We start from the raw sequence: 52,488 nt of genomic DNA, 5'->3' as shown, positions 1-52,488 counted from the left end.
GACGAATACTAATCGGTCGAGGGCTTATCCTAATGAATATGAAGAAGCGTTTTAAATACTTTGCGGTCAGTTTTCAAGGTATAACCTTGTTAGGGAACCTACCTGATGGTAGGATATGTCCTGAATCGATTTAGATGATGTGATATTTTGCTGTAGGAATACAGGGAGATATACATCGCAAAAATCATGTTTGGTGACGATGGCGGAGGGGTTCCACGCGTACCCATCCCGAACACGAACGTTAAGTCCTCCAGCGCCGATGGTACTTGGACCGCAGGGTCCTGGGAGAGTAGGACGTTGCCAAGCAAACGAGAACCACTGTTGATTATATATCAATGGTGGTTTTTTCGTTCATGAGAACTCTGTGAGGTGTCATATCATCCGCAATCCAATGCCTGCTGTCGTACGAAAGTCTGCAGCAGGCATTTTGAGGAATACAGAGGACTGTTGATATGGTTAGCGTTTATTGGAGAGAATAGGTTTAACTGACGCATTGATAATCAATTTAGGAAGCAGGCAGATTTCTTGGTGGGCAAGTTGATCATTGTTAAGTTGGTCGAACAGCACTTGAAAGGCTGTATCACCTAACTCCCCAACATTTTGCTCAATAGAAGTTAGCTTAATATCGCTTAGAAATGGTGCGATCGTATTGTCATAACTAATGATAGAATAGTCTTGCGGGATAGCATATCCGGACTCATGCAGTTTACGAAATACGCCCAGTGTCATCATGTCATTACACACAAAGAAAGCAGTAATATCGGTCTTCAACAGCTCCTGCGTTGCATGGTATCCACTATGAATACGATAATTACCCTCCATAATATAATGGTCATGAACTTCACACCCATATTCCCGCATTGCTTTCATATAGCCATCCAAGCGATAGTCGCGATTTACGGAGGATAGCTTATTCGCGATACAGCCAATTTTACGGTGACCTTGTTCGATCAAATGTTTTACAGCGAGATAAGCGCCCATTTCATGGTTGAAAAATACCTTATTACAATTAAACTCAGGATAAACACGATCGACCATAACGTAAGGAATGTTTAGTCTTTTTAAACGATCGGCCATCTGCTCAACATATTGATATGATTCGGTACTGACGATTAAAAATAATCCATCCACATCTCTTGCGATCAGCAGATCCATCATTTCTTGATCTTCAGCATACTTGTCATCCGTGTTCGTTATAATTAATGCATAACCATGTCTCCGGCAATTCGCTTCAAGTCGTTTCGCGAATGAAGAAAAGAAGATATTTTCAATATCGGGCATGATGAGCCCGAAGGTATGCGTTCTCTTTGTTACGAGACTTCTGGCGATCTGATTGGGTGAGTAGTTATACTTTTTGGCGATGCTGCGAATCAGCTCTTTTTTTTCCTCTGAAACGCGACAAGGCTTGTTATTTAACACTTGAGAAACAGCACTTAAGGAAAGATTGGCCTCACGAGCAATATCTTTAATTGTTATTTTCATAATAGATAGGCCATTTCACGCTAATCTTAATTGATCGGGTATCGTTCGAGCGGAATAGGCGTTACTCATCCTCCTCATTATTGAGTTAATAACCATTTTAGATTGTTTATGTGGATAGTTCAAATTACTAGAACAACTTATTTTTAATCTTTTGAAACACAGTATAATCATACACAAACGGCAGCAGTTGTGGAATTAACTGCTGCCGCCTGTATAACGTATCTATTACAAGAATAGTATCATCGAAAGCACGAACATAAACACAACACCCGTAATCATTGGAACAGATGTACGACGTACGATGTCTAGCGGACTCACTTTCACGGATCCAGCTACGATCAGAACGACCGCAGATACCGGGGACACCGCACGTAAAAGGTTGCCTGCGAGTCCCATCGGAATGGATACAGCAATAGCTGAGATACCTGCAGCTGTGGAGAGAGCTACCATCAATGGAACCATTGCAAAGAATAACGCTGTACCACTACCGCTTAAGAGAACGATTAGCGCTGTCAGTAATACTAGAATTAACGGCAACACGAATCCTAATCCTGATCCTTGAATGTTCATCATCGCATCTTGCAGTGCTTCAATTAAGCCAATCGATTTCAGTCCAGTTACGAATACTGTAGCTGCAACGAGCAAGGCTACAATTGGCATTGCACCGCCCATACCTTTAAAGAAGTGTTCCGTCTGCTGAAGAGCTTCTTTTCCACTCTTACGTTTAATGACATCACAGAGAATGGCGATGGCGAATGAGAACATTGTTGCTACTTCTACATTGACGTTAATATTAATATCTGCGAATGTTTTTAGACAGTAAGTAACAATCAACAGAATGATAGGGAAGATAGGAAGCAAAGCATATACCGTTTTGTAGAGAGCACCGCCCTCGATTGCTTTAATTTCCTGAACTTCAACTTCATCCGTATCTTTCGTCTTCGAACGCTTATCCATGAACTTCTGCCAGAAGTAATGAACGACAGCCATAAGCAAGATGGTAGGAATCGAGATTATAGCATGATATTGAAATACATAGTCTGTTACCGTTAGGCCTAAATATTCTGGATACTTAGCCAGCTCTTGTGAAATCGCAACGTTGTCGCCACCCAGTGGTGTTGGCATAACGGTTGCCGTTGTTGCGATAACTGCGGCAGCTGTTAGTTTGCTCATACCTGCTTTACGCATAACAGGGTACAGCGTCGCAAGCAAGATGATTGCTAAGTTCGATGCACTTGGAATAACAAGAGACAGCAGGTTGCCTAATAAAAATACGATTGGAACGAGTACATAGGCGGACTTGATTTTTGATACGGGTTTCGTAATAACACTGACAGTTACATCATTCGCACCGATCGCGGTCATGTACGCTGAATATCCACCTAGAATTAAAATAATAAATCCAGCCGATGTTAGCGTTTGCTGGAACTGTTGAGTTATTGCTAACAAAGGATCGAGCCAAACGGCACCTGTACCTACGAAGTCTTTTACTGCAATACCATTACCTGCAGCAATTCCGACGAACATGAGCACGATACCCATGAGGAACATTGTAATTTTAATGTCCATTTGTTTAATTAACATGTAGATAACGATGGATACGGCAATAAGAGCAGAGCCATACATAATTATTGGATTCATAGCGGATCCCCAATCTGATAGTAATGGTTATGTTTTGTCCTGCATACTGGCGAAAAGGTTTAATCACATGCTTTGAAGCTATCAATGAACCATTCTTTGAACATTTGCGGATCGAGATCCAAACATACCTTTGCGTTGTTTGGTTTCTTTAAATATCCCTTTAGATCGACCACCGTACAGCCGGCCGTTAAGCTGCCATTCAATTCGATATCGACAAACGTATCGACGATCTCGAACATTTCAGGTTTCAGTAAGTAGGCAATTGCACAGGCATCATACATTCTCAAGCCTGTCTTCATGCTGCCGCCGCGATAATGCTGGAAGAGCGAGTGTATCATGTTTCCTGTTTTGTTCATGTCTTTCAGAAGGTTGCATTCTTCTGGATGAACAAGTGCTTTCCAACCTACATCTAAGCCTGCCATGGCAATTGGAACGCCGCTATTGAATACGATTTTTGCTGCTTCAGGGTCAGTTGCAATGTTGAATTCGGACATTACTCCTTTGTTACCACGTGTAACAGAACCGCCCATCAACACAATTTCATCGATGTTTCCTTTTACTTCTGGGTACATCTTCAACAGCAACGCAATGTTCGTAAGAGGCCCGATTGGCACGAGGGTAATAGGAACATCGCTGTCCATTATTGTGCGGCGCATCGCATTTACAGCATGCTCGTCCAACAATAATTCCTGAGCCGGCTCATCAAAGTCATAGCCATCCATACCGCTCTGACCATGGACATTACTCGCATCTTCAAATGCAACGATTAAAGGGTCATTTACACCGACTGCTACTGGAATGTTCTTATTGAAGAACGTAAGGAGTTTAAGTGCGTTATCGGTAACTTTATCGACACCAACATTTCCTGCTATCGTTGTAATCAGCTTCACATCCAGTTTGTCACTGAACAATGCAATGGCAAGTGCCGCTGCATCATCAATTCCTGGGTCCGTATCAATAATAATTGGTCTTTTAAGCATATTGTTTTGCCTCCCCAAAATATTGTTGTACTTCATGTTGCGTGGGAATAGATTGTTGAGCTCCACGCTTCATAATCGTGAGTGCTGCTGTGTTCGTTGCCAATTGCATCGCATTCGGCAAATCTTGTTGTTGGAGCAAGGCGCTTGAGAGTGCTCCTATATAAGCATCGCCTGCTGCGGTTGTGTCTACAACGTGTTCAATCTTCTGACTAGGAATGTGAATGAGTTTTCCATCAATCATCGTTACGCTGCCTTCAGAGCCAAGTGTAATCAAGATGGAGGAAACGCCTCTTTCTTGGAAATACGCTATTGGTTCCTTACAGTCTTCAACGTGATGGGGATGAATGTTAGTCAGATATGCACACTCTGTCTGATTCACGATCAGCAAGTCGATGTTCTTATAAGCTTCATCGGATATGGAGTGGGCTGGCGCAGCGTTAAGCATCGTATATAACCCTTTTTGCTTGGCCATAATCAACGATGACATCGTTGATTCGTAATCACACTCAAATTGTGTTAAGAATAGATCACCGGGTTGTCCAATCGTATTTACAATCTCCTCGATATCAGCAGATGTTAGTTCATGATTAGCACCCGGATTGAGAATGATTCGATTGTCGCCGTCTGTACATGTAATCATGGCAACACCTGTAGGATTGTGATCACTAGAGCGAAGGTAAGAGCAATCAACACCTGTAGCAGAGAGCTCTCGAATCAGCTGTTCGCCAAACAAATCCTTGCCCACACTTCCAATTATGAAAGTAGCTGCTCCCATCTTTGCAGCGGCTACCGCTTGATTACCACCTTTACCACCCGAACTGGTCATGAAATTACGTCCAACAATCGTTTCTCCTTGTTGGGGAACATGATCAGCCTCGATTGATAAATCCATGTTTAAGCTTCCAAATACAATTAACTTGTTCACGATGTGCGCCTCCTTGCTTCTGTTGTCACTCCACAAATTTGACCATTCCACATCCTTGTAGTTCATTGGGACGACGAATGAAACCGAATTTCTCATAGAATGACTCTTTATCTGGTGTAGACATTAACCCTATATATGCAGATGGACAAGCTTGCTTATATATATAGTCCAGTATGGATCGCATGAGCATCGTACCGATTGATCGCTTCTGGTAGGCTGGATCCACAACGACGTCTTTAATGAAAAAAACGATACGATCATCACCGACGACTCTACCAATGCCTACAGGTTGCTGTTCATCGAATACGACGACAGAGTATAGCGTGTTTTGTAAAGCAATCTCGATATCCGCAGTTTCGTAAGGCTGAAATAGATTAGAACATTTCTGACGTAAGTCAGAATAAATCTGAGGCGTTAGGGTATTCGATGAGATGTGTAACTGCGAGATTTGATTCATAGTCGATCCCCTCTTTCAGACTAGAGAATGATTTGATAAAACGTTTTACCAAACTCATGCAATAATCGTACACCTCGTTGTAAGCGGTGTCAATAAAGAAATAGCATTATTTACACAGTTTTACGCTCCAAAATTATACTTAATATCCAGTTCATTTTGTGATTTCAATCCCTTATTTTTGAAAGAAAAGTGGGAGTTGCAGCAAATAACGCAGGTAAGTCTAGCTCAAGAACGAGCAAAGTAAATCATGAGTGAGTGATGAAGCTGGCCTTAGGGTCAGCTTCTTTATGTTTTAAGATAGATAAGTTATATGTGCAAGGAATATAGAAAGAAGGAGAGTCGAACTCATTTATCGCTGCATCCCAGATGGACTACATGTTTCCAGCCAAAATTGGAAATGCTTATGGGCATGCATGAAGTGCTTATTTCTATTCATAGTACGTGCAACTACGGGGGGAATAAAACGGAATGTCGAATGTTAAGCTGGCTGTTATTTACTATAGCGCTACAGGGACGAACTATCAGTTGGCAGAGTGGGCAAAAGAAGGAGCGGAATCTGCTGGTGCAGAGGTGAAATTATTTAAAATTCAAGAATTAGCACCGCAAACAGCTATTGATGCTAACCCTGCCTGGAAGGCTCATGTGGAGTCGACAGAAAATATTACAGTTGTTCAACTTACAGATTTGGAATGGGCAGACGCGATTATATTTAGTGTACCAACTCGCTTTGGTAACGTGGCTGCTCCGTTTAAACAATTCCTTGATATGACAGGCGGTTTGTGGTTCAAAGGCAAACTGATGAATAAGGTCATAAGTGGGATGACGAGTGCACAGAATCCGCATGGTGGACAGGAGGCTACATTACTCAGCCTCTATACCTCGATGTATCATTGGGGTGCTATCGTTGCTGCGCCGGGCTATACGGACCCTTCCCTTTTTCAAGCAGGTGGTAATCCATATGGAGTGAGCGTAACCGTTGATCAAAATGGAAAGATACAAGAGGATGTTCAGCAAGCGGTGATGCACCAAGCGAAGCGAACGGTTCAAATTGCTACTTGGGTCACACAAGGATTGCAGTTGGAGTAGCAAGGACAACAGGGACAGCATCAAAACCAAGCGCAGTCACAAAGTCGGGGGCCATCTCAGGGTCAGCAGCAAATTGAACAACAGTCACAAAGTCAGGAGCTGCCTCAAGGACAGCAGCATAATCAGCAACAGTCTCAAGGAGCAGGGCAGTCTCAAGGACAAGAGCAAATCCAGCAGCAACAAGGTCAGGGGCAATCACAAGTACAACAGCAATCTCAACAGACAAAAAATCCAGCACAGCAGTCTCAGCAGCAGAACCAATGTCAGGATCAGAATCAAGAGATGCAGCAGTCACAGCAGAAGCAGCAACCGTTCCAGTCCTACTAATGCAATCACTTCATAAAGAATGAGCTTGAATCAAACAATAGATTCAAGCTTTTATTTTTTGTAAAAGCATACATCGTGTACGAGCACTTATCTTTCATAAATGTAAGATTGCTGTTCGGTAAATCGATAGCACCACAATCCTATTTTGGATACAGTTATACGTATAGAAAGGAGGTCGCATGACAATGAACAATAAACATCATCGCCAACGTAACGCTACGATTCAAGCTACAGTGTTAATGCCAATGCGTCATACGAGTCGTATCCACAGTAGAAGTAAATTTGCTCAAACAGGAATGAGTTCTGCAGAACAGCAAGAAAGTACGCATCAAACTTCTGCTTCCAATAATCCAACGCAATGGAAGAAAGTTATTGCAGGTATGCTGCTTGCTGCTATCTTGTTACCGTTAGTGGGATGGTTCGCACTTGCGATTCTCGGGAACGTATGGATAGATACTAAACAGTTGAATACATTTTATACACAAGTACAGGAAGCTTCTCATTTACCCAATGGCCAGCCTGTTGTACGAACGATAGATATGCCTAGTTATGTGGCGGATACGTTGTTAGCGATCGAAGATCATCGTTATTATTTGCATCCAGGTGTTGATCCGGTAGGAATAGCACGCTCTATATGGGTTGATCTTGTAAAAGGCAAGAAAGCTCAGGGTGGCAGCACCGTGACGATGCAATTGGCACGCAATATGTTCCTCACTCATGAGAAAACCTATATACGCAAAATTAAGGAGATAGCGATATCAGCAAATCTGGAGCTTCGCTATACGAAGCAAGAGTTAGCGGATATGTATATGAACAAAGTATATTTCGGACACGGAAAGTATGGGATTGAGAGTGCAGCTCGTTTTTATTTTGGCAAAACAACAATGAGGAATGGGGAGCTTCCTACGATTAATTTAGCAGAAACGGCGGTACTTGTTGGCCTTCTTAAAGCGCCAGAGCATTACTCTCCCTACAAAAATAAGGAGTTGGCTGAAAGGCGTCAAAGTACAGTGCTGAATCGTATGAACACCCTTGGATGGATAACGGATACGGAGCTTGAGCAGGCACTTAACACACCATTAGTTTATGCTCAACACACTGTTAATCAAAGTAAAGCGGCTTAAATCGTCTGTTTAATCAATTAGGATGTAGTGAAGGTAATGATACACAGATCAGATATATCAAAAGTAAAACAGTATGGGGAGCACTAAGGCACAAAGGTGTTCTTCAAGACTGAAAGAAGTCGCAGACCATATTCTGCGGCTTACTTTTTTGTGAACAAGTGTGAATTATCGACGACAGCTTGGTCTTGTCTTGTATAATAGAAATAGGGAGGGCGATGAAAGAAATGACGATTATCGTATTTGTGTATATATGTATTTTGAATCTTGTTGGATATGGAATGATGTCCAATGATAAGCGTCGCGCCACTCGCAATAAACGCCGCATTCCTGAACGCAATCTATTCATGGTAGCTTGGTTAGGCGGTGCACTAGGTGTGTTGACAGGGATGTACCAAAAACGTCACAAGACACAGCATACGACGTTTACGGCAGGCATACCTTTTATATTGCTTGTGAATTTATTTGTATATGGTTTCGTCATTGTAAAGCTCGGGTAATTAGCCTGTAAGCAAAGATATGTAATGTATGTGCTTTCGCTATGGATGCGAAGTGAGATACATTCATATATACAAGCTAGCGGAGAGGTGAGAGCAATGGCATTCAAACGTATTTTAGTAGCGTATGACGGATCGAACCCTTCACAACTTGCACTCAGACAAGGAATTGAGCTTGTTCAAGCAGATGCTGAAGCTAGTCTCCATGTCGTGCATGTTTATCAACTACCGCAATATTTTCTTGGTGATGCATTTATGACGGGTTCCCCGAAGGTGAATCAAGAATTAGTTGAATTTTCTACGAAGGTAGAGAATCGTGCACGGGAGGAAGTTGTTTTTCTTGGTGGGCGGGCTGTTGTAGAGACAGTTCAAGGACCTTTAGGACCATCTATTGTTGATTATGCGGAAAAGAATCAAGTTGATCTAGTTGTGATAGGGAGCAGAGGATTAAGCGGGCTGAAAGAATTTGTCCTTGGAAGTGTCAGCCATCATGTTGTCCAAAGCGCGAAGTGTCCTGTCCTTGTCATAAAGGAAAAAGAGTAAAGAATGAGAAATGATAAAGTATGAAACATGAGTAAACCAGTCTTCTCCTTAAGCTAATGTCTTATGACATTTAGCGTACAGTGAGGCTGGTTTCTTTTATATGCATAGTTTGTTCTGAAAATTGCTTGTTTTGCTTTAACGAGACAGAGAATTTACAGGTAAATTAGATCGAATGAAGCAAATGGCGAACATTAAAATTGAACGAGGATATAATGTTCGTATTATTGGTTGACACAAACAATTGGTGATTGATAAACTAAGACTATCCTAAGAGATTGTCGAATAATTCAAGAGTTGCACAATAGATTCTCGTATAATTTCGTAAATATGGACGGAAGTTTCTACCTGAGGACCGTAAATCTTCGGACTACGAGAATGGCAGACGTTGTAGGGTGCTTATGCTGTACGTCCTCTCATGCATGTCAGGCGAATGGTGGACATGAGTTACGAGCGTACGGTTATAGGTTCGCTGTGAGGCAGTTGCTGTCATTTCTTCGATAGGCGAAGGTTCAACGGGAGGATGTCCGTTGGGCTTTTTTGTGTCTTAGTTGAGCTTACTTGCAGTCAACGTCATAATGAGACACTTCGTAAACTGCGTATGTTGTATTGGTATATAATTACATTCTTATAGCAAGTATCTCAACGAAAGCGGGTTGAATCGATGAGTAACGTCTCACAGCAGGAAGCAGTGCAGAAGCAGCAACAGGATGAGCAACAACGAGGATTTGAGCAGGGTGTACAGCAACAACATGATCGTGATCAGGAACAGGTTCAGGTTGGTGTCATTATGGGAAGTACGAGTGACTGGAATACGATGAAGAAGGCGTGCGATATTTTGGAGCAGCTACATATTCCTTATGAAGCACGCGTTGTATCTGCCCATCGGACACCTGATGAAATGTTCCGTTATGCGGAGCTAGCAGAAGAGCGAGGTATTCGCGTAATTATCGCAGGAGCAGGAGGAGCTGCGCATTTGCCAGGAATGGTAGCTGCGAAGACAGTAGTTCCTGTGATCGGTGTACCTGTGAAATCTTCTACACTTAGCGGATGGGATTCTTTGCTGTCCATCGTTCAAATGCCAGCTGGTGTTCCTGTTGCGACGGTTGCGATAGGTGAGGCTGGAGCAGCGAATGCAGGTTTGTTGGCGGCACAAATACTTGGTATTACAGATAAGCGGATTAAGGAACAATTGAAGCAGCTTCGTGAACAGAAACGTGAACAGGTCGTGGCATCGGGAGTGCTGGTGTGATGACTATGGGTACACTGGAGATGAATGATAAATTAGGATCGGCCTCTCGAAATGTTGCTGTAAGTATGAACAATGGTGTACAGGGACATAGTGCGGATCATGTACTGCTGCCAGGCTCTAAAATAGGTGTTTTGGGCGGCGGGCAGCTAGGTCGGATGCTTGCTTTGGAAGGATTGCGTATGGGCTATACGTTCGTTACGCTTGATCCAGTTGACTCACCGCCATGTGCGGAGGCTGCACAGCACATCCGAGCTGAGTATAGCGACCGTGAAGCGGCTAGGCAGCTTGCAGAACAGGCGGATGTCGTGACGTACGAGTTCGAAAATGTTTCGCTTGAGATTGCGGAGCAACTGGAGCGGGATGCGTATTTGCCGCAAGGCAGCCATTTGCTGCATCTTACGCAGCATCGTCTGCGTGAGAAAGATGCGCTTACGGCGGCAGGCATTCCGGTAGCACCTTATGCCAAGGTGCAGTCGTTGGAGGAGTTAATGCATCATCTTGAAGCATTTGGCGGTCAAGGGGTGCTGAAGACGGCAACAGGCGGATATGATGGCAAAGGCCAGCAAATGATCCGTTCAGCGGATGCTGCTGAGGGAGCATACGAGGCGTTGGCCTCGCTTGGAACGGAGCTTGTACTGGAAGCGTATATACCGTTTGAACGGGAGCTGTCTGTAATAGCAGCCCGCAATCCACGTGGAGAAATTGCTATTTTCCCAATTGCTGAAAACATTCACGTTGATCATATTTTACACTTATCTATTGTACCTGCGCGTGTACCAGATAAGGTAATCGCAGAAGCGGAACAAATTGCACGACAAGTTGCTTCATCACTTGAAGTGGTAGGGCTTATTGCTGTGGAATTGTTTATGACGCCAGATGGCAATTTGCTCGTTAATGAGCTGGCGCCTCGTCCACACAATTCAGGGCATTATACGATGGATGCATGCCGTACCTCGCAATTTGAACAGCATATTCGCGCGATCTGCAATTTGCCGTTAGGCGATCCGTCACTCGTGACACCAGTCGTTATGGTGAATTTGCTCGGAGAGCATGCACAGGACATGTTACAATGGTTCAAGGTAGAAGATACAGCAGCGCAATCACTCGGTGTTACGCCGAAGCTGCACTGGTATGGTAAGACAGAAGCAATCGCCAAACGTAAGATGGGACATATCAACGTACTGGCAGACGATATAGATGCAGCGCTGAATTGGGTGCAGCACAACAAGATGTGGAGGAATCAACAAAGATGATCGAACGTTATTCACGTCCCGAAATGCGGGCTATTTGGACAGAAGAAAACAAATTCAAGGCTTGGTTGGAAGTAGAACTTTGTGCATGTGAAGCATGGGCAGAGCTTGGCGTTATTCCGAAGGAAGATACGAAGGTGCTGCGTGAAAAGGCTAGCTTTGATATGGATCGTATTTATGAGATTGAAGCAGAAACACGTCATGACGTGATCGCATTCACACGCGCGGTATCTGAGACATTGGGGCCTGAGCGGAAATGGGTTCACTATGGTTTGACTTCGACAGACGTTGTAGATACAGCGCTTGGTTACTTGTTGAAGCAAGCCAATGAAATTTTAGAGCGTGACATTGTGAACTTTATTGAGATTTTGAAAAATAAAGCGCTTGAATATAAAGATACACCGATGATGGGACGTACGCATGGTGTTCATGCTGAGCCAACGACTTTCGGTTTGAAAATGGCTCTTTGGTACACAGAGATGCAGCGTAATCTTGAGCGTTTCCGTCATGCGGCAGACAGTGTGCAGTTCGGTAAAATGTCTGGTGCAGTAGGAACGTATGCAAATATCGATCCATTCGTTGAGAAGTTTGTATGTGAGAAACTAGGCACGAAAGCAGCTCCAATTTCCACACAAACGCTGCAGCGTGACCGCCATGCTGAATATATGGCTACGCTAGCGCTTATTGCGACTTCTTTGGATAAGTTCGCAACAGAGATCCGTGCGTTGCAGAAGAGTGAATTCCGTGAGGTTGAAGAGGCATTTGCTAAAGGTCAAAAAGGATCTTCCGCTATGCCGCATAAGCGCAACCCAATCGGTTGTGAGAACATTTCTGGCTTGTCCCGTGTGATTCGCGGTCATATGGTATCTGCTTATGAGAACGTTCCGCTTTGGCATGAGCGCGACATTTCGCACAGCTCGGTTGAGCGTGTTATTTTGCCAGACGCAACGATGCTGCTTAACTATATGTTGAACCGCTTTATGAACATCGTGAAGAATTTGACGGTATTCCCTGAGAACATGAAGCGCAATATGCAGCGTACATTTGGAGTACCGTTCTCTGGCCGTGTAATGACGAAGCTGATCGACAAAGGTTGGAGTCGTGAGCAAGCCTATGACACAGTACAGCCTCGTGCGATGCAAGCGTGGGAAGAACAGCGCAGCTTCAAAGACATCATTGAACAAACTTCTGAGATTACAGAAGCGTTGTCTGCTGAAGAGATCGAAGATGCATTCAATCCAGCTTGGCATTTGAAAAATGTAGACACGATCTTCCGTCAAGTAGGCTTGCTTAACGAATAGATCTAGGCTGTACGATGAACATGGTCTTAGCCTAGCTAAACGGAACGTAAGAACTTATGGCCTTGTACAATAGAGCAGAATCATAGAGAAGAGATGACGTGTTCGCGATAGCAGTCAAGTTCTAACCAATAGTAACGAATGTTTGGAATGCAAAGAGCTTGACTGCAACAGCGATCGCAAATATGATTTGCTCAGAGGATGATTTAGCAAATGCAATGTACAGCATGTAATACAATGATGTTGTGCAAGTTGTCGTAGGTTATTGTAACGGAGCAAGTCTATAGAAGCATACGCTTAGGGAGGATGTGTATTGTGCGAACGACCGCCGTAATATCTACCGCAGTGGATCTAGTGAAAGCCCCGCTTATTTACAAAGGAAAAGTACGTGAACTATACGATTTGGGGGAGAACTTTCTCATCGTAGTGACAGACCGCATATCAGCATTTGACTATGTATTGGAGCCTGCTGTACCTGAGAAAGGGAACGTGCTCAATCGTTTAAGTGCATTTTGGTTCGAGAAGACGAAGTCCATCATTGGCAATCATGTCGTGCATAGCGACGTAGATCTTCTAGGCGATATCCTTGTAGATAAGGAAATATTGCGTGATCGAATTATGGTTACGAAAAAGGCTGACCGAATTGATATTGAGTGTGTCGTACGAGGATACATAACTGGCGGAGGATGGCGGCAGTACGCACAAACACAAGCGGTGAATGGCATCGAGCTTCCAGCTGGATTACGGAAGAACGAGCGTTTCCCGACCCCGATTTTTACACCAGCAGCCAAAAATGACATCGGCCACGATGAAGATATTTCGTATGAGGAAATGCAGCAGCGGGTGGGCGCAGAGTTAGCTGAAATGCTGCGAGACAAAAGTATTGCTCTATACGAATATGCGCGTGATTACTGTGAAGAGCGCGGCATTGTGCTAGTCGATTGCAAGTTTGAATTCGGCATTGTTGATGGGGAAGTTATCTTGATTGATGAAATATTTACACCTGACTGCTCACGCTTCTGGGCACAGGATAAAGTGGAGCTGGATATTGAAATCGACAGCATGGATAAAGAGCCTGTACGCACGTATTTGACCAACACCGACTGGGATCAAAATAGCCGACCTAATCCGCTGCCAGAAGAAGTTATTGCAGAAACGAGTCTTCGTTACGTGGACATACGTACAAGATTGATGGGTGACAGTCAGTAACATTACCTTCATGTCAGGCAGCTAATGTAGAGCAAATTATCGTATATGATTTATAATTTAGATGTTTGATTTAGACGTAAGACATCTAATAATAAAAACAGATTTCCTTTCTTGCAATTTTGCAATCATATAAGTGTAAAAGATCATTTTCGCTATTTCGTCCGTGAAGACGAGACCGAATAATTTCGGAGTAGTTAGGTAAATGGGCTTATTCAGCTTATAGGGAAGGGGTCTGTTTTTTTGTGTTTATGATCAAAATAGAGGATTGACAGAAAATAATGGTATCGTTATGCTAGTTATGCAATCGTTTTCATAAAGAGGATAGCCAGAGTAAGATGACGTGAACTAGCATAGTTATGCACCTGTATATCAGGTACTAGTAACGCATTATTATGCATATATGATCATGTATCATGTATTATATTTTGTTAGTGATAAATACAAGTTCGAGGTTCATATGCTGATCATACTCGTGTAGTGTGTACAAAACGGATTGGATCGTAGATTCAAATTCGTAGCAATCATTTTCGCTCATTAATGCAAACGTTTGCAAAAATTATAAGGAAGAGGGTCGTGGCATGACGAGGACATGGAAAGCTAACATTTCTCGACTGCTTGTCTGCATGATGCTGTGGAGTACACTTTCAAGTGTATTCGTTACAAATACACATGCTCAAGCATCTACTCAACAAACATCAACGAAGCCTAACATCAATTGGAGTATGGTTAAACCACTTGGTCAATCACCTACGTCAGGCTGGCAAGGCTATCAGCTAGGGCAGTTGAAGCTGACAAATGACGGCGACCATCTTCACTTCCAGTTAGAAGCTGCCCATGTAGAAGAATGGCAGCATATCAACATTGCATTGAATGTGAATGATACGAATTCGAACGTATCTACCAATCCGTCCAATCATCGATATAACTACGAGGGCACAGCTGCTAAGCCGAGCTACCATATCACTATGGAGGCAAAGGCCGGCGGCAAAGCATCCCTCTATCGCAGTGGATCAGCAAGCCCGTTGTTGTCCTCATCCGACTTGAAAGGTGCTTCGTTCGAAGTTGCACCGGATCGTACTCGTTTCACAGGTTCGATTCCATTGAAGCAGTTAGGTTTACAAAATGGAGACAAAGTTAAAGCAATCGCTATCTTGAGCGGTGATCGTGCGGATGAGCACGGTGTATTTGATGCTGTGCCAGAAACAGCTAAAAATACAGTGGCTAACGATTGGAATATGAAAGCCAATCCGAACCGTATGACCGACTATAGCGAAGCTTATGTCATTACGCACAAGCCGAAGATTGACGGCTCGAAAGATAGTCTATGGGAGCAAGTGCCTGATTTAGGGATATCGGTAACAGATACGTCCCATGGTATCCCTGGCAAGCTTGGCAGTATCAAGCTGACAAACGATGGCAAGCAATTGTATGTATGGGTAGATGCAGAGCTGCCCAACTGGGGCGACCAAGGTCAATTTATTAATATTGCATTGAATGTGAATGAGGCTGACTCTGCTATAGAGAGCAATCCGTGGAAAGCTCAATTTAATTACAGCGGTGCAGACAGGAAGCCGCAATATCATCTCACAATGCGTTTGAAGCAGGATCAGGGTATTGAGGGAGCAGATTTGTATGATGCGAAGCGGATGTCCGACCCAATCTTAGCAACTTGGGCAGATACGAAAGGCGCTCAATTTGCTGCAAACGGCAAAGAGGGCTTTGAGGCAGCGATTCCACTTCATCATTTGCAGCTGAAAAATGGGGATCAGATTCGCCCACATGTCGTATTGAGCGGTAATAAGTCAGCTGAACATGGCGCATTTCAAGTTATCCCGAATGCGGCAGGCAATGAGCTTGCAAAGGGTTGGAATCAAGCGGGTGTACCAAATGTGCAGTCCACATTTGGTAACGCTTACGTGGTTAGTCAGATGAATGATAAATTGGAATTGATCAGTACGGTGCCAGCAGACTTCGCGAAGAAAATCGAAGTTGAACAGCCGATTACGCTAACGTTTAGTGAAGCTGTTACGGTTATGAATAGTACAGGTGTGACTCTTGTAGATGATAAGGGTGCTGTAGTTGCAACTGATATCAAGAGTGACGGGCAGCAGTTGGTTATTAAGCCAGTCAAGCCTTTAGCCTACAAGACGCCCTATCAAGTAAAGATGTCCGCTCATATGCTGGAAGGTATGGATACCAAGACGCGTAATGAAGCCTACTCATTCTCCTTCACGACGAAGGAGCAGCCAGCGTTAGCTGCAGCTATCGCTGACCAGAACAACGTTGTGTCGGTAGCGCTGAAAGATATCGTTCCTGGGATCGACTATGGAGCATTTGCTCTCTATAACGGGGGCACGAAGCTCAAAGGTACGTCCATGAAAGGCAGCGATGATCAATCGATCATCATTCAATTAGACGAACCAATTGCGGATGTATCTCATCCTTATATCGTACGCTATGAAGGCGCACCGCAAGGTATATATGCTGACCATCCTGTTACGATGCGCGGCATATTGGATACGTACGTATATTCAGGCGATGATTTAGGGGTTACGTATACGAAAACAGGCAGTACGTTCAAAGTATGGGCACCTACTGCTGCTGCTATAACACTGTCTCTCTATGACACGGCGGAAATGCCGAAGGAGACGCCTACGAGAGAGATTCCGATGCAGCGTGATGCCAGCACAGGCGTATGGTCTGGAGCTGCTGAAGGTGACTTGAACAACAAGTACTACATGTACAAAGTAAACTTCCCGGACAGTAAGGTGCTGTATGCACTCGATCCGTATGCACGTGCATCATCGGTGAATAGTGCCAAGTCTGCGATTGTCGATTTGGCAGCTACAAATCCTGTAGGCTGGGAAAATGACAGCAAGCCAGAAATGCTAGAGCCAACTGATGCGATCATTTATGAGCTGCATACGCGCGACTTTTCCATTGATTCCAATTCCGGAGTTTCTGAGAAAAATCGTGGGAAATTCACTGCGTTTACTGAAGAAAGAACAAGGCTTAAGGGAGATGCTGCGGTTAAGACAGGCGTCGATCATTTGAAGGAGCTTGGCATTACACATGTACATTTGCTACCGACATATGATTTCGGTTCAGTCAATGAGAAGCAAGTAGATGATCCGAATGCGAAGGATCGCAAGTTCAACTGGGGCTATGATCCGGTAAATTATAATGTACCAGAAGGATCGTATGCAACGGATTCTGCACAAGAGGACCCTACGAAGCGTATTCGTGAGTTTAAGCAAATGGTTCAGGCGATGCACAAAAATGATTTGCGACTTGTGCTGGATGTGGTATACAATCACACATTTGTAACAGGACAACAATTGGAGTTATCCGTATTTGATAAATTGGTACCGGGCTATTACTACCGCACGAACAACAAAGGCGAACTATCTAACGGTTCTGGAGTCGGTAATGAAGTGGCTACTGATCGACCGATGGTTAGCAAGTATGTGCGAGATTCCGTGAAGTTCTGGGCAGAAGAGTACAAAGTGGACGGATTCCGCTTCGACTTGATGAAATTGATTGATTTGAACACAACTCGCGGCATTGTAAGTGATTTGAAGGCCATCGATCCTAGCATTATCGTGTATGGAGAGCCGTGGGCAGGCGGCAGCACACCATTGCCAGCTGACCAACAAATTGAAAAAGGCACACAGCGCGGTGAAGGCTTTGCCGTGTTCAATGACAATTTCCGTGGTGCGATTAAAGGTGGAAGCGATGATGCTTCAAAAGGCTTCGCAACTGGGGAAGGCTCCCGTGAAGCAGGAATTGTAAACGGTGTAATCGGCTCAACGAATGATTTCACCTCTTCGCCAACAGAGACGATTAACTATGTGACCGCGCATGATAACTTGAACATGTGGGATAAGATGCTGAAAGCACAAGGCAAAGATAAAGATATTCAACGCGATCCATTCGCTACGTTGACTGAGGCAAATATCCTTGATAATCCAACGGTGAAAAGTTCACTGCTTGCAAACGGGATTGTGTTGACGTCACAAGGTATTCCATTTATCCATGCGGGAGATGAGATGCTGCGCAGTAAGTTCGGCGACCATAACAGCTATCAGAGCCCTGATTCCATTAACCAGATGTTGTGGCAGCAGAAAAAAGAGTATAAGCCTGTGTTTGATTACACACAAGGACTTATCGAACTGCGTCGTTCACATCCAGCCTTCCGAATGACATCGAAGGAAGCAGTCGCTTCCAGTTTGGAAGTGTATCGTCAAGACAGTAACATCGTGGCATTTAAGCTGAAAGAGCATGCGAACGGTGATGAATGGCGCAATATCGTCGTCATTTACAATGGAAATGCAGAAACGCGTAGTGTGGCGCTGCCGACGAATGGAAAGTGGAACGTCGTTGTTGATCATACAGCAGCTGGTGTGAAGCCAATTCGTACAGTTGAAGGCGGTAAAGTCGATATAGCGGGTACGTCGATGATGGTGTTGTACGATGAGGCCAATACGTATACAGCGACTCCGACTAAGATCGTTATTGAAGCGAAAGACCTCACGCTGGAACCAACTACTTCTAAGCAGGTAACGGGTAAAGTATTGGATCAGAAGGGCCATTTGATTCGTACAGCAAAATTGACATGGACTTCTTCTGACGAGTCCATTGCAACAGTTGATAGCAAAGGGAAAGTAACGGCTGTGAAGGAAGGCAAGGCAGTATTGACAGCTTCCTCTGGCCAACTGCAAGCACAAGTGAATGTGAACGTTGCGAAGCTTGTACCGACAAAAGTGGATTTGAAAGGAAAGTCTACGGTATGGCTGAGCCAGACGGTTCCATTTACGGTTGAGGTTACAGATCAGTTCGACCAACTGATGCCTTTTGTAGATGTGAAGTGGAGTTCCTCTGAGCCAACTGTTGCGCAAGTCGACCGTATGGGCAAGGTGAAGGGGCTCAAAGAAGGAACGACAACGATAACAGCAACAGCAGGCAGTGTATCGGCTTCGATGAAAGTTACCGTAAAGCCACTATTGAAACGCTACATTGAGCTGAACTATGTGCGTCCAGACAACAATTATAAGGACTGGAGCTTATGGGTATGGCAAACAGGAATCAAGGATGACGAGCACCTGTTCAAGAAGTTCAATAATGGTATGGCTACAGCATTGATCGAAATCGGGCCAGATACCGAAAAAGTCGGATTCATTATAAAAAAAGGAAACTGGGAGCAAAAAGATACGGATTCGGATCGCTTTGTTGTTGCGAATGTGAATGATACGCTCACGAAAGTATACGTATATAGCGGTAAAACGGAAATGCGTACAATCCCTTCAGTGAGAGGACCTGTGCTGGAGGATGGAAGCATTACGTTCCACTATCGTGATCAAGAAATTTTCCAGAGTGGAGAACAGAATCGTATCTCTGATGTGAAAATCAGTATAAACGGCACCTTGTATCCGATGAGCTATGATGCTGAAAATGAGCGTTATACGTACACGCTTAAAGATGTGGCGAGCGGCAAATATGTGTACACGTTCCATGTGACGAAGGACGGTAAGACAGCGGAAGTTACAGACCCTTACAATACGGAAAACGGTCAATCCGTTGTGGAGTATAATAAACCGACAATTCAAATTACAGGTAAAGTTAAAGGGGATTCTATTTATCCTGGTCAACAGCGATTGCTGCAAGTTGCGTATCAATCCCGTGATAAATTTACGGTCAGAGAGATTGCCGCAGATTTGTCTGAATTGGGCGGTCTTGCTCATACGAAGATTGATTTGGAGCTTATGGAGCAGTCTATCACAGTAGCTGAGCATGTGAAGCCTGGACAGAAATCCATTCCAATCACGCTCGTTGATGAATATGGGAATAAACATACATCAACAGCTAGCGTGACGGTGAAGGCGAAGCCGAGAGCAAACGGTAAGCTGGACTTTGATTGGGATGAAGCACGTATTTACTTTGTGCTGACAGACCGCTTCTCTGATGGCGATAGGAAGAATAATGGTACAGCCGAGCAAGGCCATGATAAAAACCATCTTGAAGCTTACCAAGGTGGCGACTTCCGTGGGTTGATTAACAAGTTGGACTACTTGGAGGATCTAGGTGTGAATACACTGTGGATTACACCGATCGTTGACAATATTGATTTCAACCAAGGAACAAGCTTCAATGGCAAGCAGTATGGATATCACGGCTACTGGGCAAAAGATTTCACGAAGATCGATGAGCATCTTGGCGATGTGGAAACGTTCAAGGAACTGATCAACAAAGCACATGATCGTGGTATCAAAATTATGGTCGATGTCGTGTTGAATCATACTGGCTATGGCTTGAAGCCAGGAGACACGCAGCCAGGTGTTACAGAGCAAGATAAGAAGCGATTCGATGGAATGCTTCGTACAGACGCGGTAAGCGGTGATCCTGTGCGCGGTGAATTGGCAGGCTTACCGGACTTTAAGACAGAAGATCCTAAAGTAAGAGAGCAAATCATTGCTTGGCAAACGGACTGGATTGAGCGTACTCGTACAAAGCGTGGCGATACCATTGATTACTTCCGTGTTGATACGGTGAAGCATGTGGATGATACGACATGGAAGGCGTTTCGCAATGAGCTAACGAAGATCGACCCTGAGTTTAAGTTGATTGGTGAACATTTTGGTGCATCGGTTGATAACACAGGTTCGTATTTGAAAACAGGACAGATGGATTCCTTGTTGGACTTCGACTTTAAAAGCAAAGCGAAGGACTTCGTCAATGGACAGTTGGACGCTGTTGAGAAAGCGATGCAGGAGCGGGAAGCTCGCATGGATGAAACGGCTACGATGGGACAATTTTTGAGCAGCCATGATGAAGACGGATTCCTAAGTCATTATGTGAATGGTGATAAAGGCAAGTTAATGGTCGCTGCCGCTCTGCAAATTACAGCCAAAGGTCAGCCCGTTATTTATTACGGGGAAGAGCTAGGGCGTTCTGGTGCAAATGCTCGCGATATGTCTAAAGGCGAACTTAGCGAAAACCGTGCTGCTATGCCATGGGATCAGTTGAAAAAAGAGAAGAAGCTGCATAATCACTACAGCAAGCTGCTGAACATTCGTGCAGACTACTCTAAAGTATTTTCTAAAGGAGATAGAACGAAGCTGGCCGGCAGCGATGCAGAAGGCTTTATGGTATTCGCGAAGAGCTATAAGGGAGAGTCGGTTGTTGTTGGCTTGAATCCGAGCGCACAAGCGAAGAAGCAGGTTAAGATTAAAGTTCCTTATAAGCCGGGTACAAAAGTGAAAGACGTGTACAACAATAAGCAGTACAAGGTACAGACGAATGGAACGGTAACGCTGAACATTCCTGCTAAGGATGATGGTGGTACGGTTATTCTTGTTAAGAAATAAGGGGCCTTTGTTGAAGGAAGATGTCGGTAACGGGTGCTATGGAGCTTATACCGAAGGAGAATTTTGCTAACGGGTGCCATAGAGCCTATTTGGTCTAATTTGCTGTTTTTTGAAATGTAACGGATGTCAGAGAGCTTATTTGTCCGAAATAGCGATTATAATGACCATATTTGTATAAATAAGCGCGCCTACAACCGTTAAAGTTATAAAATGGACGATTTTACGAAAATAACGTCTGTGGCTTCGTTAGAGGAACTGTGCAGGTCAGGTGTGATGTATCTCCGACCGAGCTGCAGTAATAAGGATAAGGAAAGCTCCTGAATGGCTCAAGCTGTTCAGGAGCTTTTTACTTTGTGGTACTTTTTTCGTTTGTTATATTTTGACTAGCATTTATTTTGAATGCGCCGAATACGATTATCCTTTATGCTTTAATGCGTTAAAAGCGAACTATATTTTTATTTTATATTGGAATGTTCGTGTTTTGCGATTGACATGGGCATTTCAAACTTGTTACACTATAGCCAAACTTAAATATGACGTATGATGATAGCTCTCGTATAATTCCGGGGATATGGCCCAAAGTTTCTACCCAAAGACCGTAAATTTTTGGACTACGAGAGAAAGCGTCCAAGTACGGTATGGCCAATTGCGATTACAGGCCATCATGTACTCGCGTTTTCTTTCTTTTGTCCCCTTGGTCTGCGGTTGAGCTTTCATAGCTATCTGCGGGCTTTTTTATTTATTACGTGATCGTAATCTTATCTTACGTAATATGTAACCCCACCTCATTTCCTTGCTGTATGTTAAGCTATCTTACATCAAGAGCATGTCTATGCGGCAAGGCAATCAGCCGCTAAATAATCCACCATTTCTACACTCATTCTGGGGAGGAAACCTACCGATGTTCAAAGCAAAGGTGTATGTCACTACGAAAGCAAATGTACTTGATCCGCAAGGAGCTGCTGTGCAGCAAGCGCTTCATACGATGGGCTATTCAGCTGTGGATGATGTACGTATCGGCAAATACATGGAACTTACTTTTGATACAACAGACCGTGCTCAAGCGGAAGCGGAGTTGGAGCAAATGTGCAAGAAGCTGCTCGCGAATCCGGTCGTTGAAGATTATCGTTATGAGCTGGAGGACTAAGCGATGAAGGTAGCGGTACTTGTATTTCCGGGCTCAAACTGCGATTGGGACTGTGTACACGCAGCAGAACAAACCATCGAGGGAGCCGTTGTCGATCGTGTATGGCATACGACGGATACATTGGAAGGCTATGATCTTATCATGATTCCAGGCGGATTCTCTTACGGAGATTACCTACGCAGCGGAGCTATCGCTCGCTTTGCACCTGTTATGCAGGCAGTTGCGAAAGCTGCCGCAGAAGGTGTGTACGTATTAGGCATTTGCAATGGATTCCAAATTCTCACCGAAGCAGGATTGCTGCCTGGGGCATTGCGCCGCAATACAGGCTTGAAATTCCGCTGTCATTCGTCTCAATTGCATGTAGCCAACGCTGATACAGCATTTACGTCAGGCTATGCGGCGGGAGAGGTCATTGATATTCCGATAGCACATGGCGAAGGCAATTACTACTGTGAAGATGCTGTGCTGGAGCAATTGAAGGCACGTAATCAAATTGTATTCACGTATACCGATAATCCGAATGGATCGGTTGCAGATATAGCTGGTGTTATTAATGAGCAGGGCAATGTACTCGGCATGATGCCTCACCCAGAGCGAGCGGTGAACAGTCTGCTCCGCAATGAAGATGGCATTCGTCTTTTTACATCCATTATGAAGGCTTGGAGGGAACGTCATGCAATCGTTGGCTAAGACAAAAGCGGAGCAACAATCGATGGAGATGGCAAAGGCCGTCATAGCAAAAGAGCCAACCCCGGAGCAGATAGCTGAGGAACGTATCTATGCCACGATGGGTGTATCGGACAGTGAGTACGAGATTATTTGCAGCTTGCTTAGTGGTCGCAAACCGAACTATACCGAGATTGGTGTATTCAGTGTTATGTGGTCGGAGCATTGCGCATACAAAAATTCCAAACCTTTGTTACGACGTTTTCCAACGACAGGTGAGCGTGTATTGGTTGGGCCGGGTGAAGGTGCAGGTATCGTCGATATCGGTGATGGGCAAGCCGTTTGTTTCAAAATAGAAAGCCATAACCATCCATCCGCAATCGAGCCATTTCAAGGGGCTGCGACGGGTGTGGGCGGAATTTTGCGTGATATTTTCTCCATGGGTGCACGTCCTGTTGCTTTATTGAACTCTTTACGTTTCGGTCAGCTTAGCGATGAGCGCGTTCGTTATTTGTTCGAGCATGTAGTAGAAGGTATTGCAGGCTACGGCAACTGTATGGGTATTCCGACGGTTGGCGGCGAAGTGATGTTTGATGCTAGCTACGAAGGTAATCCACTTGTCAATGCAATGTGTGTTGGTCTTATCGACCATAAAGATATTCAAAGCGGTGTGGCAAAAGGAATTGGCAACCCCGTCTATTATGTTGGTCCGCCAACAGGACGTGACGGTATTCATGGTGCTACTTTTGCTTCAGAAGAGCTTACAGAAGAATCAGAAGCAAAGCGTCCTGCGGTGCAGGTGGGTGATCCGTTCATGGAGAAGCTCGTTATGGAATCGTGCCTGGAGTTAATCAAGTCTGGCATCGTCATCGGTATTCAAGACATGGGAGCAGCTGGACTTACGTGCTCCAGTGCAGAGATGGCGAGCAAAGCAGGGAATGGTCTGGAGCTGAATCTGGATGAAATTCCACAGCGTGAACGCGGTATGACACCGTACGAGATGATGCTTTCTGAATCCCAGGAGCGGATGCTGTTCGTTATTGAAGAGAAGAATGAACCGATTGCAATGGAAATATTCAATCGTTGGGGTGTTATTTGCCGCCAAGTAGGCCGTGTTACAGATGATGGACGTCTGCGTCTTGTATTCGACGGAGAAGTCGTAGCTGATATGCCAGTTAAGGGCTTGGTTGATGATTGCCCAGTTTACGATAAGCCAGCAGCAGAACCTGCTTATTATCAAGCTAACGCAGCAGTAGATACAACGAGCTATCCAGCAGTTTCTGATCTGAACGATGCTCTGTTACGTGTACTTGGTTCGCCAACGGTGGCGAGCAAGGAATGGGTGTACAGTCAGTACGATCATATGGTTGGCACCAACACATCTGTATCGCCTGGTTCGGATGCAGCAGTTGTACTCGTACGCGGCACTCGCAAGGCGTTGGCGATGACAACAGATTGCAACGGACGTTATGTATATCTTGATCCAAATGTAGGCGGAAAAATTGCAGTGGCAGAAGCAGCGCGTAACATCGTTTGTTCGGGTGCAGAACCACTTGCAATTACAGATAACTTGAACTTCGGAAGCCCGGAGAAGCCGGATAACTTCTGGCAAATGCAGCAATCTGTAGATGGTATGGCAGAAGCTTGCCGCCATCTTAGCACCCCTGTTATCGGCGGTAATGTCAGCTTGTATAACGAAAATGCCAAAGGTGCTATTTACCCGACTCCTGTCGTCGGCATGGTTGGTCTCGTTCATGATGTCGACCATATTACGACACAAGGGTTTAAGCAAGAAGGAGATATTGTCTTGCTGCTCGGCGCAACGAAAGCGGAGCTTGGCGGCAGCGAGTTCCAACTTGTTGTGCATGGTGTGACAGAAGGTCGCCCACCTGCTATCGACCTTGATGTAGAGAGCCGCTTGCAGCGTACAGTACTAGAGTCCATTCAGCAAGGATATGTTCAATCCGCGCATGACTTGTCCGAAGGCGGTTTGGCGGCAGCTTATGCAGAGTGCTGCATTAGCGGCCGCATCGGAGCTACTGGTAATGTATCTATGGAAGGTTTGCGTTCGGATATTGCTCTATTTAGCGAATCTCAGTCTCGTGTTTTGCTTTCGATTCGTCCAGCACATGTGGAAACGGTCAAGGCTGTATGTGCGAAATACGAAGTGCCGGTTCAGCAGCTTGGTGTTGTCGGTGGTGAACGTATTCAATTGAAAGTGAACGGCGTATCTGCAATCGATGTAACCCGTGAAGAAGCGGAGCGTGCATGGAAGGATGCGATCCCATGTCTGATGCGATAATTCGTCAGCGGTCAGACGGAAAGGAAGTCCGGATGGGTGGAAATGGGAGTCATATTCAACATCAGACTCAGATAATCGAGCAGCAGCTTTCTGCTGTATCTGAGATGGAACGCGCATATGGCTTTGCTCAAATGGAAGCGATCGGATCGTACTTTAATGAGGGCGGCGGTCAGGATGGTCCATTTGATCGCTTGCGCGAAGAATGCGGTGTATTCGGTGTGTTTGGTTATGAGGATGCTGCTTCGCTTTCCTATTACGGGCTTCATACTTTGCAGCATCGTGGGGAAGAGAGTGCAGGAATATGTACGTCTGATGGTCAAACCTTTCGCTACCATCGTGGAATGGGACTTGTGAAAGAAGTGTTTGATAAAGATCGCCTTGCTAGCTTGGAAGGCGATCGTGCCATCGGTCATGTACGGTACTCTACGTCTGGCGACAGCCGACTGGCAAATGCTCAACCGCTTGTATTCAAGACAAGGGACGGCGACTTGGCGGTTGCGACGAATGGCAATATTGTTAATGCGCCCGTGCTTCGCCGTGAATTGGAGCAGAAGGGTTCGATCTTTCAGACGACGAGTGATACAGAGGTTATCGCACATCTAATCGCTCGCTCGGAGTCGGACTTTGTTACGGCAGCCAAAGATGCATTGCGTCAGTTGGTAGGTGGCTTCGCATTCTTAATTTTGACGAATGACAAATTGATCGTTGCTTCAGATACGTATGGGCTTCGACCAATCGTAATGGGGCGCCTCGGAGATGCATGGGTATTTTCATCCGAGTCTTGTGCTTTGGATACGATAGGAGCTGACTTCGTTCGTGCGGTTGAGCCAGGAGAAATGCTTGTGTTCGATGCAATGGGCTATCGTTCTGAGCGGTTTGCTCCAGTTGCCAAGCGAGCGTTGTGCTCGATGGAGTTTATTTATTTCTCTCGTCCTGACAGTCAATTGTACGATGTTAACTTGCATACCGCTCGAAAGCGTATGGGGATGCGCTTGGCAGAGGAATGTCCAGTTGAAGCTGATCTCGTATCTGGAGTGCCGGATTCAAGTATATCGGCGGCTATCGGCTATGCGGAGAAGGCTGGTATTCCTTATGAGATGGGCATGATCAAGAACAAATACAGCGGACGTACCTTTATTCAACCAAGCCAAGAGCTTCGTGAGCAAGGTGTGAAAATGAAGCTGAGTGCGGTTCGCAGCGTTGTAGAGGGCAAGCGAGTTGTGTTAATTGATGACTCGATCGTACGCGGCACGACTTCTCGTCGCATCGTGAAGATGCTGCGGGATGCAGGTGCATTGGAGGTTCATCTGCGGATCGCATCGCCGCCGTTTAAAAATCCATGCTTCTATGGCATAGATACGCCGACGAGCGACGATCTTGTTGCTTCCACGCACACAGTGGAGCAAATATGCGAAATGACGGGTGCAGACTCGTTAGCATTTTTATCGCAGCCGGGTATGATTGAAGCAATTGGTGGTGCGTTCACGAAGGAAGCGAGCGGTGGATTGTGTCTTGCTTGCTTCGATAACGAGTATCCGACGGCACTTGATCATTCAGCGAAGATGTCCAGTTGCGGGTGTTAGTAGGCAGCAAAATCGTATTGAAGAAACGTTAGTGGTCGTCTTTGTAGTTGAGTTGTAACCCTAGAACTTGTCATCAAAGAACTCGACTACAACAGCGAGCGGAAATGAGACCTGTCTCTTAATTTCTTAAACGATACGCAACAATATTTTCCTTTACTATCTTTTACTCATGAAGAGGAGAGAAACCATGTCTGAAGCATACAAGCAAGCCGGGGTTGACATAGCGGCTGGCAATGAAGCCGTTGAGCGTATGAAGAAACATGTGCGTCGCACGTTCCGACCAGAAGTATTGACGGATGTTGGTGGTTTCGGCGCCTTGTTCCAATTGAATGCGAAGCAATATGAGGAGCCGGTGCTCGTCTCTGGAACAGATGGTGTTGGAACGAAGCTGATGCTGGCTTTTGCAGCGAATAAGCATGATACGATTGGAATTGATGCAGTTGCGATGTGTGTAAATGATATCGTGGTGCAAGGGGCAGAGCCGCTCTTCTTCCTTGATTATCTTGCTTGCGGCAAAGTAGAGCCAGCGAAGATCGAGAGCATTGTGAGCGGTGTAGCGGAAGGCTGCGCTCAGGCAGGTTGCTCACTGATTGGTGGAGAGACAGCAGAAATGCCAGGCATGTATAGTGCTGAGGAATATGACATTGCTGGCTTCAGTGTCGGGGTAGTAGACAAGAAAAATGTGATTACGGGTGCGGATATTCAACCAGGTGATGTGGTGCTTGGACTCTCCTCCAGCGGATTACACAGCAATGGCTTCTCACTCGTACGCAAACTTCTATTGGAACAAGCTGGATACTCGCTTGAGGCTGCGATGCCAGAGCTTGAGACAGAGCAGACCTTAGGTGAAGTATTACTGACACCTACTCGTATCTATGTAAAGCCGCTTTTGAAACTTATGGAGCATGTCAAAGTGAAAGGGTTGGCGCATATTACGGGAGGCGGGTTCTTGGAAAATATTCCGCGTGTGCTGCCTGAGCATGTCGATGTTGAGATCGAGGCAGGTACATGGCCTGTACATCCGATATTCCAGCTGTTAGAGCGTGAGGGCAGCCTAACGGCAGAAGAATTGTACATGACGTTTAATATGGGAATCGGTATGATTGCTGTCATAGCAGAGTCAGATGCGGTACGTGCGATGGAGCTGTTGGAAGCGAACGGAGAAGCGGTGTACCGGATCGGTACGGTACAGGAAGGTTCTCGAAAAGTACGTATTCCTGAATTAGGGCTATGAGTTTACAGGGGTTGCAAGGTGTGAATGGAACGGATAAAAGGAGTATGGAGCAAGGAGAGAGCATGAAGCGTCGTCCGAGAATTGCAGTGTTTGCATCTGGATTAGGCTCGAATTTTCAAGCTCTCGTTGATGCTTTCCAAGCAGAGCCAGCGCGATACGAGTGTGATATTGCGCTGCTCGTATGCGATAAGCCGCAAGCTTATGCTGTAAAGCGTGCCGAGGCTGCGGGGGTACCTGCGGCATGCTTTACACCAAAGGCTTATTCGAGTCGAGAACAGTATGAGGAAGCCGTATTGCTGAAGCTGCGCGAAGAGCGGATTGATTGGATTGTGCTAGCGGGGTACATGCGTCTTGTAACGCCTGTGTTGTTGCGTGCTTACGGTGGGCGCATACTGAACATCCATCCTTCGCTGCTGCCTGCATTTCCTGGATTGAATGCAGTGAAGCAAGCGTTCGATTATGGGGTGCGTGTGACAGGTGTTACCGTACATCTCGTTGATGAAGGAATGGATACAGGGGCGATATTGGCGCAGCGGGTTGTTTTCGTGGAGGAGCATGATACTGTGGAGACGCTAACTGCTCGCATTCATGCTGCTGAACATGAGCTTTATCCAGCTGCGGTAGCTGACGTAGTGGCAGGAAGATTGAGTCCAAGTAGAGCGTAGAGTGAGAGTCATATAGCAATTATTTTCGAATCGTTGCAGTAGATGTTGTAGCATGTTAATGGATATGGCATGTAAAATGATAGAAAATCTCAATCTAGTTATCATGGAGGAGAGAAAGTAATGTCGATTAAGAGAGCGCTTATAAGTGTATCAGATAAATCTGGTGTGGTAGAGTTTGCGCGTGCGTTGGCAGATGCAGGTGTAGAAATTATTTCGACAGGCGGCACAAAAACGCTGCTGGAGCAGTCTGAAGTACCTGTTATCGGCATTTCAGAAGTGACAGGCTTCCCTGAAATTATGGATGGGCGAGTGAAGACGCTGCATCCCGCGGTACACAGTGGATTGCTTGCGGTGCGCGACAATGCTGAGCATCAGGCGCAAATGCAGGAACTAGGGCTTTCTTATATCGACCTCGTTGTCGTGAATTTGTATCCTTTCCAAGAAACGATTGAGAAACCAGATGTAACGTATGAAGATGCAATCGAGAACATCGATATTGGCGGTCCAACGATGCTTCGCTCTGCGGCAAAGAACCATGCCTTTGTGACAGTCGTGGTGGATGCGGCAGATTATGGCCAAGTTATCAGTGAACTTCAAGCAGAAGGTGACACGACGCTTGAAACACGCAAGCGCTTGGCGGCGAAGGTATTCCGTCATACAGCTTCTTATGATGCGCTTATCTCGGGCTATTTAACGGAACAAGTAGGCGAGACTTTCCCAGAACGTCTAACGGTAACTTATGAAAAATCACAATCTCTACGCTATGGGGAGAATCCTCATCAGCAGGCTGCGTTTTATCGTGCTCCATTAGCTGAGCGTGGTTCGTTGCCTACAGCGGAGCAGCTACACGGCAAAGAATTGTCTTACAACAATATTCAGGATGCGAATGCGGCAATTGCGATCGTATCTGAATTTGAAGGTCCAGCTGTTGCGGCTGTTAAGCACATGAATCCTTGTGGAGTTGGCATTGGAGCTAGCATCTATGAAGCTTACCGCAAAGCGTATGAGTCTGATCCGACATCCATCTTTGGTGGTATTGTGGCAGCCAATCGTCCTATAGATGCGGATACGGCACAAATGCTTAATGAGATATTCCTTGAGATCGTCATTGCTCCTGATTTTACAACAGAGGCACTTGATATATTGAAGCAGAAAAAAAATCTTCGCTTACTTCGCACAGGGGTTCAGCCAACGCCAGAGGCACGTCGTGCAGCATGGCAGTATACTTCCATTGCGGGTGGGCTGCTCGTTCAGGAGACAGATGTTCATACGCTGCAAGCTGACAAGCTTCAAACGGTTACGAGCCGTGAAGCAACGGAGTCTGAGTTGGAGCAGCTGCAATTCGGCTGGAATGTAGTGAAGCATGTGAAGTCCAATGCAATCGTACTTGTGAAAGATGGGATGACGGTAGGAATTGGCGCAGGTCAAATGAACCGTGTCGGTGCAGCGAAAATTGCGATTGAGCAAGCAGGAGAGAAGGCGCGCGGTGCAATCCTTGCTTCTGATGCCTTTTTCCCAATGGGAGATACGCTTGAATTGGCTGCGAAAGCAGGCATTACGGCGGTCATTCAGCCAGGCGGCTCGATTCGTGATGAAGAGTCTATTCAAGTGGCGAATGATTACGGAATTGCCATGGTCATGACGGGCGTACGTCATTTTAAACATTAACAAATTTCGTGTTAGGGACCGATTATAGGCGGAGGTGTCGACGTGAGAGTATTGGTTATCGGCGGCGGGGGACGTGAACATACGTTAGTATGGTCTTTGCTGCAAAGCGATCAAGTTAGAGAGGTTGTCTGTGCACCAGGAAATGCGGGTATAGCAGAGATGGCTGAGTGCGTGGACATCGCTGTAAGCGACTTTGAAGGTATGGCGGCCTATGCGGTGGAAACAGGTGTGGAATTAGTTATCGTAGGACCAGATGATCCTCTGGCAGAAGGGATTACAGATGTGCTGGAAAGTCATGGTCTACGCGTGTTCGGGCCGAATAAGGCGGCAGCAGAGATCGAGGGCAGCAAAGTATTTATGAAGCATTTGCTTCGCAAATATGAGATTCCCACGGCTGCTTATGAAACATTCGACGATATAAATACTGCGTTGGCATATGTACGTGAACAAGCACTGCCGATTGTCATCAAAGCGGATGGATTGGCGGCTGGTAAAGGCGTAATCATTGCTCAAACGATGGCAGAAGCAGAGCAAACGCTGCAAGAAATAATGGTGGACGGCAAATTTGGTGCCTCGGGAAATCGAATCGTCATTGAGGAATTTATGCAGGGACAGGAAATGTCGATCTTGGCTTTCGTAGATGGAGAAACGGTACGCGCATGTGTGCCTGCACAGGATCATAAACCGATATTCGACGGTGATCGTGGACCTAATACGGGCGGTATGGGGACATACAGTCCTTTGCCGCATATGTCGGACAGTATTGTAGAGGAAGCGATTCGTACGATTATTGAACCTACCGCTAAGGCGATGGTTGCGGAAGGACGTCCTTTCAAAGGAATTTTATTCGCAGGCCTTATGATTACGCCGCAAGGCAAGCCTAAGGTAGTTGAATTCAACGCTCGCTTCGGTGATCCTGAGACACAGGTTGTGCTGCCACGCTTGAAGACCGATTTGCTGACTGTCTTTAACGCGGTTGTCGATGGAACATTGCATCAGATCGAATTAGAGTGGGATGATGAAGCGGCTGTCTGTGTGATTGTGGCAGCAGGAGGTTATCCAGACAAGCCTCGCAAAGGCGATGTCATTCAAGGACTAGAAGAAGCTGCTCGCCATGCACTTGTCTTCCACGCAGGTACGAAGCGTGACAGCGAAGGTCAGTTTGTGACAAATGGTGGGCGTGTGCTTGGTATAGTTGGACGTGGTGCAGATGTTCGTGCAGCACAGCAAGCTGCTTATGCAGCGGTAAAGGCGGTATCATTCCAAGGCATGCAGTATCGAAAAGACATTGCGGAAAAATCGCTGAACGGTGCTGTTATTGGTTAACTACACGTTAAGAAGCTCTTTCTCTCTTTCAATTGTGAAATGAGGGAGCGAGCTTCTTTTACTTTGTAGACAGGCTTGTGGCGAATTTGTGTCAGTGAACGAAAGTTCCTCCATCTCTTGAGCATAAAGACGAATAGCGGCAGCATAACCATCTCATACTAAGCCTATTCTAACGACAGGCATACGCATATTCCTGCGCATCATCATAAGGTTGAACGATAGGAATGTGCGTGAACAAGTGGAGGGGGACTTCGTATGACTAACTATGAATATGACAACTACGATCAAGAAGGCTGGGCGTTAACTCAGCAGTTTTTATCAGAGGAGAACTTGCGAGGTTCCAATGAGGCAGAGCAATATAAGTCTTATTTACAAAGTGAACCCGGTCAGGCGCTAAGTATTGATACGGAAGGAGCAGCTGGCTCTTCCATGCATGCTGTAACTGCATCGACTGGTGGAACGGCTGAGTTAAGTTATGGTGCAGGACCTAGCAGTTCTGCACAAGCTGGGGTCAGTCTTAACAGCAGCGCGGGGCAGCAAGCAGCTCTCTCTACCTCTGGGGAGCATGCACCCAAGTTTGGTGCTGCTGAACCGGTGTCGTCTAACGAAGCATCTGAAGATGGTTGGCAGGCAGGGGCAAAGGAAACCCAGCATATGCTCAATTGGTTTTACGGGATGCATGATTGAGAGAGATCTTGGAATGGGATACATTGAGATGTAGATGTAGATGTAGATGTAGATGTATGTAATGTAGCCAAAGCTAAAGCTGAACATGTAAATGCTGCTTTATTAAATAAGCAAAAGCCACACTTTCTTTATGAAGGTGTGGCTTTTTATTGTTGATTTGCTAGTGAAATAGGTGAGTTAATTTTACTTAGAGCTATTAGATTCAAAGGGAGTAAACATATGGAAAGATGTTTATTGACACGCCTTAGATGAAATGATAAGATGCTTATAACTTAAATACAAGTAATTTAATCGGAATTATATGATATATATGGAGGCTGGTGTGACGTATGGAGCGGGTAGTTGATTTGAAATGGAATCAGGAACGGATCGTCGCATCGATCCATTATCCAGAGAAGCGAGGGCCGTATGAGGAGCGATCCGAAGAAGGTTCAAGTCGTAGAGTACCTTTGACAGTCATATGCCATGGCTTTATTGGCAGTCGTATCGGTGTCGATCGATTGTTCGTAAATGCTTCGCGACGCTTGGCGAATGAAGGGCATATTGTTGTGCGCTTTGATTATGCAGGCTGCGGAGAGAGTACAGGAACATACGGTGACCTCGGTATCGATGCGATGATCGAACAGACTCAGGCGGTGCTTGATTATGCATTGAGCTGCGGCGATGTAGACCCACAGCGTGTGACGCTGCTCGGACATAGTCTGGGTGGAGCAGTTGCCTTGCTTACAGCGGTGCGTGATCAACGCGTAAAGCGCTTAGTGCTTTGGTCTCCTGTCGCCTACCCGTTTAATGATATTGTAAACATTATTGGTCGTGCTCGGTATGATGAATCCATTAAGCGTGGCGAGACTGATTATGCAGGCTATACGTTTACACCTCGATATTTTGATACACTTGGCAAGCACCAGCCGTTTCAAGAAGCTGCGAGATTTGCAGGTGATGTGCTGCTAATCCACGGGACATCTGATGATGTCATACCCGCGGACTACAGTTTCTTGTACCAGAAAATTTTCTGGATGCGCAGTGACGGACAATGCGATAAGGAGATTGTGTTCCAAGCCGATCATACGTATTCGTCGGGAGAGCATCGCAGTGTAGTATTTGAGCGTACGGTAGAGTGGTTGAATCAATGGGAACAACGTCAGAAGAGTTGGGCGCATTGGAGTATTTAAAGATGAGACGTGAGCAATTCTCTAATGAGGATTGCTCTTTTTGTTGTTCATAGACAAGGTGTAGTTTTTCCTCCATAATTAGGCGTGAAATAGCTGGAAATGTTCGACAGTATAATCAGGGAGGTGTCACATTTGGCTGAACCATCGTTTAATTCTTATGTGCCTCATTTTATACAGCGTAGAAAAGGGTTGATGCTTGTATTACTAGGTTTGACCATCTTATTATCCGCATGCAATAGCAAGCCAGAACCTCAAGAAACAACACCTGTTGTTCCCCCACAAGTTGCTGAACCTATACCAACGCCAGAAGAACTGCAAGCAGAGACGGTAACTGCACCGTTAACCGGTTTGGCTTGGGAAGCTGGCGAACCAACGAAGCGTCCGATTGCAGTGATGATAAACAATCAGAAGCGAGCGCGTCCGCAGTCTGGCTTACAGCAGGCAGATGTACTAGTTGAAGTACTGGCGGAAGGCGGTATAACAAGATTAGTAGCTATTTATCACAGTGACAGTACTTATACAGGTGAGATAGGTCCTGTACGCAGTATCAGACCGTATCTGATCGACATTGGGGAAAGCTTCGGTGCTGCGCTCGTTCACGCGGGTGGAAGCCCAGATGGCTACCGTATTTTGCAGCGACAAAACAAAGACTATTTAGATGAGATCAGCAATGCAGGACCTTATTTTTGGAGAGACAAGCAGCGGAGAGCTCCTCACAACTTATATACAAATGCAGAAAAGATCGCTCAAGGCATGACAAAGAAAAAGTATGAGATGACCGCAGATGTACCAGCATTTTCATTTGTGCACCATGATCGTGCTGACCATACGAACGCTGCAATGCAGGGTGAAACTGCAAAGTACTTACGAGTTGCCTTCTCCAATCATTCGGAATTGGTTGAGTATCAATACGAAGAGCGTAGTGGGCATTATATCCGGCACATGGCAGGAGCTCCGCATACGGACAAAATTAGCGGTGAAGCGCTAAAGGCAGCCAATCTTGTTCTTATATATGCGAAGCATCGAGTAGTAGATGATGTCGGACGGCTTGAGGTTGATGTGCGTGCAGGCGGGCGAGCCGTAATTATTCGTGATGGACAAGCGATAAATGGTGAGTGGTTGCGTACAAATGGGGCATTTACATTCAAGGTTAATGGACAAGAAGCATTACTCAAGCCTGGAACGACTCATATGTTAATCATTACAGATGATAAATCGAGTAAAGATCGCGCTGTGTGGAAAGCGCAATAAAAGGCGATATGACGCGGTTTTTAGCCACTTTGCATAAAAATGTCGACAGAGCTGGTTCCTAATTCGAGTCATTATCTGTTCATCTCAAATAAATCGTCAAATTTTGCTGAATTATGCGCATATAATTCTTTACAAAGAGGCTATAGTTTGTGATAAGATATCCTATGGTTTGACCAACAAAAACAACACATGCAATTTAATTGCAAAGGAGATTTCAGAAATGTTCAAGAAAAAGGACGTGTTTTTTGAAACGCTGCAAAACATGGCGGATACACTCGTACAGGCATCTGAGGTGTTTGTAAAAGGTGTAGAAACGATGGACAATGTGTCTGAGTTTGCAAAAAACATGAAAGAACTTGAAAGCAAATATGATGTATTTACTCATACGATTTTGAAGGAGCTGAACAAAACGTTCATTACTCCTATCGAACGTGATGACATTATGGCTTTGACTACTGCTCTGGATGACGTACTAGACGGAATGGAAGCGTGTGCTTCTCGTTTTGACATGTATCAAGTAACCGAGCGTGATGAAATCTGTATTCTTTTTGCAGATGTGTTGAAACGCAGTACATATGAGATCCAAAAAGCGATTCGCTTGATGACTCAGAAGAAGCTGTTGGCAATCCGTGAGCACAGCATTAAAGTGAATGATCTGGAGAACGAAGGGGACGAGCTTCTACGTCGCGGTATTAAGCATTTGTTCGCAACAATTACAGATCCTATTACACTCATTAAGTACAAAGAAATCTATGAGCGTCTTGAAGAAACAACAGATAGCTGTGAAGACGTTGCACATATTCTTGAATCGATCGTAATGCGTAATTCCTAAGCAGCCCTTGGCAGGTATTTTAAGGATTGAAGGAGGTCTAGGGTTGCGCGGGCATGCGCTCATTAGAGCATTGCTAAGCAATCGTTTACTATGACAATAGATATGGGTTTAATCGTGATTTCGTTCGTCATCTTCTTGGCTTTGGCGTTCGACTTCATCAACGGCTTCCACGATACAGCTAATGCGATTGCAACTTCGGTATCCACGCGAGCGTTAACACCTCGTCGAGCGATTATTTTGGCTTCGGTGATGAACTTTGTTGGTGCACTTGCGTTTACAGGTGTTGCGAAGACGATCGGTGGTAGTATCGCTGACCCTGCTCAACTTGAGTTTGGGGTAGAAATCGTAGCAGCTGCACTTATTGCAGCGATCATTTGGAACTTGGTTACATGGTGGTTCGGTATTCCATCATCCTCCTCCCACGCACTTATCGGTGCATTGGCAGGTGGCGTTTATGCCGGAGCAGGTATGGATGCACTGAATATGGCTGGGTTCAAAAATATTGTAATTGCACTAATTGTTTCGCCCATTCTTGCTTTTGCCATCGGTTACTGTATTATGACGATTTTAAAATGGATCTTTGGCAGACGCAGTCCGCACACTGTCAATAAAGGTTTCCGTTCGATGCAAATCGTTACAGCTGCATTCCAAGCGTTTACGCATGGTACGAATGATGCGCAAAAAGCGATGGGTATCATCACGTTTGCACTTATCGCTGGCGGATTCCAAGCTAGTGGTGATATGGAAATTCAAACGTGGGTTAAACTTTCTGCAGCGATTGCTATGGCACTAGGTACAGCTGTCGGTGGTTGGAAGATTATTAAGACGATGGGTACGAAGATTTTTAAAATTGAACCGATTAACGGCTTTGCGGCTGACTTCTCCGCTGCATCCGTCATTATGGGTGCAACATTTATAGGTCTTCCAGTAAGTACAACGCATGCGATCACGTCTTCCATTCTTGGTGTAGGTTCTGCAAAGCGCTTCTCCGCTGTTAAATGGGGTGTGGCAGGACGAATCGTTGTTACATGGTTTATTACGATTCCGATCTGCGCGGGACTAGCTATAGTTGTCTTTAAATTGATTGATCTTTTATTCCTGCGCTAAGCTCATTTGGGGTAAGGCAGGTATTGAAATAGAGTACAAAAAGAACCTTCCAACCACTAACTGTGGAGCAGAAGGTTCTTTTTGTACGTATACATATAGATGAGACGTTGGGCACTATGAACGGTTTGGAAATGGGTATCTTCTATTAGAAGATTTGCGGCTGACTCGGTGCAGATTTTTGCCGACTGGACGCTTTAGCGGTCCCTTTTCTTGGACGCTGCCCGTTCGGATTGGACGCAGGCTTTTTATTCGGGCGGCGCTTGTTTGCTGGCGGTCTTTTTTTGGGACGTTTTTTTGGCGGTGTGTAGAACATTTCTTCGCTGTCTTCATCTTTGTTCTTCGATTTACCTGATGCAAATGATCCGACCAGCAGTTTGGCTACAGGGGCGATTTGTTGGAACCCCTGCACGACTTTCTGGACTTTTTGCATCGTGCTGACGAGTCCGTCGATACCGCCCATTCGATCAATAAATCCTTTAATGTCGCCAATATTGAAGTTTGATTTCTTGGATGGTGTAGTTGTGTCAGCAGGTGCTGCAGGTGTTACTGCTGCCTCTGGTGCTTGGTACGGGATGACTTCGGTTGTAGGCGGTGTGATGGGAGCAGGATTGTTGTTCGGATGCGGCGTGAAGCTCCTCGCTGGTTGAACAGGTGCTGCAGGAGGGTAATTGTATGTCGACGGAGCAGGCTGGTTCCGTATGTTCGCTGGCGCAGGAGAGTAGTTGAAGGAAGGCACTGTGTAAGCTGGCTGCGGCACTACTGGCTGAGATGAAGACTGCATCGTTGGGATATGGGGAATGCCTGGGATAGATGGCGATGCATACGGGGGCCGCGACTGATTCATGGTATCACCCTTTTCAAATGAGATTAGGGGTTGGCAAATGCCCCTGTTTGCTATACTGTATGTCGTAGGCGAACAACTCGTGTGGACGTTCGCCCGTGGGTGAACGCCCAACGTAATAAGTACGTTGAAAAAGGGTCTGAAGAGGTACAGTAGTTCGCTAACGCATAAAAACTTTACCGCTTGAAAAGGAATTCTAAAGGACGTACAATATTGGTAATGAAGTACATATTTTGTACACTAGGAGTGAACGATGTGCAACTGAAAAAGTTGAATGATAAATCGATTGAACAATTATTTGAAGCGGTGCTTACACTTGAATCTGTAGAAGAGTGCTATATTTTCTTTGATGATCTTTGCACGGTGAACGAGATTCAATCTCTTTCGCAGCGTCTTGAAGTTGCACGTATGCTTGGTAAAGGCAGCACGTATAACCAGATCGAAGCGGAGACAGGTGCGAGTACAGCGACGATTTCTCGCGTTAAACGCTGCCTAAACTATGGCAACGACGGTTATAAGATGGCATTGGATCGTTTGGGTAGATAAGGGATGCGAATCGGCTTATTAGTTGTCAGTCACGGTTCGAAAGACAGTTCATGGGTTACACTGGTTGATGAAGCGATTGCAGGGGCACGATGGCCGGAAGGCTTGCCGGTCGCTTCTTCTTTTTTGGAGGGCGTTCCTGATCGGAGCATTCAAGATGGTATCGATCAGTTGGAAGCCCTAGGTGTGGACCACATTGGGGTCGTACCGTTATTTGTCTCATCTGGAAGTACACATGTAGATGAGATCGCATATGCACTTGGTGCTAAGTCTGAGCCTTTGTGCGAGACAGATTTAGAGCCGTTTCATACAAAGGCGCATATCCTATATGGTCAGCCTATTGACGATGATGACGCAATGATCGCAATGGTGAGTGACCGACTGCAAAGCTTAGGTGTAGTGGCACAGCGTGATGCGGTGCTGCTAGTAGCACACGGGAGTCCCCATATGCCATTTCAGACTTGGTGGCGAGAGGGCTTGGAGCGCATTGCTGCTAGACTTGTAGAGGATGAGAAATGCATAAGCGCATCGCATGCTTTGCTGTGTTGTGATTCGCTGCCCGATGCGGTGCAGCAGTCGTTGAGCAGCCTAGATGCTGCTAAGCAGAGTGAGCGGGATATGCAGAGTAAGCAGGATCAACAGCAAGATTCACACGAGAAGATGCTTGAGCGAGTTGATAGCGCTGTGGTAGCGGTAGTTCCTATCTTCCTTAGTAAGGGCTACTTTACGACTAAGGCGATACCTGAGCGTCTTCAATTGGAACCTCACTCTATTCGTGTTGGTGCGTCTGCTGATAAAGGTGCTATTTTGCCGCATTCATTGGTTACGGAGTGGGAAGGGCGAATCCTTTATGATGGTGAGCCGCTGCTGCCGCATCCGGCATTGTCGATATGGTTGGAACAAGAGAGCCAACGTGTATTAAGCAGGATTGAAGAGTCTCTATCTAATGGATAAATGAGCATTAGAGGTTGTGGAACGTATCGTTTCTGAATAGATTGTAAATGGGTGACGCATGGATGGTTAAAAGAGCGAGGCTTATCTATAACCCAACGTCGGGACGCGAAGAAGGAAAGCGACGATTGGCTGATATTTTGCAGCGATTGGATGCAGGCGGAATTGAGACGACAACGCGCGCGACTGAAGGAGAAGGCGATGCCATTAGTAGTGCCGGTGAAGCGATAGATAATGGCTACGATATTATTATTGCCGCTGGTGGGGACGGAACGTTGAATGAGGTAATCAATGGTATGGCTGCTAAGGCGCATCGTCCGCCGCTCGGTATTATACCGCTCGGCACGACGAATGATTTTGCACGGGCATTGGGTATTCCTCGTCAATGGGAGGAAGCTTGCGACCTCATTGTGCGTCAGCAGACGATGCCGATTGATGTTGGTCAGGCGAATGATAAGTATTTTATTAATATTGCTGGGGGCGGCTCTCTTACGGAGCTCACGTATGAAGTGCCTAGCAAGCTGAAGACGCTAATGGGGCAGCTGGCTTATTATGTGAAGGGGCTGGAGAAGGTAGCTCGATTAGCTCCGACTGAGCTTCATTTTAATATTGAAGGGCACGGACAGTTCAGCGGTGAGTTCATGCTGTTCTTGGTTACGAATAGCAACTCAGTTGGCGGCTTTGAGAAGCTGGCACCAGATGCAGTCATTAACGATGGATTGCTGGATATTTTGATGATGAAAAAATGCAACTTGGCGGAGTTCCTGCGTATTGCTACGCTGGCATTGCGCGGGGAGCATTTGAATGATCCGCATATTGTTCATTTGCAATCAAAGCGCATTGAAGTGACGTCACCGGATTATGTTCAGTTGAATCTGGATGGTGAATTGGGCGGAACGCTGCCTACCGTATTCCAGGTGCTGCCGAGTCATTTGCATATTTTTGCAGATCCGACGGGGACTTCTTCGTATCGCTGATTGCCTGTATCGTGTGTAATGAATATGCCGAATGCAATGAACTAGAAGAGAGAGCGCGTCTACTTTTTGAAGTAGGCGTGTTTTTTGTGTGGGTGGCTTTAAGTGGATTAGCTAATGTTGATTATTTGAAGATGAAGTTGAAGTTGAAGTTGAATTTGAAGATCAAGATGAAGATGATGTTGAATTTGAAACTGGCGCTGACAGCTCGGACGCTGCTTCAATGAGGCTGTTTGATTAGTTGAAGTTGAAGCTCCGGCGCTTTTTCTATGAGGCTGTTTGATTTAATTGCTGCTTTTATTACTATTTAAATGTCCGATATCACTAAGTGTATGTTTGATAAACAATGGCTAGCATTGAATAAAAGGCAGCTAGTATACGAAGGCAGCAAGTTAAGGTATGATAGAAAGAACGGAACATGGCGGTCGATCTCACATGAAGTCCTAAGCTGATACAGCGAAGGATGGAGGAGATGGCCGCTTCTTGATGTTCATAGTCTCAATGGCTCGTTTGTAGTTTAGAAAAGTTGAGCGTATAGGAGTACAGCTATTTTTAGATAGACAAGGGTAAAGGTATAGCTGTTTGAAGAGTAGAAATCATCATTTATAGATAGATAAGGACAAATGTGCAGCTATTTTAAACGAAAAGCGTCATTTTGAGCTAAATATGGACAAAAGTGCAGTTATTTTTCTGGATATGGGCTTAAAATAGGAAATGGTACTAAAATAACTGTATTTTTGCCGATAATACCCCAAATGGGGATACTTTCAGATTAAATAACTGCATATTTGTCACATTCTAAACGAAGAGCCAAAATGGATCTTTGATAAAGATTGAGGACGAAGGGTCGGAGTCTTATGAAACACACAGACAGAAATGCATGTCGCTTCTGAGTGCGGTGTGAAATAAGATAGAGAAGTTAAAAGCTTTCATTATACGGATCTAGAAGTCAAAACAAGCCACATAGGGTTTGAAAAATGACAGAAATCGAAGTGCAGCCGTATATGCTTGTATAGTTGATACATTATGAATTTGATTCTAGATACCATGTATGTTTACAAATATTTATAAATAGAATGAATGAAGCAGCAGCTTGGAGGACGGTATGAACAATCAAGGCAAGAAGCCTGGCCAGTCAGGCAGAAGTGGTCAAGAGCAGGGTCGAGGCAAAGGAAGAATGCGTAATAACACGGGTAGAGGAAGATCCAAATCGAGTGCAGCTTCTAAGGCGGCATCAACGGCTCCTGTGCAAAAGAATGATGAGGTTACATTAGATATTATCGGCTTGACGCATGAGGGCGACGGTGTAGGGCGCGTTGAAGGCTTTACGCTGTTTGTAGAGGGTGCATTGCCAGGCGAACGTATTGTTGCGCATGTACTGAAAGTGAAGAAGCAGTACGGATATGCGAAGCTGAAACAGCGCCTTACAGATAGCGAGGACCGGGTAGAAGTGACAGGACGTCCTGAACACTATGGCGGCTGCCAGTTGGAGTACATGTCCTATGATGCGCAGCTGCGCTGGAAGCAGCAGCATGTGGTAGATGTATTGGAGCGGATTGGGAAATTTGAAGTGAGCAAGCGGAAAGAGGCGGGAACGTCAGTAGAAGGTGCGGCTAAGCTTGGAAAGGTGAATGAGAGTGAAGCTGGATCTGGAGCGGAAGAGTTAGAAGTGAACAGTGTGATTGCTGCAGAGGGAGCTGATATTTCTGCCGGGGCTTCTACAGAATCTGTTCAAGTCTTTCCTACGCTTGGGATGGACAATCCTTGGCGGTATCGCAACAAGGCGCAAATTCCGATTGGGAAAGATACGCGTACAGGTGAGCTGATCGGTGGTTATTTTGCGCGTGCTAGTCATCGTATTATTGATACCGATGCTTCGTTGATTCAACATGAAGCTATGGATGCAGCGATGAAGACGGTAAAGGATGTCGCTCGTCAATACGGTGTAGAGCCATATAATGAAGAGACGCATACAGGATTACTGCGCCATGTCGTTATTCGCTACGGTTTCCATACGAATGAAATGATGATCGTGCTTGTGACGAATGGTGAGCGATTGCCGCAAAAAGAAGTGATCGTTGATGCGCTTGTGGATCGTTTGCCGCAGTTGAAGAGCATTTGTCAAAATATCAATAGCAAGCAGACGAACGTTATTATGGGAGATAAGACGAAAGTGCTGTGGGGCAGTGAGACGATTACGGATTATATCGGAGATTTGCAGTTTGCGATCTCGGCACGTTCGTTCTATCAGGTGAACCCGGTACAGACCGAAGTTCTGTATGAGGAAGCAGTGAGGTTGGCGGGCTTGACCGGTCAGGAGACGGTCATCGACGCTTACTGCGGCATCGGCACGATCTCGCTCTTCCTCGCCCAGCGCGCGAAGCGCGTGCTAGGCGTTGAAATCGTCGAGGAAGCTATCGCCGATGCGCGCCGCAACGCGGCGCTGAACGGGATCACCAATGCCGAGTTCGCCGTTGGCGCCTCGGAAGTGGTAATCCCGCAATGGAAGTCGGCTGGTACTACCGCCGACGTGATCGTGGTCGATCCGCCCCGTAAGGGCTGCGACCAAGCACTGCTCGACACGATGCTTGAGATGCGCCCAGAGCGCATCGTCTACGTATCGTGCAACCCATCTACGCTTGCACGCGATCTGCGTGTGCTAGCGGACGGCGGCTACACGGTCAAGACGGTGCAGCCGGTGGATATGTTCCCACATACACCGCACGTGGAGTGTGTGTCGCTCCTTCAACTTAAGTAAGTAACAAAAACCCTTGATATATCGAGGGTTTTTCGTTTTTCTAATAAGCAATTACTTCCTTGAACTTAGTTTGGGTTACTCTACAGCCCGTGGTTTTGCGAAAAAACGTTTCTTATAGTATTCTTACCAGCATAGAAAGAGATGCCTGATCCCGCCCAAAGGACTGCTTCATTGTTTCTTACCTAACAGCCTGTAGATCGCCAGGCTAGATTCAATGCTACAAGGAGGCGCGCAATGTATCTAAATAAATTCATATTACCAATTGATGAAGAGTCCTCATTGATAGAACAAAAAATGGTACACAATGGTAGTAGCTTTGGGTATATCGACAATGCTTACCCATGTGGTATTTTCTCAAAAAATCAGTTCTCCGAATTGAATTTTTCAAAAGTCACCATTTTATATGGAGGTAATGGCTCGGGAAAAAGCACGCTGCTAAACCTCATAGCGAATAAATTGGAACTAAATCGTATTGCACCATACAATTCAAGCGAATTGTTTAATTTGTACGTTAAACATTGTAAATTTGAACTTGGATTTGACGATGAGGGATTTAAACATCGAATTCCAAATGGAAGCAGAATAATCACAAGTGATGATATCTTTGATTACATGCTTACAGTCCGCACAAACAACGATGAAATCTCTGATCGTGTAGAAAATATAAGATCCGAATGGGGAGATAAGAACGGAAGTCTTAAATACGGCCAAACCGTGAAAATGAATAGTATGGACGATTATGAAGCATTGAGGTTACAGGTGCTTTCAAGAAAAAAATCAATTTCACGTAGGGAGTTTATTCGCAGAGTCGCTGGTACTGAAGTTAAGCTGAATAGTAACGGAGAGACAGCCCTAAGTTATTTCAATTCCAAATTGAAAAATGACACCTTATATTGTTTGGATGAGCCGGAGAATAGTCTATCTCCTAAAATGCAGCTTGAACTTGTCAAAATTATAGAGGAAATGGCTCACTATTGCGGCTGTCAATTTATTATTGCAACTCACTCACCGTTTTTACTGGCAATGGAGTTTACTAAAATATATGATTTAGACACTAATCCAGTCGATATAAAGCAATGGTGGGAATTGGAGAATGCAAAAGTATACTTTGATTTTTTCAATAAGCATAAGAGGCTGTTTCTAGGGAATTGAACATTATGGGAAAGCCACAAATATAGGTAGTCAGATTTTTAAAATATAGGAGGAACTATGTCCTGGAGCAAATCGAAGAAACAATTGGAGAGCTTTCTTTATCCTGCGTTAAATGGGAAGGTCGAATACAGTGCAACTAGCTACTTTTATTTACCTGGGAAATCTGGAATTTGTTATATGACCGTAGATAAAAAGAACGTATTCAATATGAGTGATAGTTCCAGCTCAATCAGATGGTATCAGACGGAGCAAGAAATTAAAAATGATCCCAATATCGACATTCCTATCAGCAATGAAGAAATTGAAGCGATTAGAAAAGAGACCAAGGGGAGCGTTCCGGAGGATCGGCTAAAAGTAATTGTAAGAAATAGAAAAATAACGGAATATGCTAAGGAGCTGTTATCCGCACAGGCATCATTAAGTAAATCGAATTTTATCGTCGCAGCTAATAAGTTTCTATCTACTTCTATAGAGGAGAGCATAGAGAGCAATGATATTATGTTGAATATTTTAGCTTTGGTGGACAGAAGAGTTGGGAAAAAGCGAATTTTAAACATGTCCGAGAAGATGAAGTTAAAGCATCCTATTGTGCAGTATTTTTATGAACTACGTCGTCATTCCTAGACATATGGGGAAGTTGTCGCTTGTCATATGGACAGGCTAGGTACGCTTTACCTGGAAGAGCAGCGCCAAACCGCCGGATACGGTGCTGTACCGCGAAAGCCCCTTCTCACTGCCGAATGCGGCGGAGAGGAGGGGCTTTCGAATGTCGCGGTGAGAGAGGGGATTTGCTGTAAAATCTGCTTCTAGGCTAGTTTATCAGCCACCCATCGAACTGAAAACAGCACACCCTCTTCGGTATTGGACAGGCTGAATTTCGCCTGATGGATATTCAATGTGGTTTTGACTATATACAGCCCCAGACCACTGCCACCGGTTGTGCGGCTACGGGATTTCTCAATGCGGTAGAACGGCTTGAACAGCTTGGATATTTCGCTTGGCTCTATATATGCTCCGGTGTTCAGTACACGTAAGTGCACAAGTCCCGCATCGGCTTGCAGGGTGATCCGAATTTGCTCACCGCGTCGGGTATAGTGGACCGCATTGTTCATTATGTTGGAGACGGCCTTGGACAGAAGACTCTTGTCTCCTGTCATCCATAGGTCGGGAGCGAGATCGGCCTCCAGCCCAATGCCGTTCAGCTCGCATATGTACTGGATTTGTTCGGTTGCATCCTGAAGGAGTTCGGACATATCCACAGCAGCCATGCTCGGCTGAAAGTGATGGTTCTCCAGCCGCGAAATATCAAGAATTTCGTAGACCAACTTCTCCATCCCTTTCAGAATGTGATGGGATTGCGCCAAATATTTGTCCCGATTCCTATAAGGCCCCACATTGTGCAGCATCGCTTCAAGCTGTCCAGATACGGCTGTAATGGGCGTTTTTAACTCATGGGAGATCATGGCCATAAATTCCCGCCTTAATGCCTCCTCTTCCTCTTTCCGTTGAATATCATCTTTCAACTGCGCATTGGCCTCAGTAAGATCCTGCATGGCATACTGCAAATTCATGGAAAGCTCATTCAGTGAGCGGGAAATATCACCGATCTCATCACGGGAATCATGGCGGGAGCGCTCCGAGAAATCCAGTTGGGCCAGTCGCTTCGCTACTTGGCTGATGCCGATTAGCGGCCGGGCGATCAGGCGTGTGTAGATAAGTGCCCCCAGTACGGCAATCACCAGAATGATAAGTGCCATATACGGGAGGAGCCGCAGGAGCATTTGCATCGCTTCATCAATCGGCTGCAGAGAAGCTAGTACAGATAACGTATAACCGCTAGATTCGTATCCGGGCAAGGGTAGATTTGCATGGGATATCAACTCTGTACCCTTAGACGACGGTGCACTCAGATACTCTGGAGCAGAAATGAGGATAGTGGAAGCAACGTCCTTCTTTTGCGTGGTCGGTTTCCATACCTGACTCGGAAAGAGAGGAACTTTGGTGAAATGGACAGGGTACACCCATTTGCCCTCGCTATCTTGTACGGACAAGGAGGCATTGTAACGCAAGGAGAAGTTATCCAGCCGTTTGACAGCTTCTGTCCAGTCTTTTTGCGGGAAGGTTGCTAGCAAGCGAGTGATGCCCTGATTCAAGTCGTCGGATTTGTTCTGCAAATAAAAGGACGGCAAAATAAAATACAAAGTTATATACAACAATAGCGCGAAAGCAATAAGGACGAGATTGGTTAACACAAAAATTTTAAAAGCTATGCTTCTATACTTGCTCATGTCAGCCGCCCTTCCATCAAATAGCCGATACCTTTAATCGTTTCAATGCATGAGATTTTCATTTTTTTGCGAATGTTTTTAATATGGGCATCGACCAGACGCGTATCGCCGAAAAAGTCGTATCCCCATACGCGATCCAGAATCATCTCGCGGGTAATGGTTCTCCCTGCATTTTCAATTAGATAGGCAACGATTGAGAACTCACGGACGGTCAATTCAACCAACGCGTCATCGACAAAAGCCTTATAGCTGTCGCAATCCAGACGAATGCGGCCGTATAGCAATTCCCTCGGTTTCGATTCCGAGCGCGATCTTCGCAAGACTGCTTCGACCCTTTTGACCAGCACATTGAAGGAGAACGGCTTAGCAATATAATCATCGGCCAGAAGCTCGAAGGCCTGCAATTGATCCTTCTCCTCGCTTAAGGCAGTCATCATAATAATCGGTGTCTGGCTCTGATTGCGAATCATTCGGCAGATCGAGTATCCATCCATATTCGGCAGCATAACATCCAACAGCACAAGATCGAATGTGCCCTCGGTAAACTTCCGATATCCCTCAGCTCCGTCGCTAGCAACATCCACATCGTACCCCTGCACTTTTAGATATTCCGCGATCAATTCCTGAATATAGCGGTCGTCTTCAACGATTAATATGGCTTCAGACATAAGGCACCTTCTTTAATAGGGGATTTTATTTCCTGATCATACCATGTCGATATGAATTTTATATGAAAAAAGAGCCTTCCAATCATCTTCTTGTGAATTTCAAACGGTTTTCATACGGATTTCACATGGCCGCCGTAAGATGGGTTCCGAGGAGGGATGCCCATGAGGAACATAGTGAAAAAGATATTTTATCGGGAGACGAACATCGCCTTGTTATTTCTGGCGCCTAGTCTGGCCGGATTTGCCCTGTTCTATTTGCTGCCGTTTGGCGCCGGGTTTTATTACTCCTTGATGGACAGTCCCATACAAGGTTCGTTTGTTGGCTTGGCCAACTACAGGGAACTACTGCAGAGCGACTCCTTCCGCCTTGCCGCACAGAACTCAGGACTGTTCACCGTAATGGGCGTACCTCTCGTAATGGCGATCTCGCTGGCGCTGGCCTTGATGCTCGATCGCGCCTTGCCCTTGCGCAATTGGCTCAGGGCCACGTATGTGATGCCGCTTGTAGTGCCAGTGGCTTCGATTGTTCTGGTATGGCAGCTGTTGTTCGATAGCTCTGGCGCAGTCAATGCGCTCTTGACGCTATGGGGAGGCGCGGCTGCAGACTGGATGAACTCGCCTTGGGCTCGCGTCGTTGTGCTGCTGGTTTATCTGTGGAAGACGATTGGCTATAACATGATCCTGTTTCTGGCTGGATTGCAGAACATTCCGAAGGACTACTACGAGGCGGCCGCTCTGGATGGTGCCGGGCCGTTTCGGCAAATGTGGTCCATTACGCTGGTTTATTTGACGCCAACGACGTTTTTTGTGGCGATCATGTCGATCATTAGTTCATTCAAGGTGTTTCGGGAAACGTATCTGATTGCTGGAGATTATCCGCATGAAAGCATTTATTTTCTCCAGCATTACATGAATAACATGTTCCAGGCTCTGGATTACCAGAAGCTTACCTCTGCGTCCTTCCTGATGGCAGCGGCGATTATCCTTGTGGTCGTGATCCTGTTCCGTTTTGAACGGAAATTTCACGGAAGTGTGTCGTAATGGAGGGACGTATGAAGGAGTCGTTGAAAATAGGTGCGTGCTTCTCCGTTCTGCTCATCCTGGCATTGATTATGCTATTTCCGCTTGTGTTTACGGTCAGCAATTCCTTTATGACAGAAGGTGAAATCCGGTTTAATTACAGAATGGAAGAAACAGATGGCGGTTATGTCAATCTGAAATGGATTCCTGACTGGGTCAGTCTGGACCAGTACAAGGCGCTGTTGTTTGACCGCATGCAGTTCCTGATCATGTTCTGGAATTCCTTACTGCTGGTGGTTCCTATTGTGGTGGGGCAAGTCGTCGTGGCGACCATGGCGTCATTCGGGCTATCACAATTTCAATTTCGCGGTAGAGAAACGTTGTTTTTCCTTTACATAATAACAATGCTGATGCCTTTTCAAGTGACGTTGGTGCCGAATTATTTGGCTATGGACTGGCTTGGCTTGCTGGACAGCCGCGCGGCGATTATTCTTCCGAGCATCTTCTCTGCCTTCGGCGTCTTCCTGCTTCGGCAGTTCATGATCGGAATCCCACGCTCCTATGTGGAGGCCGCGAAAATCGACGGCGCCGGTTACTTGACCATCTTCGTGCATATCATTATTCCCATGTCACGTCCCGGCATTTCCGCGCTGGTTATTCTGACGTTCGTTGATTATTGGAATATGGTGGAGCAGCCGTTGATTTTCCTGCATGACGCGTTCAAGCAGCCGTTGTCCATTTATTTGTCCCGAGTTAATGAAGGGGAGCTTGGGCTGGCCTTTGCCGCAGCCGTGTTATATATGCTCCCGATGGTGTTCGTCTTCTTGTATGCAGAGAATGATCTGATTGAAGGCATTCAGTTATCGGGTGTGAAAGGGTAGAAAGGCAGGTTGAATGATGGAAATCGGGAATGTACTTCGCACCAAGCGTAAACGAAACATCCGCATCGCTGCAGCTCTGTTTTTCGGGCTGATGCTGCTGACAACCTTCTTCTCCAACACCATTCAGCAGTTAACGTATCCGAAAGTGCGAACCGAGAAGGCGGTGCATCAGCAGTTGAGTTATGTGATCAAAGGCGGAGGCACGTTGACGCCGCGAGAGATCAAATCGGTATATGATAACTCCGGTTGGAAAGTGGCGCTAATCGAAGTAGAGGTGGGGGATAAGGTGAAGAAAGGGCAAAGGTTGCTGACGCTTGATATAACCGAGGCCCGCAACGCGCTGCTCGATGAGGAGGCGCTATACAAGAAAAATCAACTGGGGTTGGAGACGTTGCAGACCAAGTATAAAGACGCCCACTACAATCCGTTGCCCGAAGTTAATCATCTTCAGGTTCGAACGGACATGGAAAATCTACAACTGGATATGCAAATTCAGGAACGAAAGTTGAGTCGTATGCGGGAAGCCTTAAATAAGCAGCAGTATGTAATTGCACCGCTCGATGGAATCGTGACCGAGGTGAATGCCGACCTTGGAGTGCCTGCAGCCGCGGGGAAGCCTGTCATCCAAATTGCGGATCTTAGCCAGGGTCTTGGTTGGACGCTGACGGTTGCGAACGAACAGGTTCGCGGACTAAAGATTGGCGAGGAGGTCGAGCTCTATGTGAATGGGAACCAGAGGGACTTGATTCGAGCTAGCGTGGCTGACATTAAGGATGCGGAAGCCACCGCGAATGCCGCAGCCGGGAGGCAGCTTTCCTTTCGGGTTAGCGCTGCGGGGCTGAAGGGGGGTGAAGCTGTAGGCATTCATTGGGAGCGAAAGTCCGAACTAGTGATGGCGACGGTGCCGAAAAAAGTCGTGCATAGCGATGCGAAAGGCGATTTTGTATACATCGTGGAAGAACGGAAGGGACCGCTGGGCAATACATTTATGATTCGGAAACGTTATATCAAGCTTGGAGATATGGATGAGCGGAACCAGGTGATATTGGACGGATTGATTGGGGAAGAGAAGATTGTGGCGGAAAGCAGCGAGCCTGTGAAAGATGGCGATCTAGTCAGAATGTAGGTGGAAGAAGAGGAGAGGAGTTTGTGAGATGAGAAGATGGACTTGGGGGATTGGATTGCTTGTGCTGGCTGTCGCTGTAACGGCTTGCTCGAGCTCGAATGATACTAATGAGATCGATGGGAATAAGACATCGAACGAATCAACCGGAGGGAAAACGGTTGTGACGATGGCTGTTATGCAGAAAGACCCGGGAGGGTGGCTGGAACAAGCCGAGAAAGCTTACGAAAAAAAGAATCCGAATGTGGATATCGTCATCAAGGAGTATGTGGCGTTGCCTGAACGATCCCCCGGTATGACTGTTAATTTAGAGGAAAAGGTTAATCCGGCTGACCTAGAGAAGTATCGGAACGCGATAAACACCGATCTCATGTCTGGCAAGGGAGCCGACATTATCTCTGTTAGTGAGCTGAATGTTGAGAAATATGCGGACAAGGGAGTGCTTGCCGACCTTAGAGCCCTGATGGAGAAGGACCCGGAATTTGACCCCACGAAACTGTTCATCAGTGTCATGGATGCAGCCAACGGAGGGGATAAGAAGGTGGTCGTACCGATCTGGTATGACATTCACATCGTGAGCAGTGCGCTGGAGCTGAGGCAATTGAAGGTGGAGGACGCAAGCTGGAAGTGGAGTAATCTGCTGCATCAGGGGGCGGAGCTGGCGAAGGATCTGCCGGGTGATCTGGAAATTATGGGGGGCGTTGCGCCCGCAGCGCTGCTGCGGAAGATCGTGATGTCCGACTATGGCCATTACATCAACCAGGAGGAGAAAAAGGCCAGCTTTAATACCGAGGAGTTTATCGGGCTATTGAATCAGTTGAAGGAACTGTATGGCACGGGAATGCTGTCCGACAACTATAACAAGTTTCTAGAAAACCGGGATATTTTTCGTGATCATTCGCTTTCCACTCCCCTGTTTGCTCTGGAGACATTGCAGTCCAAGCGGCAAATTTGGAATCCGCCTGGGAACGGCAAGCATTCGGGCTTACGCTTCTCATCCAACATGATGCTGGCGATCAACGCCAAATCCGGAGTGACCGAAGAAGCGTGGAAATTTATAAGCTATTTGCTATCGGAAAAGGCGCAGTCGAATCCCGGCATGTGGGTGGGGTTACCGATGAATAAAGCTGCCGTCGCCAGTAAGCTGAAGAAGAACGGATCGGGAATGATGGTGTTTGGAACCACGGGTAAATCGAGCGCAAACGCGAAGGAACCGGCAGAAGTCACGGCACAAGAGAAGGAACGACTGATGGCCTTCATCGGGCAACCAGGGTATTTCCATGGCAGCGATCCCCGATTGATGGACATCGTGGAAACCGAAACGGCCGCATTCTTTGCCGGAGAGAAAACAGCGGATACTGTGGCAAAGCTGATTCAGAATCGGGCCAAAACCTATTTGAACGAATAACGGCAACCGGATCGTCAGAAAAAGCCTGTTCGTGAGTTTATCCGTAGAACAGGCTTTGTTTCTGAATTGTGGAGGAGGATGCGAAAGTGGGAATGGTATGCGTCGAATGTACCGTGTTACTAAAATTGGAAGATAGCGAGTGAACCCAGGCCTTTTTTCTAGAATCTATCCTTTTCGTACGGGTGAAATTCTCCAATAGGCCATGCCTACAAACAAAATACCTCCGACCATATTGCCAAGAGTGACAGGCAGCATATTATGCAGCCAGCCTGCTAGATTAATGACTTCAGGATGATTAGGCAGCAGCATGGCTACGCTTAGCAGCGTCATATTAGCAACACTATGCTCATATCCGCTGCCGATAAAGGCGAACAAGCACCACCATATAGCGAACATTTTCGCTCCTTCGCTTTTCAAGCGCATACTCATCCAAATGGCCAAACAAACTAACCAATTACAAAGTATCCCTCGAAAAAATAATTCGCTAAATGGTGCCGTCATCTTCTTCGCAGCAGAATTGAAAATCAAATGATCGACTGGTGCGGCATCAAATAGTCCTGCTGCTTTTACCAATAACGCAACAATAATGGCTCCTAGCAAATTGCCGATAAAGACAACGACCCAATTAAATAACGTATCCTTTATTGTTGTTTTCCCTGCTAGCGTACTCACCGTATAAATCATGTTGTTGCCAGTAAACAATTCTGCCCCAGCCATAATAACTAAGGTCAGCGCGATCCCGAAGCTTGCTCCCATAATAAGTGATTGGAAGGGTGAGCCTGCCTGTGCAAGTGGTGCTCCAACCGAGAAAA

The 52,488-nt window shown here is 45.9% G+C and carries 43 protein-coding genes, 1 rRNA gene and 2 riboswitches (1 of these 46 cut by a window edge); of the genes, 34 read left to right on the top strand and 10 right to left on the bottom strand.

Features of this window, described 5'->3' with window-relative positions; genetic code table 11:
- Nucleotides 1-189 precede the first annotated feature (189 nt).
- A 5S ribosomal RNA gene (gene rrf / locus H580_RS0111105) occupies nt 190-306 on the top strand.
- Between the two features lie 150 nt (nt 307-456).
- Here rrf and H580_RS0111100 read toward each other — a convergent pair.
- From H580_RS0111100 to H580_RS0111080, 5 genes are all read right to left on the bottom strand, one after another.
- Nucleotides 457-1,482 (bottom strand): LacI family DNA-binding transcriptional regulator, encoded by a 1,026-nt coding sequence (locus H580_RS0111100; RefSeq protein WP_028594851.1) that lies wholly within the window; start codon nt 1,480-1,482, stop codon nt 457-459.
- Nucleotides 1,483-1,707: 225 nt separating this feature from the next.
- A complete protein-coding gene (gene dcuC / locus H580_RS0111095) occupies nt 1,708-3,123 on the bottom strand; it encodes a C4-dicarboxylate transporter DcuC (protein ID WP_028594850.1) in 1,416 nt (471 codons plus the stop codon).
- Between the two features lie 59 nt (nt 3,124-3,182).
- Nucleotides 3,183-4,103 (bottom strand): ribonucleoside hydrolase RihC, encoded by a 921-nt coding sequence (gene rihC, locus H580_RS0111090; protein ID WP_028594849.1) that lies wholly within the window; start codon nt 4,101-4,103, stop codon nt 3,183-3,185.
- Complete coding sequence (gene rbsK, locus H580_RS0111085; RefSeq protein WP_028594848.1) at nt 4,096-5,028, bottom strand: ribokinase; 933 nt, start codon at nt 5,026-5,028, stop codon at nt 4,096-4,098. Before rbsK ends, rihC begins: the two co-directional genes overlap by 8 nt.
- A gap of 25 nt (nt 5,029-5,053) precedes the next feature.
- Nucleotides 5,054-5,485: a GNAT family N-acetyltransferase gene (locus H580_RS0111080; RefSeq protein WP_028594847.1), complete on the bottom strand. Its 432-nt coding sequence runs from the start codon at nt 5,483-5,485 to the stop codon at nt 5,054-5,056.
- Nucleotides 5,486-5,953: 468 nt separating this feature from the next.
- On the opposite strand from H580_RS0111080, the gene wrbA reads away from it, so the two are divergent.
- Nucleotides 5,954-6,571: an NAD(P)H:quinone oxidoreductase gene (gene wrbA / locus H580_RS0111075; protein ID WP_028594846.1), complete on the top strand. Its 618-nt coding sequence runs from the start codon at nt 5,954-5,956 to the stop codon at nt 6,569-6,571.
- Here wrbA and H580_RS0111070 read toward each other — a convergent pair.
- The gene (locus tag H580_RS0111070; protein WP_028594845.1) at nt 6,546-6,866 is read right to left on the bottom strand and encodes a hypothetical protein; all 321 of its coding nucleotides are present in this window, start codon (nt 6,864-6,866) and stop codon (nt 6,546-6,548) included. The two genes, wrbA and H580_RS0111070, sit on opposite strands and share 26 nt — an antisense overlap.
- Nucleotides 6,867-7,083: 217 nt before the next feature.
- On the opposite strand from H580_RS0111070, the gene H580_RS24025 reads away from it, so the two are divergent.
- The 21 genes from H580_RS24025 (at nt 7,084) to H580_RS0110965 (ending at nt 37,069) form a co-directional block, all read left to right on the top strand.
- Entirely contained in the window at nt 7,084-8,022 is a 939-nt protein-coding gene (locus H580_RS24025) for a transglycosylase domain-containing protein (protein ID WP_051217403.1), read from the top strand.
- Nucleotides 8,023-8,237: 215 nt separating this feature from the next.
- Nucleotides 8,238-8,519, top strand: coding sequence for a DUF1294 domain-containing protein (locus H580_RS0111060; protein ID WP_420488684.1), 282 nt, complete (start codon nt 8,238-8,240; stop codon nt 8,517-8,519).
- Between the two features lie 96 nt (nt 8,520-8,615).
- On the top strand, nt 8,616-9,059 hold the full coding sequence (locus H580_RS0111055) for a universal stress protein (protein WP_028594843.1): 444 nt from the start codon (nt 8,616-8,618) through the stop codon (nt 9,057-9,059).
- A 289-nt stretch (nt 9,060-9,348) separates the two neighbouring features.
- Nucleotides 9,349-9,449: riboswitch (purine riboswitch) on the top strand.
- A 397-nt stretch (nt 9,450-9,846) separates the two neighbouring features.
- A complete protein-coding gene (purE, locus tag H580_RS0111050) occupies nt 9,847-10,308 on the top strand; it encodes a 5-(carboxyamino)imidazole ribonucleotide mutase (RefSeq protein ID WP_036605091.1) in 462 nt (153 codons plus the stop codon).
- Nucleotides 10,309-10,373: 65 nt separating this feature from the next.
- A complete protein-coding gene (gene purK, locus H580_RS0111045; RefSeq protein WP_028594841.1) occupies nt 10,374-11,561 on the top strand; it encodes a 5-(carboxyamino)imidazole ribonucleotide synthase in 1,188 nt (395 codons plus the stop codon).
- Entirely contained in the window at nt 11,558-12,859 is a 1,302-nt protein-coding gene (gene purB, locus H580_RS0111040; RefSeq protein WP_028594840.1) for an adenylosuccinate lyase, read from the top strand. The genes purK and purB overlap by 4 nt, the downstream gene beginning before the upstream one ends.
- Before the next feature lie 312 nt (nt 12,860-13,171).
- Nucleotides 13,172-14,065, top strand: a complete 894-nt coding sequence (locus H580_RS0111035; protein ID WP_245583543.1) for a phosphoribosylaminoimidazolesuccinocarboxamide synthase — start codon at nt 13,172-13,174, stop codon at nt 14,063-14,065.
- Between the two features lie 578 nt (nt 14,066-14,643).
- Nucleotides 14,644-21,429, top strand: coding sequence for a type I pullulanase (pulA, locus tag H580_RS24020; protein WP_036605074.1), 6,786 nt, complete (start codon nt 14,644-14,646; stop codon nt 21,427-21,429).
- Between the two features lie 533 nt (nt 21,430-21,962).
- A riboswitch (purine riboswitch) is annotated at nt 21,963-22,063 on the top strand.
- A 267-nt stretch (nt 22,064-22,330) separates the two neighbouring features.
- Nucleotides 22,331-22,576 (top strand): phosphoribosylformylglycinamidine synthase subunit PurS, encoded by a 246-nt coding sequence (gene purS / locus H580_RS0111025; RefSeq protein ID WP_028594838.1) that lies wholly within the window; start codon nt 22,331-22,333, stop codon nt 22,574-22,576.
- A 3-nt stretch (nt 22,577-22,579) separates the two neighbouring features.
- Nucleotides 22,580-23,266: a phosphoribosylformylglycinamidine synthase subunit PurQ gene (purQ, locus tag H580_RS0111020; RefSeq protein ID WP_028594837.1), complete on the top strand. Its 687-nt coding sequence runs from the start codon at nt 22,580-22,582 to the stop codon at nt 23,264-23,266.
- Nucleotides 23,267-23,294: 28 nt separating this feature from the next.
- The gene (purL, locus tag H580_RS0111015; RefSeq protein WP_028594836.1) at nt 23,295-25,544 is read left to right on the top strand and encodes a phosphoribosylformylglycinamidine synthase subunit PurL; all 2,250 of its coding nucleotides are present in this window, start codon (nt 23,295-23,297) and stop codon (nt 25,542-25,544) included.
- 131 nt (nt 25,545-25,675) lie between these two features.
- Nucleotides 25,676-27,127, top strand: a complete 1,452-nt coding sequence (gene purF / locus H580_RS0111010; protein WP_028594835.1) for an amidophosphoribosyltransferase — start codon at nt 25,676-25,678, stop codon at nt 27,125-27,127.
- Nucleotides 27,128-27,314: 187 nt separating this feature from the next.
- Nucleotides 27,315-28,361 carry a phosphoribosylformylglycinamidine cyclo-ligase gene (gene purM, locus H580_RS0111005; protein ID WP_028594834.1) on the top strand — a complete coding sequence of 349 codons (1,047 nt, stop codon included), beginning with the start codon at nt 27,315-27,317 and terminating at the stop codon, nt 28,359-28,361.
- A 62-nt stretch (nt 28,362-28,423) separates the two neighbouring features.
- Nucleotides 28,424-29,026, top strand: coding sequence for a phosphoribosylglycinamide formyltransferase (gene purN, locus H580_RS0111000; RefSeq protein ID WP_028594833.1), 603 nt, complete (start codon nt 28,424-28,426; stop codon nt 29,024-29,026).
- A gap of 120 nt (nt 29,027-29,146) precedes the next feature.
- Complete coding sequence (gene purH, locus H580_RS0110995) at nt 29,147-30,694, top strand: bifunctional phosphoribosylaminoimidazolecarboxamide formyltransferase/IMP cyclohydrolase (protein WP_028594832.1); 1,548 nt, start codon at nt 29,147-29,149, stop codon at nt 30,692-30,694.
- Nucleotides 30,695-30,736: 42 nt separating this feature from the next.
- Entirely contained in the window at nt 30,737-32,020 is a 1,284-nt protein-coding gene (gene purD / locus H580_RS0110990) for a phosphoribosylamine--glycine ligase (protein ID WP_028594831.1), read from the top strand.
- Nucleotides 32,021-32,275: 255 nt separating this feature from the next.
- Nucleotides 32,276-32,707, top strand: a complete 432-nt coding sequence (locus H580_RS0110985; RefSeq protein WP_028594830.1) for a hypothetical protein — start codon at nt 32,276-32,278, stop codon at nt 32,705-32,707.
- A 329-nt stretch (nt 32,708-33,036) separates the two neighbouring features.
- The gene (locus H580_RS0110980) at nt 33,037-33,879 is read left to right on the top strand and encodes an alpha/beta hydrolase family protein (RefSeq protein WP_028594829.1); all 843 of its coding nucleotides are present in this window, start codon (nt 33,037-33,039) and stop codon (nt 33,877-33,879) included.
- A 132-nt stretch (nt 33,880-34,011) separates the two neighbouring features.
- A complete protein-coding gene (locus H580_RS0110975; RefSeq protein WP_051217402.1) occupies nt 34,012-35,130 on the top strand; it encodes a DUF3048 domain-containing protein in 1,119 nt (372 codons plus the stop codon).
- Between the two features lie 220 nt (nt 35,131-35,350).
- Complete coding sequence (locus H580_RS0110970) at nt 35,351-35,962, top strand: DUF47 domain-containing protein (RefSeq protein WP_028594827.1); 612 nt, start codon at nt 35,351-35,353, stop codon at nt 35,960-35,962.
- Between the two features lie 96 nt (nt 35,963-36,058).
- Nucleotides 36,059-37,069 (top strand): inorganic phosphate transporter, encoded by a 1,011-nt coding sequence (locus H580_RS0110965; RefSeq protein ID WP_028594826.1) that lies wholly within the window; start codon nt 36,059-36,061, stop codon nt 37,067-37,069.
- Between the two features lie 145 nt (nt 37,070-37,214).
- On the opposite strand, the gene H580_RS25485 is transcribed toward H580_RS0110965, so the two are convergent.
- Nucleotides 37,215-37,913 carry a hypothetical protein gene (locus tag H580_RS25485; RefSeq protein ID WP_051217401.1) on the bottom strand — a complete coding sequence of 233 codons (699 nt, stop codon included), beginning with the start codon at nt 37,911-37,913 and terminating at the stop codon, nt 37,215-37,217.
- A gap of 252 nt (nt 37,914-38,165) precedes the next feature.
- Here H580_RS25485 and H580_RS0110955 point away from each other — a divergent pair, with 252 nt between their 5' ends.
- The 7 genes from H580_RS0110955 (at nt 38,166) to H580_RS0110925 (ending at nt 44,912) form a co-directional block, all read left to right on the top strand.
- Nucleotides 38,166-38,456, top strand: coding sequence for a YerC/YecD family TrpR-related protein (locus tag H580_RS0110955; protein ID WP_028594825.1), 291 nt, complete (start codon nt 38,166-38,168; stop codon nt 38,454-38,456).
- 3 nt (nt 38,457-38,459) lie between these two features.
- On the top strand, nt 38,460-39,407 hold the full coding sequence (locus tag H580_RS0110950) for a sirohydrochlorin chelatase (protein WP_028594824.1): 948 nt from the start codon (nt 38,460-38,462) through the stop codon (nt 39,405-39,407).
- Between the two features lie 62 nt (nt 39,408-39,469).
- Nucleotides 39,470-40,381 (top strand): diacylglycerol kinase, encoded by a 912-nt coding sequence (locus H580_RS0110945; protein ID WP_028594823.1) that lies wholly within the window; start codon nt 39,470-39,472, stop codon nt 40,379-40,381.
- 86 nt (nt 40,382-40,467) lie between these two features.
- The gene (locus tag H580_RS26195; protein ID WP_157282852.1) at nt 40,468-40,605 is read left to right on the top strand and encodes a hypothetical protein; all 138 of its coding nucleotides are present in this window, start codon (nt 40,468-40,470) and stop codon (nt 40,603-40,605) included.
- 878 nt (nt 40,606-41,483) lie between these two features.
- Nucleotides 41,484-43,136 carry a 23S rRNA (uracil(1939)-C(5))-methyltransferase RlmD gene (gene rlmD / locus H580_RS24010; protein WP_051217400.1) on the top strand — a complete coding sequence of 551 codons (1,653 nt, stop codon included), beginning with the start codon at nt 41,484-41,486 and terminating at the stop codon, nt 43,134-43,136.
- Between the two features lie 234 nt (nt 43,137-43,370).
- A complete protein-coding gene (locus H580_RS24005; RefSeq protein WP_036605071.1) occupies nt 43,371-44,288 on the top strand; it encodes an AAA family ATPase in 918 nt (305 codons plus the stop codon).
- A gap of 57 nt (nt 44,289-44,345) precedes the next feature.
- A complete protein-coding gene (locus tag H580_RS0110925) occupies nt 44,346-44,912 on the top strand; it encodes an SF0329 family protein (protein ID WP_028594821.1) in 567 nt (188 codons plus the stop codon).
- 182 nt (nt 44,913-45,094) lie between these two features.
- Here the strand turns inward: H580_RS0110925 and H580_RS0110920 are convergent, their stop codons facing one another.
- Nucleotides 45,095-46,576: a sensor histidine kinase gene (locus H580_RS0110920; protein ID WP_028594820.1), complete on the bottom strand. Its 1,482-nt coding sequence runs from the start codon at nt 46,574-46,576 to the stop codon at nt 45,095-45,097.
- A complete protein-coding gene (locus tag H580_RS0110915) occupies nt 46,573-47,244 on the bottom strand; it encodes a response regulator transcription factor (protein ID WP_028594819.1) in 672 nt (223 codons plus the stop codon). The genes H580_RS0110920 and H580_RS0110915 overlap by 4 nt, the downstream gene beginning before the upstream one ends.
- 162 nt (nt 47,245-47,406) lie before the next feature.
- Between H580_RS0110915 and H580_RS0110910 the strand changes: the two genes are divergently transcribed.
- Genes H580_RS0110910 through H580_RS0110895 form a run of 4 tightly spaced genes read left to right on the top strand, consistent with a single transcriptional unit; the run spans nt 47,407 to nt 51,676 of the window.
- Nucleotides 47,407-48,285 (top strand): carbohydrate ABC transporter permease, encoded by an 879-nt coding sequence (locus H580_RS0110910; RefSeq protein ID WP_028594818.1) that lies wholly within the window; start codon nt 47,407-47,409, stop codon nt 48,283-48,285.
- Between the two features lie 11 nt (nt 48,286-48,296).
- Nucleotides 48,297-49,145 (top strand): carbohydrate ABC transporter permease, encoded by an 849-nt coding sequence (locus tag H580_RS0110905; protein ID WP_036605070.1) that lies wholly within the window; start codon nt 48,297-48,299, stop codon nt 49,143-49,145.
- Nucleotides 49,146-49,158: 13 nt separating this feature from the next.
- The gene (locus tag H580_RS24000; RefSeq protein WP_036605069.1) at nt 49,159-50,271 is read left to right on the top strand and encodes an efflux RND transporter periplasmic adaptor subunit; all 1,113 of its coding nucleotides are present in this window, start codon (nt 49,159-49,161) and stop codon (nt 50,269-50,271) included.
- Nucleotides 50,272-50,299: 28 nt separating this feature from the next.
- Entirely contained in the window at nt 50,300-51,676 is a 1,377-nt protein-coding gene (locus tag H580_RS0110895) for an ABC transporter substrate-binding protein (RefSeq protein WP_028594816.1), read from the top strand.
- Between the two features lie 165 nt (nt 51,677-51,841).
- On the opposite strand, the gene H580_RS0110890 is transcribed toward H580_RS0110895, so the two are convergent.
- Nucleotides 51,842-52,488: the 3' portion of a formate/nitrite transporter family protein gene (locus tag H580_RS0110890; RefSeq protein ID WP_028594815.1), read on the bottom strand. Its footprint extends 133 nt past the window's final position; only the last 647 of its 780 coding nucleotides appear in the window; the start codon falls outside the window, past its right edge; the stop codon is at nt 51,842-51,844.

The organism is Paenibacillus assamensis DSM 18201 (assembly GCF_000422445.1).
In the GTDB taxonomy this organism is placed as follows: Bacteria; Bacillota; Bacilli; order Paenibacillales; family Paenibacillaceae; genus Paenibacillus_B; species Paenibacillus_B assamensis.
This window is presented reverse-complemented; position numbering and strand designations above follow the sequence as displayed.

Bases quoted from the DNA above. Each gene is read 5' to 3' on its own strand.
- purH (WP_028594832.1), top strand. From the start codon at position 29,147: ATGTCGATTAAGAGAGCGCTTATAAGTGTATCAGATAAATCTGGTGTG.
- H580_RS0110895 (WP_028594816.1), top strand. From the start codon at position 50,300: ATGAGAAGATGGACTTGGGGGATTGGATTGCTTGTGCTGGCTGTCGCT.
- purM (WP_028594834.1), top strand. From the start codon at position 27,315: ATGTCTGAAGCATACAAGCAAGCCGGGGTTGACATAGCGGCTGGCAAT.
- purK (WP_028594841.1), top strand. From the start codon at position 10,374: ATGAACAATGGTGTACAGGGACATAGTGCGGATCATGTACTGCTGCCA.
- purQ (WP_028594837.1), top strand. From the start codon at position 22,580: ATGAAGGTAGCGGTACTTGTATTTCCGGGCTCAAACTGCGATTGGGAC.
- H580_RS0110920 (WP_028594820.1), bottom strand. From the start codon at position 46,576: ATGAGCAAGTATAGAAGCATAGCTTTTAAAATTTTTGTGTTAACCAAT.
- rihC (WP_028594849.1), bottom strand. From the start codon at position 4,103: ATGCTTAAAAGACCAATTATTATTGATACGGACCCAGGAATTGATGAT.
- H580_RS0111080 (WP_028594847.1), bottom strand. From the start codon at position 5,485: ATGAATCAAATCTCGCAGTTACACATCTCATCGAATACCCTAACGCCT.
- purB (WP_028594840.1), top strand. From the start codon at position 11,558: ATGATCGAACGTTATTCACGTCCCGAAATGCGGGCTATTTGGACAGAA.
- purS (WP_028594838.1), top strand. From the start codon at position 22,331: ATGTTCAAAGCAAAGGTGTATGTCACTACGAAAGCAAATGTACTTGAT.
- purL (WP_028594836.1), top strand. From the start codon at position 23,295: ATGGCAAAGGCCGTCATAGCAAAAGAGCCAACCCCGGAGCAGATAGCT.
- H580_RS0110985 (WP_028594830.1), top strand. From the start codon at position 32,276: ATGACTAACTATGAATATGACAACTACGATCAAGAAGGCTGGGCGTTA.
- H580_RS0110980 (WP_028594829.1), top strand. From the start codon at position 33,037: ATGGAGCGGGTAGTTGATTTGAAATGGAATCAGGAACGGATCGTCGCA.
- H580_RS0111060 (WP_420488684.1), top strand. From the start codon at position 8,238: ATGAAAGAAATGACGATTATCGTATTTGTGTATATATGTATTTTGAAT.
- rlmD (WP_051217400.1), top strand. From the start codon at position 41,484: ATGAACAATCAAGGCAAGAAGCCTGGCCAGTCAGGCAGAAGTGGTCAA.
- H580_RS0110925 (WP_028594821.1), top strand. From the start codon at position 44,346: ATGTCCTGGAGCAAATCGAAGAAACAATTGGAGAGCTTTCTTTATCCT.
- pulA (WP_036605074.1), top strand. From the start codon at position 14,644: ATGACGAGGACATGGAAAGCTAACATTTCTCGACTGCTTGTCTGCATG.
- H580_RS24000 (WP_036605069.1), top strand. From the start codon at position 49,159: ATGATGGAAATCGGGAATGTACTTCGCACCAAGCGTAAACGAAACATC.
- H580_RS0110910 (WP_028594818.1), top strand. From the start codon at position 47,407: ATGAGGAACATAGTGAAAAAGATATTTTATCGGGAGACGAACATCGCC.
- H580_RS0111055 (WP_028594843.1), top strand. From the start codon at position 8,616: ATGGCATTCAAACGTATTTTAGTAGCGTATGACGGATCGAACCCTTCA.
- H580_RS0110950 (WP_028594824.1), top strand. From the start codon at position 38,460: ATGCGAATCGGCTTATTAGTTGTCAGTCACGGTTCGAAAGACAGTTCA.
- H580_RS24005 (WP_036605071.1), top strand. From the start codon at position 43,371: ATGTATCTAAATAAATTCATATTACCAATTGATGAAGAGTCCTCATTG.
- H580_RS25485 (WP_051217401.1), bottom strand. From the start codon at position 37,913: ATGAATCAGTCGCGGCCCCCGTATGCATCGCCATCTATCCCAGGCATT.
- H580_RS0111100 (WP_028594851.1), bottom strand. From the start codon at position 1,482: ATGAAAATAACAATTAAAGATATTGCTCGTGAGGCCAATCTTTCCTTA.
- H580_RS0110905 (WP_036605070.1), top strand. From the start codon at position 48,297: ATGAAGGAGTCGTTGAAAATAGGTGCGTGCTTCTCCGTTCTGCTCATC.
- H580_RS0110970 (WP_028594827.1), top strand. From the start codon at position 35,351: ATGTTCAAGAAAAAGGACGTGTTTTTTGAAACGCTGCAAAACATGGCG.
- wrbA (WP_028594846.1), top strand. From the start codon at position 5,954: ATGTCGAATGTTAAGCTGGCTGTTATTTACTATAGCGCTACAGGGACG.
- purN (WP_028594833.1), top strand. From the start codon at position 28,424: ATGAAGCGTCGTCCGAGAATTGCAGTGTTTGCATCTGGATTAGGCTCG.
- purE (WP_036605091.1), top strand. From the start codon at position 9,847: ATGGGAAGTACGAGTGACTGGAATACGATGAAGAAGGCGTGCGATATT.
- purF (WP_028594835.1), top strand. From the start codon at position 25,676: ATGGAAGCGATCGGATCGTACTTTAATGAGGGCGGCGGTCAGGATGGT.
- H580_RS0110945 (WP_028594823.1), top strand. From the start codon at position 39,470: ATGGTTAAAAGAGCGAGGCTTATCTATAACCCAACGTCGGGACGCGAA.
- H580_RS24025 (WP_051217403.1), top strand. From the start codon at position 7,084: ATGAACAATAAACATCATCGCCAACGTAACGCTACGATTCAAGCTACA.
- H580_RS0110915 (WP_028594819.1), bottom strand. From the start codon at position 47,244: ATGTCTGAAGCCATATTAATCGTTGAAGACGACCGCTATATTCAGGAA.
- dcuC (WP_028594850.1), bottom strand. From the start codon at position 3,123: ATGAATCCAATAATTATGTATGGCTCTGCTCTTATTGCCGTATCCATC.